The organism is Bacillus sp. SIMBA_008 (assembly GCF_046535495.1).
Taxonomy (GTDB): domain Bacteria; phylum Bacillota; class Bacilli; order Bacillales; family Bacillaceae; genus Bacillus; species Bacillus subtilis.
In genome coordinates this window covers 802,864-859,756 of the sequence record NZ_JAWRWL010000001.1, presented here as the reverse complement: position 1 = coordinate 859,756, position 56,893 = coordinate 802,864, and the positions used below count along the sequence as shown (strand labels likewise).

The window sequence follows — 56,893 nt, the reverse complement described above, 5'->3', positions numbered from 1 at the left end:
ATACTAAGCTATGAAAAATAAGGGGTACATGTTCTGATGCAAAGACCTATTTTAAAAGTGTGCAATTAAGCTGTCTTTAAAGTTGGAAAACACAAAAGCAATCAAAAATACCACAACAAAGAACAAGTAAAAAACACCCTTATACATACCAACTCTCCCTTTAAAAATAACTAACGTCATTTTACAGGATTCGCCGCTATTCTACAACAAAATCAATGTGAATTCAGCAAAAAAAATTCATGGCGAAACAAGTCGTCTTTTGCGCTTTCCCGGGGAATATTTAAGAGGAATATTTCCTCTTCAGCCGGGCAATTCTCACATGCAGTTTTTCAGTTTCTTTCTCTGATAAGCATGCCGCATCGCTAAGCAATTGCTCTGCTATTTGCAATGCTTTTCCGAATTCTTTTATCTTATGCTCAAAATATTTCGCGAGCTCTATTACAGCAGCGTACCTGCACTTCTGGTTTTGCGAGCGGGACAGCTTTTCCCAAAGCGGCACTGCTTCTTCCAAGCGATTTTGTTTTTTGTACAGGAGCGATAAATCCAGCCGTGCACTGTCCTGGTCCTCAAACGATTTTTCTATAAGCCTTTCCAACTGCTTGATCGCTTGGTCCGTTTCTTTATGAGCCATAAACCATTTCGCCATAGCATAGGCTTCACTGTGTTCTTTTGGCGCATGTGATTCTGAAAGGATTTTTTTAGACATATGGATGTACAATGAAATGAGTGATAACACATCCATTTCATTATGATGCAGGACACCTTTTAAAAGATCCGGCTCTTGCGCCTTGATAAAATGAAAGTAAAGCATTGGCGCCAAGTAGCCCGGTGTGTCTTCTAGCCTGCGGATGCCGAGCTCCTCTTTTTCAACCGTGCCAAGAGATACACGGTCCATTTTGTGTTTCCACAGGCGTCTAGCTCCATGCAAAAGATCAAAGTGGCCAAACTCCGGAAGCTTCGGAAGTCTGTCACGGATCAAGGTGTGCCTTGTTTTCACCTGCGGCCAATCAAAGGCTTTGCCGTTGTAGGTCACAAGTGATGTAATGTCAACCTCGCTTAAAAAGCTTTGGTACAAGGCGACTTCGTTCCCCGGTTTGGGCAAAAGATGCTGTTTGACTGTCACTCGGTCTTCATATACTCTCGCATGCCCAAGCAAAAAAATGGTATTCCCAGCTCCACCCCCAAGACCGGTTGTTTCTGTATCAAAGAAAAAGAGGTTGTTTTTGTTATACCCTTTTGCTGACAATGTATGCGACAGGCCGCTTTGATTCCACAGTGTGATCACTTCCTCAAGCTCAGAAAAGCTGTATAACCCATGGCGGTGAGAAAGCGGATATTCTACTTCTCTGATGAGGCAATATTCATCTTCGAAGATGAAAGGCTTCATGCCAAAAGCCTCCCACTCTTCTAAAAACGGGATGTCATCAAAGTGGTTTTCTTGTTTGCCTGCTTCTATTTTTTGTTCTCCTTCGTCGAGCGCCATGTGCTTTTTCATCCGTTGGAGTTTCCCTTTTAATGACATATCCGGCCTCCCTCCTTACGACATTTGATCCAACAGCTGCAAAATTCTTTCCTTTGCTTTTATCCCTTCTATTTCCGTACCTATACAAGACGGACAGCCGTCATGACAAGGACAATGTGTAATCAGTTGTTTCGCCGCTTCATTAATGTCTGAAAAACGTTTAAAGACTTCCTCCGCCAAACCGATACCGCCCGGATAATGATCATATAAAAATATGGTTGGCAATCCGGTATGGGCTGCTTTAATTTGAGAAACAACATGAACATCATTTCGATCACACATGATATACACAGGGACAATATGCTGCAGCACATTCGAGATGCCAAGAAGCAGCTGTTCCAGTGTCTTTTCCCCGATGTCTTCATCCGCTGTTTTGATTTCGAGCCAAGCTGCACTTGTATGCAGTTCTTCTTCCGGCAAATGAATAGGTCCAGACCCAATATTTTCAAAAGTGGTCATTTTTATTTTTTTAAAAATGGTCGGCAGGGCATTGACAGTGACGTCTCCGTAGTGCAATGACGTACGGCTTTTTTCTTTCGTTTTATCGATTTCTAATACCTTCAGCTGAACTGCCAGGTTTGCATCCGTATAATATTCGACATCGACTTTTCTGACATACGCCTTTTTATGGTCCCAATCGAGCTTCTCAACTTGATACTGAACGCCTTCATGCAAATAAATCGCTTCATCATGCAAAAGCGTCATCGCACTAAAACGGTCCATTTCACCGATAATCCTTACATTTGCAATATCCGACTGATCAACTATAACGACATTTTCCTGGGAGGCGGAACGCAAACTGATGTTTGAAGCAGGGAATGACTCACTTGCCCAATGGTACCGTTCGCCGTTGCGGTGAAGAACAGCCTCTTCCTCAAGATACTCAAGAATATCACTGACTTCCATGGGTCCAAATTCTTCATCAGCTCTAAAAGGAAGCTCATAAGCCGCACACTTTAAGTGGTCTACTAAAATAATCAAATTCTCCGGATTGATTCTTGCAGATTCAGGCGAACGATTAAAGAAATATTCAGGATGCCGCACAATATATTGGTCAATCGGTGTTGAATTGGCTACCATGATAATCAAAGATTCACCGTGTCTTCTGCCTGCTCGTCCGGCCTGCTGCCAAGCACTTGCAACACTTCCGGGATACCCCGTCATTACACACACTTGCAGCTGTCCGATATCAACACCAAGCTCTAAGGCATTCGTACTGACCACTCCTAAAATGTCGCCTTCTCTCAGGCCTTTTTCGATTTCTCTTCGCTCTTTCGGCAGATAGCCTCCCCGATAGCCTCTGATTGATTTTGTTCCAATCTCTTTTTTCACAAGCTCCTGAATATGGCTTAAAATAATTTCCACCCGAACTCTGCTTCTGGCAAAAACAATGGTCTGCACTTTGTTTTTAAGGAACTCTTTCGCCAGTTCATTCACTTCTACGGTTGCGCTCCTTCTAATATTCAGCGGTTTGTTCACAATTGGCGGATTGTAAAACACAAAATGCTTGCGTCCGCTCGGTGCGCCGTTGTCATCGACCAGCCGCATCGGTTTGCCTGTCAGCTGCTCTCCCAATTCCTTTGGGTTGGCAATTGTTGCGGAAGTACAAATAAAAACCGGATCACTTCCATAAAACCGGCAGATCCGCTTTAGCCGCCGGATCACATTTGCCACATGGCTGCCGAACACACCTCGATACGTATGAAGCTCATCGATGACGATATACTTAAGGTTTTCAAACAAACTGACCCATTTCGTATGATGCGGTAGAATGGCAGAATGCAGCATATCGGGGTTTGTAATGACAATATGACCTGCTTTTCTCACCTTTTGTCTGATTGCCGGAGACGTATCCCCGTCATATGTAAAGCTTTTAATATCAATGCCCATTTCATCAATAATTTCATTTAGCTCGCTCTTTTGGTCTTGTGCCAGCGCTTTAGTCGGAAATAAATATAACGCCCGGTTTGTTTCATCTTGGGCGATGGACTGCAGGACTGGGAGGTTGTAGCATAACGTTTTTCCTGATGCTGTTGGCGTTACGGTAACGATGCTCTCTCCTTTTTGCACATATTGAAAAGCGGAATATTGGTGAGTATATAGTTCATCAATGCCCCTTTTCGAAAGGGCCGCTTTGATTCTCTCGTCTATACTTTCGGGCATAGGCCTTGTTTTTGCTTCCCGAGGCTCAATTTCATGCCAATTCACAACGTTTTCATTTCCTTTTAAATCAGAAATGAGTTCAGTCAGTGATTTCTTTTTCATTCTTTACACCTCTTTGTCAAGTACAGTTTACCGAATATTTGTTTGCATGGCTAGGTGCAAATTTTATACAGTTGAATAAAAAAAGCAAGGCATACGCCCTGCTTATTTCGCTTTGATTGTAAGGAGCTTTGATTCGCCTTTACGAGCAGCCTTTTCGCCTGCCGGTACCATTGATCCTACAGCCTCACCATTCATTATAACGATTGGGATGACTGTGCTGCTCGCTTTTTCTTTTATTAATTCCAAATCACATGTAATCAGCGGGTCACCGACCTTCACTTTATCCCCTTCTTTAATGTGGGCAGTAAATCCTTCTCCGTTCATATTGACTGTCTCCAGCCCGACATGAATTAACAGCTCAATTCCCGAGCGAGTCCGAATGCCAACGGCGTGTTTGGTGTGGAAAATCTGAATGACTTCACCTTCAGCGGGAGAAACGATTTCACCGCTAGAAGGTTCCACCGCTATTCCTTCTCCCATCATTTTCTGTGAAAAAACAGGGTCCGGCACATCTGACAGGTCCATTACTGTACCGTCTGCCGGAGAATAAATAACCTCTTCTGTCACCTTTTCCTGAGTTTTGCCCATTCCGAATAATTTTTTCAGCAATGTATTTTCTCCCTTCTCATTCACTTCAACCGTTATCCCTTCATTCACCACTATTTAACCACACTTTCAATTTTGCTTCAATTTATAACAACATCTGGCATAGACGCATAATCTGGTTAAAAAAGGCGGTGGCGATATTGGAATTCCATGATGACAAAAAGAACGAACTGCAAAAGAAAGAAGAAATCATAACGGAGGCAATCGACACTCTTTTCCAATCCTCAGCGTTCGGCAACCTTATAAACGGATTTCAGAACCTGATCAACTCGAGTTTAAAGGATGTGCAGACGACCATACATGTCAGAGAAAAAAATACTGGGCTGTATATCGATATTACCATTCCGGCGACGTTTCGAGATGGCGAGATCGTCGTTGATGTTAAATCGAGGTATCTCCATGTAACACTCCAAGAAAAACAGAAACACCAAAATGAGGCTACCTTTACAAGCATGACAAGAACGGTTCAGCTGCCTTATGAAGTTCGCCAAGAAGATATGGAAACGTCTTGGAACGAGCAGACAATGACACTTTTCTTTCCAAAAAATAAGCATGAATGAACGATTCATTCATGCTTCTATCATTTAAAAAAGCTGGTAAATCCCTTTATTAAAGATCCGACCTGATTCATTGCACTCATTACTTGACCTGTCGTATCCATCATTTTATTAAAATCAAATTGCCCATTGGCTTTTTTGAACTGCGACATAATGCTTTGAAATTGCGAAGGCTGCTGTTGATTAGGCCTTGGGATAGGATAAGGGTTAGAAAATACAGGCGGCTGCATAGGCATAGGCTGGATCGGAGCATAAGGCTGATAATAATCCTGCTGTCCATAATGCTGCTGAGGCAGTTGTTGCTCTAAATAACCGGGTGCAGCCTGCTGATAATATCCTTGCATTTGCTGAGGATAATAATAGCCCATTTGCCGAGGATAGCTTCGAGAGCTCCCGTTCATTGCGATTCCCCCCTAAACACAACATATTTCTCTTCTATATATGTATGAATGACTTCTATTGTTTGTGTCACAAGTGATGATTAGCATTTGTCAAATTGTGTCGAAAGTTTAAATTTTTTAAAAACAGAAAAAAGTCGAATCATTATGGTACCATATTTTCAATACAGATGAGAGGGGATGCACCATAATGAACGTATCATACTTAAGCAAACGTTTTGCAGAAATGAAGAAATATGAAACAGACTGTATGAATAAACTGATGGACTTTGCCAAGTTCCTCTATATTCAAGGACATCTCAGCATAACTGAGTTTCGTAACAGTATGAAGGTTCTCGAAGCAAATGGAGCAGAAAGCCCGGCATATGAGATGAATTAACGTCCGGCCCCCTATAAAAACAACGAAAAGAAGACAGCCTTTTACCGGCTGTCTTCTCTTGCAATTTCATCCTTTACTGCGTGCAATGTATAAAGGACTGACTCAGTGATGTCCTTGAATCGTTTTTTATGAATATGATGAACATAAGATTGAAGGACCAATTCCAGGAAATTATCCTTTACGGCCTCAATTTGCTCTTTATGCACATATTTTGGCCGGCGGGCTTTTATCAATTCAAGAGCACCCTCTGCCCAGCGTATCGCCAGTTCATCATTCTCTTCAACTGCAGGCTTTATCGTCTCAAAAAAATCATAAGAATGACTACTGTTTTTTCCTTCCTGATACCGATCAGCGCCTTTTTCAGCAACTTCAATCATTTGCTCGGTCATTTCCAGCAATGTTTGTGATAGCAATACCTTTCACCTCAATGCCTATCGTACCAAATTTCACTCACAAATTCAGCCGATGCGGTATACCTTCTCAAACGCATACCTGTGTTCAGGCGATTGATACAGCTCATTTATACAAATATGAAGATCTATGATTTCTTCTTCAAGCATACTTAGGCGATCGTTTTCCGTTTCCCGCATCTCAGCCTCTAATGCATTTACAGAATGATTCAGGCTTTGCTCAGCTCGCGTTAATTCATCTTCTATATCAGAAAGCATACGGAGAATATCTGTCTTGCATACATAACCGGACATTCGTGTACCTCCCTTTCCTTGTCTCTCCCGGTTAACATTCTTTGCTCTCAAGGCTCTTTCCTTCCTCATGACAAAACTAGAAGCAAATCGCCAAACAAACAGGTATTCCACGAAAAGCTGAAGTTTTCGACAAAAACACCCGCAAAAATTGTATGATCCTCCTCCTTAATGCAAACGATACTTGTGAGGAGGTGCCGTATGAAAACAAGACCGAAAAAAGCCGGCCAGCAAAAAAAGACTGAATCAAAGGCAATCGATTCTTTAGATAAAAAATTAGGCGGCCCGAACCGCCCTTCTACGTAAGAAGCAAGGAATTTCCTTGCTTCTTTATTTTTTGAGCCACTGCTCCACCGCAAAAAGCGCATGAAGCTGGCGCTTTTTATGTAAATACCAGTCTGTCAATTCAATCTGCTTCGGCAATTCCTCGCGCCTAAAGAACGTTTTCTTTATCTTTCCATGAAACCAATCTGTTTTCGTTCCGTCTAATGAGTGGATTAACTCAGGGTAGCATGTCCTTAGCATAGGAGATGTTCTTTTTGTAATCCCGATCATCTTTTCCATATCAAAACGGGAACCTGAGTGCGGCACTGTGTGCAAAAAGTGATAAAAAGAGGAGAACAATTCTGGCTTGAACAGCAATTGAGACAGCTGCTTTCCCAGCCTTATCCTTTCCTCCGCCTTTGAAAAGCGTTTCACTGAAATGCCGTAAAGAAACCCATTTGAGGAAGGAAAAATAACGGTGTTAAAATGAAACCAGTCACTTAAATAAAAAGGAATCGTGTCAAAAACATTCTTTTTAAACGAAGGATTTTGTATAATAGGTGTTTGGATAGTGTTTTGTTCATTTATAATGAGGGCATACATTAGCCGCTCCGTATTTCGCTCATGCCAAAAACGGGTCCATTCTTCCGACATAAATTGTGAGACGCCAAACACATGCAGAAGATGAAACAGCGGTTTCCCGACTCTTTTTGACCAGTGGTATAAAAGAAGCTGCGGATAGGCATCCGAAAAAATAAGCCAGTTCGCTCTTTCATAGGCTAAAAAGAACCATTTTTGCTGTCTCTCACGGAGTCCAAGCTGAAACAGACTGCCTTTTAAGTCAGTCATTGACCAGCCGGCATTACGAGAAACGAAAGAAGCCAAGAGTGACCATTTGATTTCCGGATGACGGTCGTAAAATGCTTTATAAGCATTTGTTCTTGAAATGTTATCCGCGTTTTTTATTTTTGTCTGCCGCTCAATCCGGCTCAGAAGCTTTCTAATGGTCTGTTGTTCTTGCACGTTCATTCACTTCCGTCATGATTAGTTTAATAAGGAGGATGAGAAAGTGATTCGGTATCCTAACGGAAAAACATTTCAGCCGAAACATTCGGTTTCATCCCAAAACAGTCAGAAAAGGGCCCCGTCTTACAGTAATCGCGGAATGACCCTCGAAGATGACTTAAACGAAACGAATAAGTATTATCTGACAAACCAAATTGCCGTTATACACAAAAAGCCGACACCTGTTCAAATTGTAAATGTCCATTATCCAAAAAGAAGTGCCGCAGTGATTAAAGAAGCTTACTTTAAACAATCATCGACAACAGACTACAATGGGATTTACAAAGGGCGGTATATTGATTTTGAGGCGAAAGAAACGAAAAACAAGACCTCTTTCCCCCTGCAGAATTTTCATGACCATCAAATCGAGCACATGAAGCAGGTAAAGGCTCAAGACGGTATTTGTTTTGTTATTATATCCGCTTTCGACCAGGTTTATTTTTTGGAAGCCGATAAGCTGTTTTATTTCTGGGACAGAAAAGAAAAAAACGGCAGAAAATCAATTCGAAAAGATGAGTTGGAAGAAACAGCTTATCCGATTTCTCTTGGATACGCACCCAGAATTGATTATATTAGTATTATTGAACAGCTTTATTTTTCGCCATCATCTGGTGCGAAAGGTTGATTAACGAAAGGTTGAGATGTTATGTCAGATCAATTTAACAGCCGTGAAGCTCGACGAAAAGCGAACAGCAAGTCGAGTCCTTCACCGAAAAAAGGCAAGAAACGAAAAAAGGGCGGATTGTTTAAAAAGACCCTTTTCACTTTACTCATTCTGTTTGTTTTAGGCGTAGTCGGCGGTGCTGTTACATTTGCCGTCATGGTTTCTGATGCGCCGTCACTTGATGAAAGCAAATTGAAGACGCCTTATTCATCAACGATTTATGATAAAAATGGAAAAGAGATCGCCGAAGTCGGCGCCGAAAAACGGACCTACGTCTCGATAGATGAAATTCCCGATGTTGTAAAAGAAGCCTTTATCGCGACAGAAGACGCTCGTTTTTATGAGCACCACGGGATTGACCCTGTCCGTATCGGCGGTGCTTTAGTTGCCAACTTTAAAGACGGCTTCGGGGCTGAAGGCGGAAGTACGATCACCCAGCAGGTCGTCAAAAACTCCCTTCTTTCACATCAGAAAACGTTGAAACGGAAGGTGCAGGAAGTATGGCTTTCGATTCAGCTGGAGCGCAATTACTCTAAAGATGAAATTTTAGAAATGTATTTAAACCGGATTTATTTTTCTCCTAGAGCATACGGAATCGGAAAAGCGGCGGAAGAATTTTTCGGCGTTACAGATTTAAGCAAATTGACTGTCGAACAGGCTGCGACGCTTGCAGGAATGCCGCAGAGCCCAACAGCGTACAACCCGGTCAAAAACCCGGATAAAGCGGAAAAACGACGGAACATCGTACTCAGTCTGATGAAAAAACAAGGATTTATTTCTGATTCTCAATATAACAAAGCGAAAAAAGTGGCAGTGAAAGACGAAGGCGTCGTGTCACAGAAGGAATATGAAAAAGCAAGTACAAACAAATACAGCGCATTTGTTGAAGAGGTTATGAAGGAAATTGATGAAAAATCTGATGTCGATCCATCTGCTGACGGATTAAAGATCTATACGACATTAGATACAAAAGCACAAGATAAACTAGATGAATTAATGGACGGAGACACCGTCGGATTTACTGAAGGCATGCAGGGCGGTGTGACGCTTCTCGATACCAAAAACGGAGAAGTCCGAGCGATTGGTGCGGGACGCAATCAGCCTGTCGGAGGCTTTAACTATGCTACTCAAACTAAGGCACAGCCTGGTTCGACCATAAAACCGATTTTGGACTACGGACCAGTTATTGAAAATAAGAAATGGTCCACATACGAACAAATTGATGACTCAGCTTATACGTATTCTAACGGAAAACCGATTCGTGATTGGGACCGCAAATATCTAGGGCCTATCTCAATGCGTTACGCTTTGGCCCAATCAAGAAATATACCTGCTTTAAAAGCATTCCAGGCAGTCGGTAAAGATACTGCTGTAGACTTTGCAAATGGACTCGGGCTTGGTTTAACAAAAGATAATGTAACAGAGGCCTATTCTATTGGCGGTTTCGGTGGGAACGATGGTGTTTCTCCTCTGACAATGGCAGGTGCATACAGCGCGTTTGGAAATAACGGAACGTATAATGAACCGCATTTTGTAAAATCTATCGAATTTAACGATGGCACGAAGCTTGACTTAACACCAAAATCAAAATCAGCCATGAGTGATTATACTGCGTTTATGATTACAGATATGCTGAAAACAGCTGTGAAGACAGGTACTGGACAGCTTGCACAAGTACCTGGTGTAGAAGTTGCAGGAAAAACAGGAACGACTAACTTTGATGATAATGAAGTCAAAAGGTACAATATCGCTAGCGGTGGCGCCCGAGATTCTTGGTTCGTTGGCTACACACCGCAATATACAGCTGCCGTCTGGACGGGAATGGGAGAAAACGAGGCTGGAAAGAAATCACTTTCAGCTGAAGAGCAAAAAGTTGCAAAGCGCATCTTCGCCCAGCTCATCGCCGATGTCGATGACGGAAGCGGATCATTTGAGAAGCCTGACAGCGTAGTGGAAGCCTCTGTAGAAAAAGGCTCAAACCCTGCAAAACTGGCAGGGCCAAATACGCCAAGCGATAAGAAGCTCACAGAGTACTTTGTTAAAGGCACAGCTCCTTCTACTGTTTCTAAAACATATGAGAAAGAAGAAAAAGAGGAAACAGCTAAACTGTCTGGTTTAAACGTGAAATACGATAAAGACAATCAATCTTTAACGTTAAGCTGGAATTATGACGGAGATGCGACCTTTGCTGTAAAGCAATCTGTTGACGGCGGCAGCTACTCGGAAATTCAAAACAGCTCTGCAAAAGAGGCAGTTATTTCGGGTGTGCAGCCAGGATCTGTATACAAATTCGAAGTAACAGCCGTCAGTGATGATGGCAAAAGTACAGCTTCCACATCCTATGAGGTGCCAAAAGCTGAAGACGATGAAGATAAAAAAGACCAGCAACAAACGGATGATGAAAAACAAGATGATGAGAAGACTCAGGATGATACACAAAATGATGATTCTCAAAAAGATGACGGTCAGACGGATCAAGATCAGACAGATGATTCAACAAACGATCAAGACAAAAAACAAGACAATACGAACACCAATCCGTCCGACAACAATAACCAAGACCAATCAAACGATAACGATAACGACAACAGTAACAACCAGGATACGTCGGATGGTGATTCGAACTCTGGTAAGAATGATTCAACAGGTTCTGACACGAATAAAAATAAAACAGACACATCTAATAAAACACAAACAAACTCATCATCCATTGAAAAAACAAATTAAACAAAAAAGCCGTCACCTTTGGGGTGATGGCTTTTTTGGTACACAATAAAAAACCTCCCGTTTTAACAGGAGGTTTTATCGATTCATCGCATGATATTTGTAAAAATGCTTTTTCATTTCGGTAAACAGCTCATCAAGCTGAATAAAGCAATGGTATTGGGTCGGCTTAAGAAGAATAAATTCCACTCGTTCAGCCCAATTAATCGGCTTTGCGGGATATGATTTCTCCCTCAGTTCTTGCCAATCGAGCGATTTCACCGGCTCACCTGCTGTCCAATGTAACGAAGCCAGCAAACACACAATGCCCTTTAACATTTCGTTTTGGTCACATCTCGATTTTCGTGTTTGAAAGACTGGGAGAAGTGATGCTTTGATGTCATCCCACACTTCAAATAAAAGCGGAACGTATTTCCCGCTGTCCTCCCATGGCAAATCGCCTTGTAATTCCGTGCAGAAATCAAAATACACGGGATTGGTCTGCAAGGTTTTCTTCATATCCGAGGAACTCTTCTGGCCAAGACTGCGCAAGTATTGCTCATAGGAAGCCAACACTTCTTTTGCTTGCGTCATCGTTTCACCAGTCCTTTTTTATCCCTCTTCTGCCCTTCTCTGCACAAAGAAAGCAGCGGACACTCCGCACAGCGCGGAGATTGGGCTTTACAGTGATATCTGCCGAAGAAAATAAGCCGGTGATGCGTAACGGACCAGTCTTCTTTGGGAACCTTGCGCATCAGCGTCTTTTCAACTTCCAGAACCGAGTCCTTCCACCGGCAAATGCCCAATCGTTTGCTGACTCTCTCCACATGGGTATCTACGGCAATGGCCGGCACGCCAAACGCAACGGATACCACTACGTTTGCAGTCTTTCTCCCGACCCCTGGCAGTTTGACAAGCTCATCGCGGTCTCTCGGCACTTCTCCGCCGTAATCTTCAATAATCATTTTACTCAGCTTTTGAATATTTTTCGCTTTATTACGATATAAACCGATTGATTTAATATCCTGCTGAAGCTCTTCCAGCGGAACAGCCAAATAGTCTTCCGGCCGTTTATATTTTTGGAATAATGTTTTGGTCACTCTGTTTACAAGTGCATCTGTACATTGCGCAGATAAAGCAACAGCCACCACTAATTCAAAAGGATTGGAATGAACCAGTTCACACTCCGCATGAGGAAACATGTCACCTATCTTGTCTAAACAGAATTCAATTTGTTTTAGATTTAACACGATTGTCACCTTTTCACTTTATTGTTCAAGCCAATTGTAAAAAGGAACCTGCCTTTTATACTCTTTTTGCGGTTCATTTTGCTTTGCTTGTACACGCCGGAATTTTTGGCTGTGTATTTTCGCCTGCTCCACAGTTTTAAGCCCGTTTTTCTTCCATTCAAACAAAATCCGGTCAATGTAGCGGAAACTGAGTTTTCCTGATAGTACAGCCTCTTTTAACGCGTGTTTGATCAGTTGTGCGTCATGCTGATCCTGGTCCTGCCAGATCGCCAGCGTTTCACACTCCAAAGGCGATAACGGCCTTGCGAACTCTTCCTCAAAAATGGTATAAAGGCTTTTTTGTTCCCCTTCTGCTTTTCTTTCCTTTGTTTGATTCTGTGCAAGCTGAATATACTCGTACAGTTTCCCCCATAAAGGCTGAAGAGAATATTTCTCAAATTTGATGCCGTTTTGATCCTCGCATTCTTCAATAAACAGAAAGCCTTTTTGAATAAACATCCGCAATCTGTTTGTGCATTCTTCAACAGAAATTGACATACCTTCCTGCAGCTGATTCGGTGTAGGAAAATATGATCCTTTTTCTAAATGCATTTTAATTTTTAACAGCAGAATAAGTTCAGTTTCATTAAGCCCAAGCTGTTTATAATGCGTGAGCAGAAGATTGGGGATGGTTGATGTTCCCTGCTCCTGCATATCAATAAATTGCTGTTTTTTCATCGTCACACCTCTTACTGTAAAGGATTGTGATTGCCCCTTTACTGTAAAAAGTCTCCCTTGCAGGAGACTCTTTTTTGTTTCATTTGAATGTATTACGGATACAGACGGTTTAACAGTCTTGGGAACGGGATCGTTTCACGAACGTGAGGCGCTCCGCTGATCCAAGCTACTGTCCGCTCTAATCCAAGGCCGAAGCCGGAATGAGGAACTGATCCATATTTTCTAAGTTCAGCATACCATTTATATGCGTCAGAATCCAGTCCATGTTCTTTTAGACGCGATTCCAAAAGTTCCATATCGTGAATCCGTTCAGACCCGCCGATGATTTCTCCATAGCCTTCCGGCGCAATCAAGTCAGCGCAAAGCACAACGTCCTCACGGTCAGAAGCCGGCTGCATATAGAACGGTTTTAAGGACGTCGGATAGCGAGTGATGAATACCGGTTTGTCATAATGTTCAGCAATCGCTGTTTCATGAGGCGCTCCGAAATCATCTCCCCACTCGATATCGTCAAAGCCTTTTTCTTTCAGAAATTCAATCGCTTCATCATACGTAATTCTTGGGAACGGAGCTTTGATTTGCTCAAGTTTTGACGTGTCTCTTCCCAATGTGTTTAGTTCAATTTTGCAATTTTTAAGAACTGATTGCACGATGAAAGAAACGTAATTTTCCTGTACTTGAAGGTTTTCTTCAAATTCTACAAACGCCATTTCCGGTTCGATCATCCAGAATTCGATTAAGTGACGCTTTGTTTTAGACTTTTCCGCTCTGAATGTCGGTCCGAAAGAGAATACTTTTCCTAAAGCCATTGCCGCAGCTTCCATGTAGAGCTGGCCGCTTTGAGACAGATATGCATCTTCATCAAAGTACTTTGTCGCAAAGAGTTCTGTTGTTCCTTCAGGTGCGCTTCCAGTCAAAATCGGCGGATCCACTTTTACGAAGCCTTCGTTATTAAAGAATTCGTAAGTCGCGCGAATGATTTCATTACGGATTTTCATGATCGCATGCTGGCGCTTTGAACGCAGCCATAAATGTCTGTGATCCATCAAAAATTCCGTTCCGTGTTCTTTTGGTGTAATTGGATAATCGGTCGCTTCGTGAATGACTTCAATATCTGTCACAGCAAGTTCATATCCAAGCGGAGAACGCTCGTCCTCTTTGACAATCCCTTTTATATAGAGCGACGTTTCCTGCGTCACTGATTTAGCTGTTTGGAAAATGCTTTCTTCCACTTCCGCTTTTACTACGACACCCTGAATAAAACCGGTACCGTCCCGAAGCTGTAAAAACGCAATTTTCCCGCTTGAACGCTTATTAGCGACCCAAGCTCCGATCGTTACTTCCTCACCTACGTGCTTGTACACTTGGTTGATTGTTGTTTTCAACATATTTCCCTCCAAAACAAGAAAGACATTCGGAAGCTCATTGCCCCGCGAACTCTTTTATCATCACTTTATTATACCCGCTCTTAACTAACCGGGTCAATGCAGATAAAAAGCGGCTTTTCTGTCAGCCGCTTTTTGATCTGTTAGCTATGTTTTTCTACAAAACGCTTGATTCTTTCAATGGCTTTTTCAAGAAGATCTAACGATGTTGCATAAGAAAGACGGACATTCTCAGGAGAGCCAAATCCGGATCCTGGAACAATCGCAACTTTTTCCTCCTCGAGAAGCGCTTTAACAAATTCATCTACATCTTTGAAACCGCAAGATTGAGCTGCCTCTTTTGCATTTGGGAACAAGTAAAAAGCACCTTCCGGCTTCACACAGCTGAACCCTGGGATTTCTATGAGCTTTGCATAGATCGTATTTAATCTATGTTCAAATGCTTCTCTCATTTCTTCCAATGGCTCAGAAGGCCCGTTATAAGCAGCAATCGCTCCGTATTGTGCGATTGATGTCGGGTTTGACGTGCTGTGGCTTGCAAGGTTCGTCATCGCTTTAATAATGTCTTCAGAGCCTGCCGCATAACCGATTCTCCAGCCTGTCATGCTGTGGGACTTCGATACGCCGTTTATAATGACCGTTTGCTCTTTCAGTCTGTCTGACAGCTGTGCAATGGAAACATGTTTCTTTCCGCCGTATGTAAGTTTTTCATAAATTTCATCTGACACAATCAAGATATCATGTTCAAGGCACACTTCACCGAGCGCAGATAGTTCTTCTTCCGTATACATGACACCAGTCGGGTTGCTTGGAGAGTTAATAACGATTGCTTTTGTTTTTTCCGTAATTGCATTTTTCAGCTGCTCAGGCGAAATTTTGAAGTGATTTTCCTCAAGCCCTTCTACATAAACAGGCTTTCCGCCAGCGAGTTTCACCTGCTCCGGGTAGCTTACCCAGTAAGGCGTTGGAATAATAACTTCATCTTCTTCATCCAAAATCACTTGGAAAAGGGTATACAGAGCATGTTTGGCACCAGTGCAGACAATAATTTGAGACGGTTTGTATTCAATATTCTGGTCGCGTTTAAATTTCTCTGCAATGCTGTTTTTCAGTTCAGCCAAACCACCGGAAGGCGTGTATTTCGTATGGCCCTCGTTCATCGAACGCACAGCGGCATCAATAATATGCTGCGGTGTATTGAAGTCAGGCTCGCCTGCTCCTAAGCCGATGACATCATGGCCTGCGGCTTTCAGTTCTTTCGCTTTCGCTGTGATTGCCAGTGTGGTTGATGGTGTTAATGCGGATACTCTTTTTGCCAGTTTCAACTTGAACTCCCCCTAATTCGTCTTAAGGCGTGATATTTTTGAGAATCTTTCCAGTTGTAAAGTCCACATAACTTAAACTGTATTGCCCTTCTTTGTCTAAGTACGTCACTTCCCAAAGCAGGACGTTTCCTTCTCTTGCCAGATGAACCTCTTTTTGCTTTGAAACCAGCCCTTCATCCTTTATGATTTTCGCCGCTTTGTCTTCAGAGATTCCCTCTTTCGCTTCTTTTGAGAGAATTTTTGCTTTTTTATCAGCAGGAACCCAGACATATAATGCAGTGCCTTTTTTATCCGTTCCCTTTACAACATAATATTTTTCTTTTCCGACAAATGTTTCGACTTGATCAACATGGGCGAGATCGGTTTCTTTTTTAGCTTCAGCAGCTGCTGCTTCGTGCCCCTCTTCCTTTTGTGCCATGGCTGATTTATAAATGCTTGCCGAGACAAGAAGTACTGCTAAAAAAATAATACCAAAAATGACGGTAAATATTAATGCTTTTTTTCTCATCTTCTCACCTACGTACGATAAATGGTAAAAACGGCTTGGTTTTTGTTTTCTTCATCCAGCGCAAGGCCGAACATCAGATTTTCTCTTTTCAGTGTACGATTCAATGTGTCCACAATTTTATACAGATCATCAGAATGCTCTACATTAATTGTTGAAAGAATTTCGATTTTACTTTCCATTTTTTCATCCTCCAGTTTGAACAAATATTGTTAGTCATACTCCATTTCAGGACACGCCATACTAGTATCACAGAGCGGGAAATCCGCTTTTAAATAAAACACCATCCTACTCCCACACCGCAAAAGCCGCTTTATGCGGCTTTTATTCTTTTTCCCCTGCAACATAAGCTTCAAGCTCGCTGTCAGTCATTTCGGATACTGAGGTTGTCGGCAAGGCATCAAGAAACAGCCGGCCGTAACCAGCGGTTTTAATCCGTCTGTCCAATATAATAATCGTTCCCTTGTCTCCCGCAGAACGCAGCAAGCGTCCAATTCCTTGCCTAAAGGTCAGCACAGCTTCCGGTAATGACACTGTTTGAAACGGATTCTTTCCTTTTTTGCGGGCAAGCTCACATTTTGCAGCATGAAGCGGGTGATCAGGGGACCGGAATGGGAGCCTCACGATCATTACTGTCGTCAGCTCATCACCAGGGAAATCAACGCCTTCCCAAAAATGATTTGTTCCGAGCAGGATCGCCTGATTGGATGTTTTAAAAGTCTTCATCAGCTTGCCGGGACTTCCGCCTGTAATCCCTTGTGCCAAGAGCTGAATGCCGGAAGCACTCATGTTATGCTTAAGCTCCTGGTGAACCTTTTTCAGCATATCATGGGATGTAAACAGCACAAGGATTTTAGGCTGTTTTTCCTTTGCCATCAGTTCGATATAACGGGCTGTATCCTGTATAAATTCAGGTTGCCCTGTATCCTGAATTGATTTCATTTCTTTTGGAATCATCACCTGCATACGCTCATCGTAAGAAAAGGGTGACTCAATTCTCATTGTCCGCGGGAAAAAGTCACTCAGTCCCAGTCGTTCAATCATAAATTGAAAAGAACCTTCGACTGTAAGGGTTGCAGATGTCAGCACCACACTATTTTTGCGCGCGAAAAACTGATCAGCCAGAAGTTCACCAGGTTCAAGAGGCTGTGCGTAAATGGCCACTGCATTTTTCGCACCCTTTGCATCTATTTCAATCCAAACCGCTTCATCGTCATCAGACCCAAAGAAGAGCTTCTGCAACGTCTGACAGTAATGCTGCAAGCCTTTCATGCTTCTTTGGTATTCATCGGCTAAAAAGACGGTTTTGCTCTTCATACCCTTCAAATGTTTTTCCATCAGGGATGACTGTGCCTCAAAAAGCTGCTGCAAATGTGTCAGCATGGAACAAAGCCTCTCCGCACCATCCGTTAAGATCGACCAGCTTTTATCCTGGCTTTCTTTGTTCACCTTAAACACTAGACGGTTTAAGTCTTCTTTAGGTTTTCTTCGTTTGACAAAAGAATGTACAGAGCTGAAGAAAGCATCACTTTCTGCTTGAACGTGCTGAAGCCACTCTTCCAATTCGAAAAATGAATCAACCGGCAGGCTGTTTCGCTGGAATAGCTGTCTCATCTTTTTAAGAAGTCCCTGCTCCTTCAGAGTGCCGATTCTGCTCAATTTCGTATGCAATTCTATGTACGTGGCTCTTTTCCCTAAATGTTCGCTTGCCGCACGTTCAAAATGGTGTGCTTCATCAATAATAAATGTGCCGCTTTCGGGAAGCCTTTTTTTCTGGCTGCCTTCATCGGTCAGCAAAAGGGAATGATTGGTGATCACCAAATCAGAGCGCATAGCAATCTGTTTGGCCCGCTCGTAAAAACCGATCACATGCTCACTGCGACTTCTTTTATAGGAGTCATCGTCATAAGCCAATCTGTCCCACAGCAATTTTCCGCCTGAAGGCAAATTCAGTTCCGCTACATCTCCTGTATTTGTCTCTGTCAGCCAAACAAGAAGCTGTGCCTTTGTCAGTACGGCATCATAATTATCATCTTCTTCATGAAGCACCTGCTCAAATTTATACAGGCATAAATAATGCGATTGCCCTTTTAAAATCGCCGCTGTTACCGGAAATGGAAACAGATCTTGGACAATCGGCAAATCCTTTGTGAGAATCTGCTGCTGTAAAAGCGTCGAATACGTGCTGATTATGACCGGCTTTTTTGATTTCTTGGCAAAAAGCGCAGCCGGAATCAGATAGCCAATCGTTTTTCCAATGCCTGGAGGAGCTTCAATCAGCGCATGCTCACGATTGGCAAACGCATCAGCCACCTCTCTCATCATCATCATTTGGCCGTCTCTTTTTTCATACCCAGGCATTAACTCTGACAGCGCTTTTTCATTTCCCGCTTCCCAGCTTTCGATCTCAAATGAGAAGTTCTCGTCCTCATTTATACGAACAGCGATAGCTTCAGGTTCTCTGACAGAAAACGAAGAAAGGCGCGTATAGCCCGGTATCTCGGTATGTCTGTTTTCATTAATGAACATATCCAACAAATGCGTCAGATCACTGATGAAATGCTGCGAAAGCCTTCTTAACTGCTTTAATGTCGGATAAGGAAGCTGCCGCAGCTTTTCAAGGATTTCCAAAAAAATAAGCCCTGTCACTTCAGCATCGCTGTCAGCCCGGTGCGGCTGATCATGCCGCAGCTGAAGCTCCTCGCTTAATTCCGTCAGCTTATACCCTTCAAATCCCGGAAAAACAATACGTGAGAGCTCGACAGTATCAAGCACTTCACAATCTGGGAGCTGAAAGCCCGCCTTATGTAGCTCATACTTGACAAATCCAAGGTCAAAATGGATATTGTGGGCGACAAAATAAGCGCCGTCAAGCAATTGGAATACTTCTTCAGCAACTGCTTCAAATGGCTGCTCATTCTCGACCATTTGATTAGAGATTCCAGTAAGCTGCTCAATAAAAGCAGGGATTGATTTATTTGGATTAATGTATTTTGAAAACCGCTCAGTAATTTGTCCATTTTCGATTACAACCGCTGCGATTTGTATGATTTTATCGCCTTTCTTCGGCGAATTCCCTGTTGTCTCTACATCTATAACAACGAACCGTTGCTTATTCATTAAAATGGACACCTCAATTCTTGCATACGACAAAAGTGTAACACGTTTTGTACGGAAATGGAGCGGCAAAACCGTTTTACTCTCAAAATCTTAAAAGAAAACCCCCGATAAAGGGGGCTTTTCTTCTACAAAATTGTACGGGCTGGTTCGTTCCCCAGCATTTGTTCAATTTTGTTTTGATCATTCAGAACAGCCACTTTCGGCTCATGGCTTGCCGCTTCTTGATCAGACATCATTTTGTAGGAAATAATAATGACCTTATCTCCTTCCTGCACAAGGCGTGCGGCTGCACCGTTTAAGCATATGACGCCGCTTCCCCGTTTACCAGGAATAATATACGTTTCAAGACGTGCTCCATTATTATTATTCACAATTTGTACTTTTTCATTAGGAAGCATTCCCACAGCATCAATGAGATCTTCATCAATTGTAATGCTTCCCACATAGTTCAGGTTTGCTTCCGTAACAGTTGCCCTGTGAAGTTTGCCGCTCATCATTGTTCGATACATATTATATTCTCTCCATTTCTCGAATATCAATAATGATATTATCTATTAAACGCGCTTTTGAAAAAGCAACTGCAACAGCGAGAATCATCTTTCCAGCAACTTCATTCACAGGCTCGAGTTCCGGATAGGAATAAAGCTCTACATAGTCTATGGTTCCGCTAGTCGTTTCAATGATTTCTTTTGCAGCTTTTATCACCGCTTCAGGATCTCTTTCACCGGCTTGGATCAGTTCCGCACTTGTTTGAAGGGCCCGATACAGCTTAGGCGCTTCTTTTCTTTCCTCAGCTGTTAAGTATACATTGCGAGAGCTTTTGGCTAAGCCGTCTTCCTCTCTGACCGTATCGACAGGAACCAATTCAATATCCATGAAGAAGTCACTGATTAACCCATCAACAACAGCTACCTGCTGCGCATCTTTTAAACCGAAATAGGCACGAGTCGGCTTGACTAGATTGAAAAGCTTCGTCAGTACGATCGCGACCCCGTCAAAATGTCCTTCTCTTGAGCGCCCGCATAACACGTCTGTGCGTCTTTCTACATGAATCGTGACATTCTTTTCACCGGGATACATATCCTTAGCAACTGGCGTAAAAAGAATATCAACTCCGGCGTTTTCTGCAAGAGCTGCATCCCGCTCAATATCGCGCGGATATGCTTCAAAATCTTCATTAGGGCCGAATTGTGCAGGATTCACAAAAATACTCATAATAACGGCGTCGTTTTCTTGTCTTGCTTTGTCTGCTAAGGTTAAATGCCCCTCATGCAGAAACCCCATCGTCGGAACAAATCCGATTGACTTGCCCTCTGAATGGTATTGTTTTATGGCTTCTTTCAGCTGTGTAATATCAGTAATCTGTCTCATCTTATTTTCCCCCGTACAAGCCGTCAAGAACTGTCTGGTTCATTTGAAAGGAATGCTTTTGTTCAGGGAAAGCACGATGTCTTACATCCTGAACATATCCGCTGATTGCTGTTTCGATGGTTTCATCAATGCGCGTATATTGCTTTACAAATTTAGGTGTTCTCTCAACACCGTGGCCAATAATATCATGATAAACGAGAACTTGTCCGTCCGCTTTCACACCAGCCCCGATTCCAATGACCGGTATGCTTAGCGTCTCGGCAATTTTGGCTGTGAGTTCTGCCGGCACACATTCCAGCACAAGCATCATAGCTCCTGCTTCTTCGCATTTTATACTGTCTTCTATTAATTTTTTGGCGCTTTGTTCGTCTTTGCCCTGTACTTTATAGCCGCCCAGTACGCCGACTGACTGCGGTGTCAAACCTAAGTGACTGACTACTGGAATGCCTCCAAGCGTCAATGCGCGAATGGATTCAAACACGCCTTCTCCGCCCTCAAGCTTCAGTGCGTCAGCTCCGCTTTCCTGAACGATAGCCGCTGCATTTTTCAGCGTATCTTCCTTGGACAGGTGATAAGACATAAACGGCATATCTGTCACAATAAAGGTATTCGGCGCACCCCTTTTAACGGCTTTTGTATGATGGATCATGTCCGCAACTGTCACACCGACAGTTGAATCAAGGCCGAGGACGACCATTCCAAGTGAATCACCGACTAAAATCATATCAACTCCCGCTTGTTCAGCAAGTTTAGCTACCGGATAATCATAAGCGGTCAGCATGACAATCGGTTCTTCAGACTCCTTCATTTTTAGAAAATCCAGTTTTGTTTTCATGTTTTCTCCTCCTCATGTTTAGAGGAGATGATCTGCCGTTTTCTTCTGCAAGCCAAAAAACCTTCCGTTACAACGAGAAGGATTCTTCACTTTCTAAAGTTCGGCGAGTTTCATCCCTCTGTCCCAGTCCTTTTTTGGATCAAGGCAGACTGCTGCAATGTCTATCTATTTTAATAATAGGTGCAGTTCGCAGGCGATACTGCCCAATGGAAGTATACCAAAATCAACGGGCTTGTACCAACACATTAGCCCAATTCGATATCGGCAGAATAGATTTTTTTAATGCCTTCGTTCGTTTCTAAAAGCAGAACGCCTTCATCATCTATACCTAACGCCTTACCGTAAAAGGTTCCGTTTAACGTTCTGGCTCTCATATTAGTGCCAATACCGAGCGCATAGCTTTCCCATAAAAGCTTAATCGGCGTAAATCCGTGCGTCATATAATCCCGGTACCGTTTCTCAAAGCATAGTAAAATATGCTGGATGACGCCGGCCCGATCAATTTTTTCCCCAGCAGCTTGGCTGAGGCTTGTCGCGATGTCCTTCAATTCATCTGGAAAATCATTAGGCTGCTGGTTAACGTTAATGCCGATCCCAATGATCACTGAACGTACGCGGTCTTCTTCAGCCTGCATTTCCGTTAGGATACCGACTGTTTTTTTTTCGTTAATCAAAATATCATTTGGCCATTTAATATCCGTTTGGATGCCTGCTGCCTCTTCTATTCCCTGCACAACAGCTACTGCAGCAAGCAGAGTCAGCTGCGGTGTTTTTTGGAGCGGAATGTCAGGCCGCAAAATCAGGCTCATCCAAACACCGTTCCCTTCTTGAGAATGCCATACCCTAGACATTCGGCCCCTTCCGGCTGTTTGTTTGTCAGCCACCACGAGGGTGCCTTCCGGTGCGTTATTATTCGCGAGCTCATGAGCCGTTTTTTGCGTGCTTGAAAGAACGTCATGGTAAATAAGATGCTGGCCCATCACTTCCGTTTTTAATCCAAAACGAATTTCGCTTTCACTGAGTTTTCCGGGTTTTTTGATGAGCCGATATCCTTTTCTTCTAACGGCTTCTACTTCATAACCCTCTTTCCGAAGCTCTTCAATATGCTTCCACACAGCAGTTCTTGAACAGCCGAGAGCATCACTGATTTTTTGGCCGGAAATAAATTCATTGCCGGCCTGAGAAAATAATTCAATAAGGTCTTTTCTTAATGTTGACCGCATGTCTTCAGCCACTCCTCTATGTGTTTCTTTTGATTGGAGAGCTTCCCTGTCACAACAGCCTGCTCGATCCGCTGTAATTCTTCCGACACCCATTTTCCAGCCGGCCGGTTTCGAAGCGCAAGCAAGTCCTTACCCGTGATATCAAGATCCTTAAGGCTTTTGATCGGCAGGTTTTGATAAGCGTACTGAATGTCCTTCAGTTTCTTTTCATCCAGTTTTTCGTTTTGCCGAAGCTGCGATATTTTGGCCGCAGAGAGCAGTGCTTTTTCCCCAGCTCTGTACATTGTCATTACGTCAAGGCTCTGGCCAAACGTATCAGCAATGTGAATGGCTTCCTTGATCACTTTTCCCGGGAGCTTCCAGGCTTTCAGGAAAAGGGGCGCGTCTTTCAAGACTATGTCAAGGTTAATTAAAAGAGCAGCCCAAAGTTCCTCACGGGATGTTAAAGAGAAGAATGGAAACTCACTCGTTGAAATCAGGTTTTCTCGTTTATGATAAATACCAGGAAGCTCTTCATACAATCTCGTTTGAATGAGTGTTTGAAGCGCCTGGCGAGAAGCTCTTCCCTGCAGCAATTTCTCGAACTCTATAGTTTTTCGTTCGACTGAAACATGGGAGAGGAGTGATTTTTCTTTCGCAATGGCTTCTTCTGTTTCCGGTGAAAGCGTAAAGCCAAGCTGGCTCATAAAGCGTACGGCTCTCAGCATACGAAGCGCATCCTCTTGAAATCTATCCTCAGGCTTTCCAACGGTTCGAATCACTTTCTGATCAATATCTTTCTTGCCGCCAAAATAATCAAGCACCTTCCCGTCCGCTGTCATGGCCATCGCATTGATCGTTAAATCTCTGCGTTTTAGATCCTCTTCTAATGATGAGATAAATTGCACTTCTGACGGTCTTCTGAAATCAACATAATCAGATTCAGTCCGGAATGTCGTGACTTCATAGGTTTCATCCTCCCAGAGCACAATAATGGTCCCATGCTCTTTGCCTACATCAACAGTCCGCTGAAACAGCCGTTCTACTTGATCAGGTGCCGCATCTGTCGCGATATCGACATCTCCGATCGTTCGTTTCATATAGCTGTCACGAACTGCGCCTCCGACAAAATAAGCCTGATGGCCTGCTTCGATTAAGATGCGGAGCACGGGAAGTGCTTTGATAAAAACTTTTTCCATGTGATCACTCCGGTTCTGCTAAATCGGCATAAATCTGTTCATACTGGCTGACAATTTTTTTGGAAGAAAATTCATTTTCAAGCATCTCTATTGCCGCCTTTGTAAAACGATTGCTTAGCTGTTCATCTTCTAAAATGCTCATCGCGCGGGCTGTTGCGGCCCCAACATCACCGACGTCCACCAAAAATCCGCTCACATTGTTTTTAATAACCTCAGGGATACCGCCAATGTTTGTTCCGATACAAGGCACTCCGCAAGCCATCGCTTCAAGCAGGACAAGGCCAAAGCTTTCTTTTTCAGATAGCAGCAGCTTCAAATCGCTAATAGAATAAAGCTCTTCAACACGGTCTTGATTTCCAAGCATTAAGACTTGGTCTTCCAAGCCATATTTTCTGATAAGCTCGCAGGCTGTCGATTTCTCCGGACCGTCTCCGACTAAAAGCAGCTTCGCTTTCGTTTTGCCAGCGATATTGCGGAACACACGGATGACATCCTGCACGCGTTTAACTTTTCTGAAGTTGGACACATGGATGACGACTTTTTCATCTGGTAAAATTCCATGTTTCTCTTTAATTGCCGCTGTGTTTTTCTTCAGATACACGCGCTCGTCTATAAAGTTATAAATCGTTTCAATTTTTTTCTCCGGTTTAATTAAATCGTATGTTTCAGCAGCAAGCGCTGAGGAGACGGCCGTCACCCTGTCTGATGACTCAATAGCAAAACGGATCAGATCTTTTAGAGACGGATCATAACCTAACACCGTGATATCCGTGCCATGCAAAGTTGTAACAATGCCGATATTGCGTTTCAGCATTTGTTTTGCAAGATAGGCGCAAACGGCATGCGGAAGAGCATAGTGAGCATGGATAATGTCTAAATTCTCCCGTTCCGCCACCTCAGCGATTTTGCTTGCCAATGTCAAATCATACGGAGGATATTTAAAAACAGCATATTGATTAACCTCAACTTCATGAAAATGAATATTGGGATGATATGTATTCAGTCTAAACGGAATGCTTGATGTGATGAAATGGATTTCATGTCCCTTTTCAGCAAGCTGCTTCCCCAGTTCTGTCGCAATGATACCTGAGCCTCCAACGCTCGGATAGCATGTGATTCCTATTTTTAGTTTTCTCATTGTTCGCCCCCAAGCACATCATGATCAAGCATCAGCATCCGTTTTGAAAAGAAACCTTCGGCATACTCCACGCCCGCTTCTTTACCGTAAAGCTTTTCTCTCGCTTCAACGATTTCAATATACCCATTCGTCAGAGGAGTAGAAACGGAATCCTTTGACGGGATAAACTGGCTTTTGTAGGCGTTGAGGCTTTGTTTCTTTGCCTCTATTGTATCCGAGATATCAATAACAAAATCCGGCTGATGAAAACCATTTATCATATAATAGTAAACCTTGCTGACTTTATGCGCCGGAAGGCTTTTTTCGTCTTTATATTTATGGATTCCGGCGGAAAAGATCGCTTCTTCCACCAGTGCAGCCGCATTGCCGTGATCCGGATGGCGATCCTTTTTATACGGCATAAAAACCGCTTTTGGGCGGCAGGTTCTGATGATAGTGACAATCGACCGAATTGCCTGATCACTCATTATTAGGCCGCGGTCTGGAAGCGTTAGCTGAATTCTTTTATCTGCGCCTAATATGCGGGCTGCTTCAGCTGCTTCTTCTTTACGCAAACTGACCGTACCGTTAGAAGAGAGTTCCGCTTCTGTCAAATCGCATATCATTACTTTTTTTTCCTGTTTGACAAACTTCGCTATTGTGCCGCCCATCCCGATCTCGACATCATCACTGTGGGCGCCAAAAGCAAGAACGTCAGCATTATACATTCGGCTCTTCTCCCCGAAGAAGGTCACGGAATTCGAAAACACCTTCATCAAGTGTGCGGACGAGAATTTCCGCAGTACCCATATTTGTGGCGAGCGGAATGGAATACACATCACATAACCGGATTAATGCCGAGACATCCGGTTCATGCGGCTGCGCGGTCAGCGGGTCGCGCAAAAAAATGACAAGATCGAGTGCATTGGCAGCGATCAGTGCACCGATTTGCTGGTCTCCCCCTAAAGGGCCGGATTGAAAACGTTCAATTTGAAGACCTGTCGCCTCTTGAATTTTCAACCCTGTAGTTCCGGTTGCGTATAGATCATGATTCTTTAAAATATCCCGATAGGCAGTCGTAAATTGAACCATATCCTGTTTTTTCTTGTCATGCGCGATCAAAGCAATTTTCATTGTTTATCCCCCCGTCTAATCAATGATATTTTCTAAACCGTACACAAGCTGATCAATCTTCATGACTTGTTCGACTGACAGTTTAACGCCTGACATGAAAGAAGCACGGTTATAAGAATCATGGCGTATCTGAAGCGTTTGGCCATCCATGCCGAACATGACCTCCTGATGCGCGATCAGTCCCGGAAGACGGACGCTGTGCAAGCGAATGCCGTTTTGCTCCGCTCCTCTTGCTCCTGGGAGAATTTCTTTTTCATCCGGATGTCCTTGCTGCTTTTCTTTACGGACTTCTGAAATCATTTCCGCTGTTTTAAGCGCAGTTCCGCTTGGTGCGTCAAGCTTCTGGTCATGATGAAGCTCAATAATCTCAACATCCTCAAAATAGTTGGCAGCCATTTTTGAAAATTTCATCATCAGTATCGCACCGAGCGCAAAATTTGGCGCAATGATGGCTCCGATCCCTTTTTCTTCTGTTAAAGACGTGAGCTCTTTTAAATCAGCTTCTGAGAAACCGGTTGTTCCGACAACTGGACGGACTCCGTGCTCTAATGCAATTTTTGTATGTACTTTTCCGATTTCGGGCGTTGTTAAATCAATCAAGACATCCGGTTGTGTTTCTGTAAAACAGGCATTGATATCTGTATAAATGAAAGCATCTGACTCAACAGGCATCACATCAGATAATTTTTGCTGATCGTATGTATGGTCTATGGCCCCGACAAGGTCAAAATGAGGTGTTCGTTCTGCCAATTTAACAGCTTCCTGCCCCATTCTTCCACGCGGTCCCGCAATGACTACTTTAATTGTTTCGTTTGACATCTCGATCTCCTCTACTTTCCTTCTTCTTTTCTGGTCCAGCGATCTTTATCTCTTGTATTAAATTTATGCATGACTCGGTCGTGGGCTTCCTCTAAAGAGATATCAAGGGAGTTGGCTAAACAAACCAATACAAATAGCACATCGCCCATTTCCTCTTCCATGCTTTTATCATCTTCAGTCGCTTTTTTTGGTTTTTCTCCATAACGGTGATTCACTTCTCTGGCAAGCTCGCCCAGTTCTTCAGTCAGCCTCGCCATCATGGCCAGCGGGCTGAAATATCCTTCTTTAAATTGGCCGATGTAACGGTCTACTTCAGCCTGTATGTCTTTCATTGTTTTATCACTCACTGAACGAAACCTCCTATCATCCTCTTACATGTTAGCTAATTCAGATACGTTTGACAAATGTTTAAGCACGTTTGCTGTTTTCTTTTTCATCCACTATAATATAAACGCTATCTAATGGAAGGAAAAGGGGTTTTGTGTGATGCTTGGAGAAATTAGATTAAAAAACATATTTTTTATTTTAATCGGAGCGGCAATTTTTTCATTTGGCTTGGTTCATTTCAATATGCAGAACAATCTGGCTGAGGGCGGTTTTACAGGTATTACACTTTTGCTTTATGCCCTTTTCCACATCAGCCCCTCTATCTCGAACCTGGTGTTGAACATTCCGATTTTTTTTATTGGCTGGCGTTTGCTCGGCAGGACAATGTTTGTTTATACCCTTGTCGGCACTGTAGCCTTGTCTTTGTTCCTCAGCATCTTTCAGCGATATGAAATACATATGCCCCTTCAGCACGACTTAGCGCTCGCCGCTTTATTTGCCGGCGTATTCATCGGAGCCGGACTGGGAATTATTTTCAAGTTCGGCGGAACGACAGGCGGTGTTGATATCATCGCACGTTTAGTGAATAAGTATTTTGGGATCCCGATGGGCAGAACGATGTTTGCTTTCGATGCCTGCGTCATCATTTTGTCTTTGCTTACTTATCTCTCCTATAAAGAAGCGATGTATACGCTGGTAGCTGTATTTGTAGCGGCAAGATTAATCGATTTTATTCAGGAAGGCGGATACGCTGCTAAAGGCGCTACGATCATCTCTTCGAAAAACGACCTGATTCAGAAAAAGATTCTTGAAGAAATGGAACGAGGCGTCACCATTTTGAAAGGACAAGGTTCCTACACAAAAGAGGATATAGATGTACTTTATTGTGTGGTGCCGAAAAACGAATTGGTGATGCTGAAAAGCGTGATTAACTCCATTGATCCCCATGCCTTTGTAGCGGTAAGCGATGTTCACGATGTGCTCGGAGAAGGATTTACGCTTGATGAAAATAAAAATCCGCTTCCGCGCTGACATGTAATAGAAAAAAGGCGGCTGACCGCCGCCCCTCATCCTTATTTAGGGTAGTCCCTTTTTTTCAGCTTGTTTTTTTCCGCCTTGTACTTTCTGTAACCGACATAGGTAAGAGCAGTAATGATGATACTGCCGGTTGTAATCATCACCCAGAGTAAAGACGGATCGGCATCATCCTCCTCCACCCTGTCAAACACATTTTTCAGGTCATGCTGAAGAAGGGAAAGCCGTTCAAGCTTCGTGCTCTCTGTCATTTGCTGAAATTCCTCTTGCTCAATGACGTCTATATGTTTTCCGACTGTTTCAAGCTGATCCTCTGATACATCGATTGTAAGACTGGGGTAAATCAAGTCATATAAACTGATAAATTCATTCCATTTTTCATGAAAGCTTGTGCTTCCATTCTTTTGGACATCTCGCTTCAGCTCAGTAAAAGCTTCCATAATCGGTTTTTCCAGTGAGCCCCAAAGCGGGTCAGACCGATTGTCAACCGCATCCATCAGCATCCTGAACTGCGCGGCTGCTCTGAGTTTTTGTGTGTCTGATGTATCAGCTTGCTTTAAACTCCGAACCATATCATTATAGCCCAATGTGATTTGACGAATTTGGGCTCCCGTTAGCATGGGGTCTTGCTGTTTTTTCTCAGCGGATTTTAATGTTTTTTCAAAATACTCCAAGACTTGAAGCGCCTCTTCATATTTCGCCTGTCGGGTCATTTGAAAGACTGTATCGGATAAATCATTCAATTCCTCGAGGCTTCCCCGCTCTGCAGCCTTGGCATTTCCATTATAAAAAATAAGTGCAATCAACAAACAGATCGTCAGCTTTCGTTTCATGCAGGTCCCTCCCACTCTCTCTCCTTACAGAATATGAAGAAAGGGACAAGGATAGACCAACATTGTCTTTACATCAGCTCAAGCTTCGTTTGCTTTTTTGAGACCACAAGAAAGTAAGCAAGCGCGATTGAGAAGATGCTTAGCCAAAATGTTCCGTATCCTATTTCAGTCATATAATCAGAAAGCATTGAATACCGCGGCATCATATCAAACAAGTAGTCAATGACATCGTTATGCAGAGTCCAGACTGCAGCAATTGCAAGATGCCAAAATGAAAAACGAAAATACGGACTGTATAATACGCCTTGAACTGCCATTGCAAAATGCGAAGCAATTAGCATGTAGCCCTCCCACGGCAAGTCACCAGTTACTGCAAGCACAAGAAAATTCATAGCCACCGCCCATAGGCCATACTTTACGAGGGTAACTAGCGCAAGCGCCTCAAAGAACGGAGCATTCCGTTTCATGAGAAAGGCAAGCAGCACAAACAGAAAGAAAAACGTTGCTGTCGGACTGTCCGGAACAAAAATCAGGAAACGGGCCGGTGTCTCCAAAAGCTGCGGCAAGTACCAATAGTAGCCGTAAACCGTTCCCAGAAAATTAATGGCTAAGACAAGAATAAGCATCGGCCGCTGCCCAAATACATATTGAAACCATTTCACATTGAATCAACTCTCAGTCTGTAAAAATAATATGTCCATATAAAAAAGCTGACGCCGGGTCAGCTTTTGATAATAAAAGTATATCCTTCCATTTGACAATTCACAATACGTTATTTTGCGGTTGTTTCAGAAATAAATTTTGCAAGTTCTTCGAGTTGCTTATCATTTCCTTTGAACACACCCGCCGGCATTTTGCCTTTCCCTTCTACAGCTATTTTTTTGATTTCATCCGGTTTCAGCCCGCTGTCAACCAATGAAGGCCCGGCCGCTCCTCCCTGAAGGTTATCCCCATGGCAAGAAATACAGCCCTGTTCCTTAAAAACCTTATATCCTTCTGCATTGGTGTCAATGTCGGCTTCTTTTGTGATTTTCCCCTGTTCTTCTGCTTTGGCCCAGTCATGAGTAGCAACTGACTGCCACGTCAAAAATACAGCAGCGGAAATGGCCAGAAGCATCATACCGACAGCGACCGGACGCTTCCACGGCCTTCTTTCTGTCCCTCTGTCTAGGAATGGAGCCAATAGCAGGGCCCCAAAAGCGAGACCTGGCATAATCATGGCGCCGACCACTGTAAAGCTTCCAGCGGCGTATTCATATTTCAACAGCTGGTATAAGAAAAGAAAATACCAATCCGGCAGCGGAATATAACCAGTATCAGTCGGGTCCGCCATCCGCTCCAAAGGCGGCTGATGCACAATCGTCAAAACGAGAAAACCGATGAGAAAGACAGCTCCAACCATCCATTCCTTTAACAAGAAATTTGGCCAGAAAGCCTCTGTTTTACCGGGATACTCCGAATAATCCTTCGGTATATTCGGCTTTTTTTCAGCCGGTATCCTTGAGTCGCCTACAAATTTCATCCCTTTGCCCCGGTGCATGTCATCCCCTCCCTTTTATTCGCAGATCAAGAGTTTAAAGCGGTCCTGAAATCCCCTGCTTCCGGATCATAATAAAATGTGCAGCCATCAGCCCGAACAATGCGGCAGGAAGAAAAAATACATGGATCGCAAAAAACCTAGTCAGCGTTTGGGCGCCTACAATATCCGGATGCCCTGCAAGGAGCGTTTTAACTTGCGTTCCGATCAAAGGTGTGGCTTCGGCGATCTGCAGCCCGACTTTTGTTGCAAACAGAGCCTTCATATCCCAAGGAAGCAAGTAGCCTGTAAAGCCAAGACCGAGCATAACAAAAAAGATCAGCACACCGACAATCCAGTTCAGCTCGCGTGGTTTTTTATACGCGCCTTGGAAAAAGACCCTCAGCGTATGTAAAAACATCATCACAATGACCAGGCTCGCACCCCAGTGGTGCATCCCCCTGACAATCTGGCCGAATGCCACTTCATTTTGCAAATAATATACCGATTCCCAGGCATTTTTGATATCAGGCACATAATACATCGTTAAAAACATTCCAGATAATACTTGGATAACGGTTACAAAAAACGTCAGTCCCCCAAAGCAATACACAAACGCAGAGAAATGATGGGCGGGATTCACATGTTCCGGTACTTCGTGATCGGCAATATCCCTCCACATCGGTGTAATATCAAGCCGCTCGTCTACCCAGTCATAAATTTTGTTCAGCATGTCACCCTTCCCCCTTAGGCTTTGCTTTTCCAAGATACAGGAAGCCGTCTTTTACTTCTTGCTCATAATGATCAAGAGGCGCAAGCGGCGGCGTGCCAGGGACATTGGTGCCGTCCTTTTCATAGAGTCCGTAATGGCATGGACAAAAGAATTTATTCGGGTTTTTAGGATCACTATTCCAGTTCACCGTACACCCTAAATGTTTACAAATTGGCGAAAGTGCTACAATTTCATCCCCGTTTTTGAAGACCCAGGCTGATCTTGACTCTTCAGACTCATACCAGGCATCGACTTGATTAATTTTAAAATCAAAGCGCTGCGGCTCTTTTGTCAACTCATCAACGCTGACAACCTGAACCATATCCTGCTTCCCTGTCGATTTTAATACCGGGTCGAGTGCGAAGCGAACCATAGGCATGAGCATACTAGCCGCCATAAAACCTCCTACGCCTGTGAGCGTGTAATTCAAAAATTGACGTCTGGATATATCATGTTTTCCGCCCATCTCTTCTCCCCCCTCTAGGTCACCCCTGCAAACTGACTAAAATAGAAAATATTGCAATAACTCTAGACACCCTCATAATATATGAATCTCTCAGCAAGGTCAATATAGCCAAAATATTGTTTATAAGGAAATGTAAGTGTTTTTATGAAGTGCTCCATAACTGTAACAAAACGTTCAAAATTTCAGCAGTGCGTTCATCCAATATTTTTCTTTTTAAAGAGTCATTTAAATGCTCTAATGGAACAGACGGTGTAACAATCATTTTGCCTAACGCCTCCTCAGCTCTCCAACTTTCGTCAGATGTGAGCAGGACAACATGCGGAAATTCCGTTATCAGCTCTTCCCGCAAATCCTTAAGCCCTTGAACGGTTATTTCATTTCTATCAACATATGTATAAGGCGGAAGTAAATATACCCGTCCCTTTAACTGCCTTTCAAGTTCTTCTGAGAGAAGCTGCGTAAACTCGCCTTTCTCCGCCGCCATTTTAAAATGGTTATTAACCCTTATGTTAATTAATGGTATGACAGCGGTATCAATGTAATCCTTAGCTTGTAAATAGTCCTTGGCATCAGTGATTCTCCACCTCATCGTTCTCCCCCTTTACGGCAACAAGCCTTGCAATTCACTGCAAGGCTGGTCATATTATGTGAGCTGATTTAATTGGCGCGATAATTGTTCAAATGCCTCTTTATCATGACGATCTAACGCCTCGTCAATGTCTTTTAATAATTTTTCTCTTTGGAATGTGGAAATAGCGTGCTCTAAAATCTGTTCCGCCAATCCCTGATCTTTTTTATTCTCAAAAAGGTTTTTCGGAATATGCGGGTTGGACTCCAGCACCGCCGCATATTCAGGTGAGCTGTAAGCCGAACGGAAATTAAGCTGGATAAACAAATCCTGCTGTTTATTTAATCTAATATCATGAAAAGATTTTTCCGCGTCGGTAGTCATGACATTCTCTTTATAGAACCGGAACGGAACTTCTTCAACACAATGTGTTGACATTATAATGCCTCTCGGGCAAAATTCAGCCTGCTCCACAAAATGAACCTTCTCCATGAGAGAATCATGGCTCATTAAGTAGTTCAAGATCCAAACGCACTCTCGGCGCTTTAACTGATAATGGTTTAAAAACCAACGGATAAAATCTTTTTTCTCATTGACAGAAACAGGGGTCTGCATGTAATTCCCTCCTCTATCGTTCGTATAATCTATATACTTATATGTTCCACATGAATGGTTAATATTCCTGCTTATCTAGAAAATTCATCCTCGATTCGCAAAATCGTTTCTTCAAGCTCTTCATTGGCTCCGTCCATTTCAAGAACCTTTTTCAAAAGCGGCAGCGCTTCTTTTTGAAGGCCTTCTTCTAATAGGAAGCTTGCGTATTCATATAAGAAATCTCTATCCTCCCGGTAATGAAGATAGGCAGCCTCAAAGGATTGTTTTGCTTCCTCGTATTGCTCTAATTCAGTATATGCGCTTGCAAGATACCAATTGTATTTAGGATCTTCTTCACCGTAGCTTCGAACCTCTTGAATAAGATCAATGATCTGATCATAATCCTCTTCTTTGTGATACACGGCAAGAAGTGTATGAAGCGCCTCGACAAAGCCCGGATCAAGCGCAAGCGCCTCCTGAAGCAGCTTTTTCCCCTCTTCTGACTTCCCGATTTTTAAGGCCATTTTGGCGGCATAAAGGAAAAGTTCTTTGTTATATTCATCATATCTGATCCCCTCTTTTGCCGTTTTTAATGCCTCTTCATACATTCCTTCAGCTTCATAGCTTTTCGAGAGCGGCATATAAAGTGAAGTATAAGATGGATCAAGCTCCTTTAAATCAGACAGCTGCTTAATAGCTGTTTTCACAAGCCCCGCCTGTAAGGCTGTAAAACCATAGCCGAAAATCGTATTAGGATCAGGATTCTCATCGACAGCTTTCTCATACCATGGAATGGCATCCTCAAATTCACCTGAGGCACTTAACGATTCTGCCAGTCTTTGATGGACATTAACGCCTCCGATCTCACTCTGCTCCTCAGCCGTTGTTTTAAAATATTGAACCGCTTTTGCATAGGCTCCCTGAGCAAAGTAAAGTTCTCCCAGTGCAAAATCAATAACAGGTTCATTGTCCAGAATGGACTTTGCCTGTAAAAGCTTTTGTTCACTGACTTCGAATAACCCCTGCATCTGATAAAGATCCGCCATAAGCAGCAAACTTTCCGGATATGATGGATCTGTTTCCGGAATAGTCTCCAGCACAGCGAGGGCTTTTTCTTCTTCGTCAATATCTATTAAAAGTTCAGCGTAGAAATTCGTCAGTTCTGTTTCATTTGGATATAAATCATGTAGATCACTAATCAGTGAAATTGCTTTTTCTACATCGCCCCACTCGTAATAAAGCTGGGCTGCAATGGCTTTATCTTCATCATGCAGCTGTTTTTCAGCCTTCGAGAGCGTGTTGAGGCCTTTTTCTGTTTCACCTGCTTCAACTAATTTTATGGCTTCTTGAATCAATGTATTCAAATCGGACCGGTCCTTTCTTTTCCTATACACAACATCAACCATACAAAAAAGCTTTATTTGTTCGGGTTAATCTTATCATAATTCAGACGAATGCCCCCGGCAAATAAGATGCTTCTGTACGGAAGGGAATTATTGAGTCTTATTAGTTTACCAAAAGATCTTGAGATAGAAAATGAAAAAAGGAAGATCGCCCTCTGTACAGTAAAGCAGCTCTTTGACCTGCCGGCTTGTAAGTAAAGCACATCCCCCCTTTTCGTTTTTCTATCCCCTCTATAAGACAAGCTATGTTTTTTCGCCTCGAATTATGATCTGCATAAAAAATCCTGAAGTAAAACTTCAGGATTTTTTCGAAAGCTTATTTAAATGCTCGAAGAAGGTTGGATAAGAAACGTGAATGGCATCCGTGTGCTCGATTTCAATCGGCTCCTCCGTTATACAGGAAGCAATACCAAGCATCATTCCGATTCGATGATCTCCGTGGCTGGACACTGCAGCGCCGCCTTTCAACGTTTGTTTGCCATAAACCTTCATTCCATCTGCTGTCGGTTCAATTTCAGCACCCAGCTTGCGAAGCTCAGAAACAACAGTATCAATACGGTTTGTTTCTTTCACTTTTAGCTCTGCCGCGTCCTTGATAACGGTCGTTCCTTTCGCCTGAGTCGCAAGAAGCGCGATGATAGGGATCTCATCAATTAAACGCGGAATGATATCTCCTCCGATTTCAACTGCCTTTAGAGATGACGTTTCTATAATCAAATCTCCATAAGGCTCTGCACCGCTATCAGCAGATGGTTTGATTTCAAGTTTTGCCCCCATGTTTTGAAGGACATCAATAATACCTGTCCGAGTCGGATTTAAACCTACGTTTTTCAATACAATTCTGCTGTTTGGAACCATCGCGCCAGCAGCAAGGAAAAACGCGGCTGAAGAAATGTCTCCAGGAACAAAAATATCAGCAGCTGTCAGTTTCTGGCCACCAGCAATGGAAACACTCGTTTGATCTTCAGAAAGCTTAACGCCAAAAGCAGAAAGCATCCGCTCAGTGTGGTCCCGAGATTTATGGGGCTCTGTTACAGTTGTTGTGCCCTCAGCCTGTAATCCGGCCAGCAAAACAGCAGATTTAATTTGCGCGCTTGCAACAGGTGATACATAATCAATTCCTTTTAATGAAGCGCCGCTCACTGACAGCGGTGTAAACTCTCCGCCGGCTCTGCCGTCGATTTTAGCCCCCATTTTTTTCAAAGGCTCAGTCACACGCTTCATTGGGCGCTTCGCAATGCTCTCATCTCCGGCTACCGCGCTGTAAAAAGGACGGCCCGCCAATATTCCGAGCATCAGGCGAATCGTTGTACCTGAATTTCCGACATCTAAAAGGCTTTCTGGCTCTTTCAGGGCATCGATTCCTTTTCCATGAATCACGACATCGCTGCCGCTTTGCTCAATGTGAACACCCATTTTTCTAAAGCAATCGATCGTGCTCAGACAATCTGCTCCCGGCAGAAAGTTTTTAACAGTTGTTGTGCCTGCCGCTAGCGCGCCAAACATAACAGAGCGGTGAGAAATGGATTTATCACCGGGAATATGTATTTCTCCATGTAAGGTCTGCACCTTTTCTCGTTTCATTTTTTCCACCTCAATCAGCATAAAAAGTTTCATATTCCGCCCGGGCTTCAATGCATTGTTCTGCCCTTTTGCGGTCGTCATCAGACTGAAAACTGATCCTTAAAATCCCGTTAATATCCTCTCGTGTTTCGATAATGCGGATATTCGTGATACTGATGCGCTCCGCAGCTAAGATCGCTGTTATCTCGGATATCACACCCGGATGATCGGGTACATCCACATATAAATCATAAAATGCAGGTATCGCTCCCTTCTGCCGAAGCGGCAACCCGTCGCGATAATCCTTGGCGGTTTTAAAATAACGAAATAGATTTTCCGCATCTTCTTGTTCTACATATGTACGGATCTTGTCAATTTCACGAATCCACTCATCAAAACGGTCTAAGATTTTATCTTTATTATGTAATAAAATATCCCGCCACATTGCCGGGCTGCTTGATGCAATCCTTGTAATATCTCTGAACCCGCCGGCAGCAAAACGCTTAACAAGCGGATACAGGTTTTCCGAATGATGGGTTTGGTGAACAAGACTAGCTGCTACAATATGCGGAAAATGACTGATTACACTTGTAACGCCATCATGCTCCTCCGGCGACATTTCCACAAAATGGGCATTCGTACCCTTCAGCAGATTTTTTAACTGTTCCACAGCTTGTTTGTCTGTTTTCTGGCCTGGGGTTAAAATATAAAATGCATTTTCAAACAGGAACTCCTTCGCAGCGGCCACTCCTGATTTATGTGAACCCGCCATCGGATGCCCTCCGACAAATTGATAGCGGCTAGGCAGCACTTGATCAGCGTAATCAACCACTTTTTGCTTTGTGCTTCCTACATCCGTAATCAAAAGCTCATGTTCAATTCCTGAATGAGCCAGCTCTTCAAGCATAACCAGTGTTTGTTCAACAGGTGTCGCAATGATTACTGTAGCTGCCTCTTTCGCACCGCTAATAAACGAATCAGCACGATCGTCTATCACGCCTAATTTTAATGCCGCTACCGCCTGTTCATCAGAGATATCGATTCCGATAATCCGTTTGCCGGGATGATTTTTTTTGATGGCTAGGGCAATCGAACCGCCTATCAATCCGAGACCGGCGAGCAATATTGTATCTTTCATTTGATTCATACGTCATCACCTGGTTTATAGACTAAAGAGGTGATATTCGATCACCTCTTATAAAATTTCAGCTAAAATGGCAAGTATTTCTTCATTTTGCTCTTTTGTTCCGATCGTAATCCGGAGTGATGTCGGGAAACCTAATGCATTTCCTGACCGGACGATATAGCCTTTTTCCAGCAGAGCCTGAAACAGTTCATCAGCAGGACGTTTAAAGTCAATTAACACAAAATTTGTCTGTGAAGGGTAGCACTTTAAACCATGAGTTTTCGCAAAATCATAATACTGCTGAAGGCCTGCATTATTTTGCTCGACACAGGAAGCAATAAACGCTTGATCATCAAGTGCTGCAATCGCCGCAGCCTGGCCCAGACGGCTGGTATTAAACGGCTCTCTCGCCGGCTCAATCTGGCGAATCAGACTCTCATCAGCAATTCCGTATCCGACTCTGAGCGCTGCCAGACCGTATGCCTTTGAAAATGTGCGCAAAATCATCAAATTGGAATACTTGCTTAAGAGCGGCACGGTTTCCGGGTAATCCTCTGCTGTTACATATTCATAATATGCTTCGTCAAGAACGACAAGGACACGAGAAGGAACGCGCTCCAGAAATGCGAGTAATTCTCCTTCAGATGTATAAGTGCCAGTCGGATTATTCGGGCTGCATATCCAAACGACTTGTGTCTGTTCGTCGATGGCTTCTAACATGGCGTCTAAATCATGTGAGCCGTCGGGACGAAGTGCAATTTCACGTACTTCAGCACCTTCAATGACCGCATTATGTTTATATTGCGGAAAAGTGGGGGCAGCAGTAACCGTGTTTGTTTTATCGTTTAAAAATGCCCGGCAGATGATCTGTATGATTTCATCAGAACCGTTGCCGAAAATAAGTGATGTTTCGCTGACATTGAGGTGCTTACTGAGCCTTGTCCGCAAAGCGGCGCTATACCCGTCCGGGTAAAGGGCTAGCTGTTGAATCTCATGATGAAGCGCCTCTTTTGCAGCCTCTGAACAGCCGTAAGGATTCTCGTTTGAAGCAAGCTTCACAACTTTATCCAAGCCATATTCTGATTTCACTGCTTCAATCGGCTTTCCAGGCTGATAAGGCTTCAGCTGTTTTAAATGTTCTTTGATACGCAAATCAGTCACCTCATTTTAAACTGTACAAGCCGCTAAACGCCATTGCATAATCCTCAAACTCCTGCAGCGCCTGATTTCTCGTTTCAGCGCTGATGAGCCGGTCCTTTAATTCTTCTATTTTTCTGACGAGCGCACTTCCCACTACGACACCGTCACTAATCTCATTCATCTTTATGACCTGTTCACGGTTTGATATACCGAACCCTACAGCAACCGGAACAGTGCTGAGATTCTTCACTGTCCGAATGAACGGGTACACGGATGAATTGAACTCATTGCGGACACCGGTCACACCCAGAGAAGACACACAGTAGACGAAGCCCTCGGCTTGTTCAATAATGGTTTTCAAACGGCTTTCGCTTGTCGGCGCAACCAAAGAAATATACGTCACCTCATGGCTTTTACATTCCTCTTGAAGGCTGTTGCTTTCTTCTAGTGGCAGATCCGGAACAAGCAGACCGTCAATATGATTTTCCCGCAGTAAAGCGAAAAAGTATTCTTTGTTCAATTGTAACACAGGATTATAATACGTAAAGAGGATAATCGGAATATTCACTCCGTTTTTTTTCATTTCTCCGCCTAATTCGATTGCCTTTACGATATTCATTCCTTGATCAAGTGCCCGCTTTGAAGCCCTCTGGATCACCGGACCGTCTGCAAGCGGGTCAGAGTATGCAACACCAAGCTCCAATGCAGTGGCGCCTGCTTTTTGGAGTGACTTCGCCAGTTCAATCGAAACCTCAGGAACTGGATCGCCCGCCGTAATAAACGGGATAAACAATTTTTCTGTTGGTTGAAGATCCAATTTAAACATGGGCTTTCACCTCTTCTTCCAATACATTCATTAATGTGTTGACATCCTTGTCTCCCCGTCCTGATAAACAGACGAGAATGAGTTGACCGCGATCCATTCCTTTGGCGAGTTTGAATGCTTTCGCTAACGCATGGGCAGATTCGATTGCCGGCAAAATCCCCTCTTTTTCTGACAAAAGCTTTAATGCATCCACCGCTTCTTCATCAGTGATACTGTCATAAGTGACACGGCCGCTCTTATGCAAGTATGCATGCTCCGGACCGATTCCAGGATAGTCGAGACCGGCTGAAATAGAGTAGGGCTCAATAATTTGCCCGAACTCATCCTGAATGAGATAAGTCAATGAACCGTGAATAACCCCTACGGTTCCTTTCGAAATAGTGGCGGCATGAAGAGGCGTATCAATTCCTTTTCCTGCTGCTTCAGCGCCGATCAGTTCAACATCTTCATTTAAAAATGCCTGAAACATACCCATCGCATTGCTTCCTCCGCCTACACATGCCACTACTTTATCAGGCAGAGTGCCTTCAATACGTTTCAACTGATCCTTCGCTTCCTCTCCGATCATTTTTTGAAATTCACGGACCACTTGCGGATAAGGATGCGGGCCGACAACTGATCCAATCATATAAAAGTGATCCTCACAATGCTGAACCCAGTACCGGATCGCCTCATTTGTGGCATCCTTCAATGTTCCGTTTCCGCTTGTTACAGGCACTACCTCCGCTCCAAGAAGCTTCATGCGGAAAACGTTCAGAGACTGGCGGGCAACATCCTCTTCACCCATAAACACAGTACAGGAAAAGCCGAATTTGGCTGCAACTGTTGCAGCGGCAACGCCATGCTGGCCGGCACCGGTTTCAGCAATGATTTTCGTTTTGCCCATTTTTTTAGCAAGCAGCGCTTGACCTAGCGCATTATTGATTTTATGAGAACCTGTATGGTTTAAATCTTCTCGTTTCAAATAGATTTTCGCGCCGCCTAAGTATTCAGTGGCTCGATCAGCGTATGTTAATGCAGTCGGCCGTCCGGAATAGTCCTTTAACAGCTTATAATACTCTTCACGAAAAGCGGGATCATCCTTGATTTGTTTAAATGCTGTTTCTATTTCATCTAACGGCTGCATGAGTGTTTCCGGAACAAACTTTCCGCCAAAATCACCGTATCTGCCTATTTCATTCGGATATGGATACATATCGGTTCATCCTTTCTTCTAAAAGACTCATCAGATTCTGATCTTTTTGTCCGTTTTTTTCAATTCCGCTGGCAAGGTCAATTCCTTCTGGCTGCCATTTCAATAGGCTGGTGATGCTATCCGGATTCACGCCGCCAGCGATAAAGCAGCGTTTACCAATAGCCGCCTGCTGATATTCCGGCACACATTCCCAAGAAAATGCAACACCAGTTCCGCCTCTAGACCCTTTTACAGATGAATCAATCACAAAGCCGTCAACATTATCTTTAAAGCGGGCTATTTCTTGAGTTGTGTTACCTTGATGGTGAAGCGCCTTCCATATTTCACAGCCTGTCAGCTTGCGAAGAGCAGCAGCATCCGCCGGTTTTTCATCACCGTGAAGCTGAATGACGTCGAGCTTCAAGCTCTTGGCAATACGTGACATCGTCTCTATTGATTCATTAACAAAAACACCTGCAACCTGTTTTTCGACACGAGCTTGGTTCAGCCATTTTTTCACATCTTGCGGAGATACTTTTCGTTTGCTTTCAGCAAAAATAAATCCTAGGTAATCAGCCTGTGATTCCGCCGCAAGCTGCAAATCCTTTAGTGACCGAATACCGCAATATTTTAATGCCGGTTTCTTCACAACCTCACTCCCCAAACAAAGCATGGATTGCTTTACGCTGAGAAGTTTGTCTAATCAATGATTCACCGATAAGTACAGCTCGCGCCCCATGTTCATTGACAAATGTTAAATGTTCTAAAGAACCGATTCCGCTTTCGCTGACAAGCAAGGATTCTTTCGGAACGAGAGATGCGATTTGTTCTGTCTGCTTTACAGATGTTTCAAACGTTTTTAGGTTTCGATTATTTACGCCGAGAATGTCGGGTGTGAACACTTTCAATATTTGTTCTAGCGTTGATGCATCATGAACCTCCACTAACACGTCCATCCCCTTTTCACCTGCTTCAAGATATAATTCATGAAGGTGTAAGGGATCAAGCACCTCGCCGATTAACAATATGGCATCCGCTCCGATTCTTCTTGATTCCTCTACTTGAAGAGAATCAATAATAAAATCTTTTCTAAGTACAGGAATCGAAACAGCACGCTTTACGTCTGATAAATAGCTGTTTTCCCCTTGAAAAAACGGGGTGTCTGTTAAAACGGAAATCGCATCTGCCTTCGCAGCCTCATAGTCTTTTGCAATCTGCACAGGCACAAAATTCTCTTTAATAAGCCCTTTTGACGGCGATGCTTTCTTCACTTCGGCAATCAACCCGATAAACCGATTCGGGCTTGCCAGCGCCTCCTTAAATGAACGTTTCTTGAAAGGCTGCTCTACCGGCAGAACCAGTGTTTTCACTTCTTCTTTCTTTTGTTTGATGATTTTTTCAAGCATAGATCTCTTCCTCTTTCTGCTTTAGTCGTTCAAGCTGCGCGGCAGCGCCTCCGCTTGTAATCGTCTCTAACGCCAGCTCCGTTCCTTCCTTCAGTGAGGCGGTAATTCCCGCCGTGTAAATCGCAGCTCCCGCATTAAAAGCCGTAATAGATAAAGCGGAACTGCTGCTTTTATTTTCAAAAATATTCTGAATGAGATAGGCGCTCTCTTTCGGTGACTGCACCTGTAAATCTTCAAGTCTGCCATTTGTGAAACCGAAATCTTCGGGTGAAACGGTATATTCCCGGCGCTCTCCGTCCTTTAATTCAATCACGTCGGTCGGTGCTGTAATTGAAAGCTCATCTAAACCGTCACGGCTTGATACAAACATGACGTGCTTCGGCTGAAACGTCTCCAGTGCGCTTGCCATCAGTCCAGCTTTTTCAACAGAATAGACCCCAATCACCTGACGCTTCGCCTGTAAAGGATTGCTGAGCGGCCCAAGCAGATTAAATACCGTTCTGAAACCTAGCTCTTTTCTAGTACCTGCTACATGTTTCATAGACGAATGGTAAAGCGGCGCAAAAAGAAATCCCATGTTGTTTGTTTCAATGCTGCTTTTGACCTTTTCGGGAGTGGTTTGAATAGAAACCTCTAGCTCCTCTAAAACATCAGCGCTTCCGCTTTTAGAAGAGACAGAGCGATTGCCATGCTTAGCGATTTTTGCGCCAGCTGCCGAGGCAACAATTGCCGAGGCCGTTGAGATATTAAAAGTGGAAATACCGTCTCCCCCTGTTCCGCATGTATCAACAATATCAGGAAGTCCATCGACTGTAAGAGTGTGTGCCCGCATTGCCTTCACAAAACCCGCAAGCTCTTCTGGCGTCTCCCCCCGATGAGCAAGAATAGACAATATACCACCCATTTCAGAAGGAGTCATTTCCGCTGCCATCATCATATTCATCAGCGTTTCAGCCTCACCGGCAGTAAGGGTTTTTCCGTCAACGCACAATTGTAGAAATCTGTTCATCAGCTTTATCCTCCTTGCTATGAAACATGTCTTCTGCAATATGAATCGTTTTCAGCAGCGCACCGGCTTTATTACAGCTTTCTTCGTATTCGGCTTCCGGAACAGAATCAGCAACAATGCCAGCACCTGCCTGTATCGATGCAACACCGTTCTTTACACTCATCGTGCGAATCGTAATACAAGAGTCGATATTCCCGTCAAACCCAATGTAGGCAATACACCCGCCGTATGTCTCTCTCGGTGTTGGCTCGAGCTCTTGCAAAAGCTGCATGGCACGGATTTTGGGTGCGCCTGTTAAAGTCCCCGCCGGGAAAGCAGACATCAGTGCATCGACAGGATGAACCCCTTTTTTCAATCGGCCTGTAACCACCGAGATAATGTGCATGACATGTGAAAAGGAAACAATTTTTGTGAACTCCGGCACAGAAACAGAACCATACTCTGCTACTCTGCCGATATCGTTTCGGGCAAGATCAACGAGCATGTAATGCTCCGCTTTTTCTTTTTCATCCTTCATGAGCTCAACCTTCAGTCTCTCATCTTCAGCTTTGTCTGCACCGCGTTTTCTCGTACCGGCAATTGGATGGATTTCCAAGTGTCCGTCTTGAACGTGGATTAACCGTTCCGGAGAGCTGCCGACTATTTCTCTGTCTAGCAGTTTCATATAATACATATACGGCGAAGGATTGACGATCCTAAGCACTCGGTATAACTCAAAAGCATCTGCTTTTATCGGCACCTCAAATTTTTGTGATAAAACACCCTGGAAGATATCTCCTGCTTTTATATAGCCCTTGATTTTTTCTACATCAGCCATAAAAGCCGATTTTTCATAATTAGAAGATACCGTCTCAAAGCTGGGTGTCTTGTATGAATCAGCAGAGAGAAACAGCTCTTTTATGTTTTTTTGGTCCATCATTTTTTCGATGAGATTTTGGAGCTCCAGATGATTTTGATGGAATACATCCATTTTTTCGTTTTCTGTTTCCTCTCCAGTGAGCCTTGCATATTGGATAAAGTGGACGTTTTTGGTTTCATGATCATACGCAATTAATGTCCGGCAAACAAACAGCATACACTTTTCCATGTCTGTTTCTTTTGTATGCGAAGGAACAGAAGGCTCAATCAGCGGGATCATATCATAGCTTAAGTACCCGACAGCTCCGCCGACAAAAGGAATACCAAGCTGAGGTGTTTTGATTTTGTATGTGGTATTCATCCAGTTCAGCACTTCTTTTAGTTCTTTTCCTCTGTAAAGAGATTTGCTGTCCTGATCAGCGGCCGAAAAACGGCCCTGCTCTTCTTTAATTGTGAGAAATGGATTCAGGCCGATAAACGAATATCTGGACCAAGTGGATGTATCGTCCTTGCTTTCAAGAAGATACGTAATCTCCCTGTCAAGCTTCTCTATCATTTGAATGGGTGTCAGTGTATCGACTGTGAAGGTCTCCACAATCGGTATCGTGTGGTGGGACAAGCTGTCCTCTAAAAATGCGGAAATGTTTGATTGGAAATTCATTGCTCTCACTCCTTATGGCAAGGAGAATGAGAAGATGGCATGAGAGGATAAAATACTATATAACAAATAAACCCAAAAGAAAGACTTCTTTTGGGTAGAATAAACATACATGTCTCAGCTCAACTAAACTCATTCTCTGCTACCCTATTCTCTAACTCAACTCATTCTAATCGCTTTATACACACTCTTGTGTATTTCTAAGCTATTCTTATCGTATTACAATTCAGTATTTTTTGTCAATGATAAATCGGGCCTCAATACGACGGCTTTTTCTAAATATACATGTCTGATCTGATCCTGAGGGACATCTGTCTGGACGGTCATCATGACTCTTATGCACTTTTTCAGACCGCCTGTTACGTCCATTTCCTGCATACATGTTACCGGTACATACTGCCATCCTGAAAGCTCACGAACAGCTTTTGCCGGGAAAACAGCGTGCAAATCAGGTGTAGCCGAAAGAAGCATTTGAACAACATCTTCCGGTTTTGTATGATTTTCTTCTATGATTTTCTCTAACAGCTGTTTTGTTTTTTGTAAAATTTCTTCTTCAGTATCCCGTTCAACTGTAGTTGCTCCGCGAATTCCGCGAATCATCATGATGTCTCCTCCAATCGCCATTTGTTCAGCCAGCTCTCAAGTTCATTTCTGGAAAATGTATGATCAGCAACTTTCCCTAATTCGTTGAGCACAATAAACTGAATCTTCCCGCCACGGGTTTTCTTATCATTCATCATACGGTCCAAGAGAACCGAAGTTTCCGTCTCTTTTCTGATTTGACTTGGATAACCCAGGCTTTTTAGCCAGCTGACCAAACGTTTTCTGTCCATTTCACAGCCTACAGTCTTTTCGCTTATATATAAAGCAAACTGCATTCCGAGGGCTACGGCATCACCGTGAGTGATCCGCCCGTATCCATATTCCGCCTCAACGGCATGACCGAGCGTATGCCCGAAGTTTAAGTAAGCTCTTATCCCCTCTTCTTTTTCATCCTGCTGAACGACAGACGCTTTAATTGAAATGCCTTTAAAAATCATGTCATTCAGCTGATCATTAGTGATATCACGCAGTGAGTGGATATTCAGCAGCTCCTCCAGAAACGCTCTGTCATAGATAAAAGCGTGTTTTATCACTTCTGCCATTCCGGACCGAAGCTCTTTTTCAGGCAGAGAACGCAGGAAATCTGTATCATAGAGCACGGCTTTCGGCTGATAAAACGCACCGATTAGATTTTTTCCAAGCGGATGGTTCACGGCTACTTTTCCTCCGACTGCACTGTCATGCGCCAAGAGCGTCGTAGGCATTTGGATGAAATCAATGCCGCGCATAAAAGTGGCAGCCACAAAACCGGCAAGATCTCCTACAACACCGCCTCCAAAAGCGATGATGCATGAGGAGCGATCCATATGAAATCGAATCGCTTCACTCTGCAATTTTGTGTACATGTCCATGGATTTTGCCTGCTCTCCACTCGGTACCGTCACTTTTTTCACAGGCCATTTTTCTTGCAGCAAATGGAGCATTTCATCACCATACAGGCGGTCCACTTCTTCATCCGTAACAAGCATAATCCTTGTTAAAGCCCTGTTTAAAGAGGTTAATAGTTCGCAAGCCTTTTTTCTGATACCTTGTCCGATAAAAACAGGATATGACGAGGAAGCAGTTTGAACATGCAGTGTCTTCATTAAAATTCCCTCGACAGTTTTCTCATATTCTCCACATTTTCTCTAATGCGGTCAATTTGATCTAATCCGAATTGTTCAACGACTGCGTTCGCAATTTCCCAAGCGACAGCCGCTTCAGCGACTACACTTGCCGCAGGAACAGCACAGCTGTCTGAACGTTCAATGCTGGCAGAAAACGGTTCTTTCGTTTCAATATCGACACTTTTCAGCGGTTTATACAAAGTCGGAATCGGCTTCATGACTCCGCGGACAACAATCGGCATCCCTGTCGTCATGCCGCCTTCCAGTCCGCCAAGTCTGTTAGTAGCACGGGTGTATCCTTTTTCCTTGTCCCAAATGATCTCGTCATGGACTTCGCTTCCATTTCGGCCTGCCGCCTCAAATCCGATCCCGAATTCCACACCTTTAAATGCATTAATTGACAGTACAGCGGCAGCAAGCTTGCTATCCAGCTTGCGGTCATAATGGACATAGCTGCCCACGCCTACCGGCATTCCCTCGACAATGACTTCTACTATTCCGCCGATGGAATCTCCGTTTGCCTTTGCTTCATCAATGGCAGCCATCATTTTTTTGCCTGCCTCTTCATCGTAGCATCTGACAGGAGACTCTTCCGTTACGCGCTGCAGGTCTTCAATTGACGTATATTCTGTTTTTTCAGCTTTAACAGCGCCAATTTGCAACACGTGGCCCGCCACCTTAATGCCAAGCTCAGAAAGAATCTTTTTAGCTACAGCCCCTGCCGCCACTCTGACAGTTGTTTCCCTTGCTGAAGAACGCTCAAGCACATTTCTCATATCACGATGATTATATTTAATTGCACCGTTTAAGTCAGCGTGCCCAGGTCTAGGTCTGGAAATCTGGCGCTTCATTTCCTTTTCTTCATCTTCTGTAATTGGAGCGGCGCCCATGATTTTTGTCCAATGCTTCCAATCGTTATTTTCAACTACGAGAGCAATTGGTGAACCGAGTGTACGTGCATGGCGCACCCCGCTCATAATTTTGGCCTGGTCTTTTTCGATCTGCATGCGGCGGCCGCGGCCGTGTCCTTTTTGGCGTCTGGCAAGCTCAAAATTGATATCTTCCTCCGTTATGTAAAGCCCGGCAGGTACACCCTCAATAATGGTTGTCAGTTGGGGGCCGTGTGATTCTCCGGCTGTTAAATATCTCATGACTTCTTCTCCCTTCATCGCATTAACGCTTTTAAGTAAGACTACTATAACATATTTTTCAGCAAAAAGTCAGTCTATCTTTTTTGATAAAAGAATGTATCGGCTGGGACTAGGCCAAATTTCTCGGGGTTGAAGATTTGCTCGGTGCTGCCGACAAAAAGAACTCCATTCTTCTTCAAGCTATGTGCCATTTTTAAATACAGCTCTTCCTTCGCGCTTTCTGTAAAATAAATAAATACATTGCGGCACACGATTAAGTCAAAGTCTTGTTCATAACGATCCGCCAGCAAATTGTGCTTTTTGAATGTAATATTCTTTTTGATTTCCGATTTCACTTCATAACTTCTATTTGCGTTTTGCGTAAAATAACGATCTTTCACAGATAGCGGCACTTCCTGTAAAGACCGCTCCTGATAAACGCCTTTTTTAGCTTTTTCCAATGCTTTTTCATCAATATCCGTCGCCAAAATCTGATAGCCCGGAAGCCCTTTTTGCTGGTCCAAAAGCATGGCAAGCGTGTATGGCTCCTCCCCCGTTGAGCAGGCGGCACTCCAAATTTTTAAAGGCCTAGAGGTCTTGATTAACGGCAGAATTGCAGTCTCAAGAACTTCCCATCTTTTATAATTACGATAAAATTCTGAAACATTGATCGTCATTCTGTCCAATGTTTCATTTAAGAGAGCTTGATCCTTTTCCAATGCCGCAGCAAAGTCCTTAAAGCTTTGGAACCCCTTTTTCTCATAGAGTGACGTTAGCCTTCTCTTCATTTGTGCTTCTTTATATAGTGTCAAATCGACTCCGGTTAATTGTTTCCATTTCGTTGTAAATACGCTGTATGTATCCATCTCTACTCTCCCAGTCTCGCTGTCTTTTTGTCCTAGTATAGCTTGTTTTATCAGGAAATTGTATTGTTTCAATAAAAAAATCAGCTTTTCAGCTGATTTTAGATCGTTGGGAAAGGCAGAGGTCTGATGCACACTGCCAATCAACACTTTATTCACTTTAATGTAAACCTTTACAAAACAGATCAAAAACCGGCGGCGTTATATGATGCCGGCTCTGTTGCTTATTTTCACAATGATTAATAGATCCAGCCTGCCATAAGTTGCTGATATGATACTAATTCTTCATTCTTAAAGAAAATGTTAATCTCGCGTTCTGCACTTTCGAGAGAATCAGAGCCGTGGATGATGTTTTTTCCGACAAACATGCCATAATCCCCACGAATCGTACCAGGTAAAGCTTCTTTAGGGTTTGTCTTCCCGATCAGCTGTCTCGTCACTTCAATGACATTTTCGCCTTCCCACACCATTGCGAATACAGGTCCTGAAGTAATAAACTCAACGAGCTCTCCGAAGAAAGGCTTACCTTGATGTTCGGCGTAGTGTTTCTCAGCCATTTGTTCAGTCACTCTCATTAACTTGGCGCCAGCTAATTGTAAGCCCTTACGTTCGAATCTAGATAAAATGTCCCCAATGAGCTGACGTTGGACACCGTCTGGTTTCACCATGATAAAAGTCTTTTCCATCATATTCTCCACCCCATCATTATGTATGTATAGGCTTTCACACTGCACACCGAAATCGTAACATCTTTCTGATAATTAATCAATCCGGGGCGGAGAAATTTCTTAATATCTACAAAAATTAAAATTTTCTTTTACCGATATATTTTGCGATGGCTGCAAGAGACGAGCGTGCGCGCCCTCGAGGAAGCGTGTTTAATTTCTGAAAAGCTTTCTGCAGATACATTTCGCTTACTGCCATAGATGCTTCAATTGCATCTGTTTTTTTGATTTCTTCAATGATTGGTTCAAGTTGTTCCTGCGTTGTCTCACTGTTAATCAATTTAAGCTGGTTTTTTAATGCAGGATTTTTCAGGGCATACAGCACTGGCAATGTGACGTTTCCTTGAAGCAAATCTCCTCCAACGGGTTTACCCAGTTCTTCTTCAGTTGAAGTAAAATCAAGAATATCATCAATAATCTGATAAGACATGCCGACGTAATACCCAAACCAGTACAATGCCTTATGAATCTTCTCATCAGCTCCAGACGCAATGGCACCAAGCTGGCAGCTGACCGCGATCAAGAGAGCCGTTTTTCTTTTGATACGGCGGAGATACGTTCTGAGATTTTGTTCCATGTTGTATTTGTCTTTGATCTGCTCAATTTCCCCTAGACAAACTTCAACGATCGTCTGTGACAAAATCCTATGGGCTTTCGGTTCGTTAATTCTCGTCATCATTTCAAGAGATCCCGCAAGCATATAATCGCCTGTGTACATCGCAATACGATTGTCCCACTTTGCTTTGATTGTCGGTTTTCCTCGGCGAAGCTCCGCATCATCAATGACATCATCATGGACCAAAGATGCCATGTGAATCATTTCCAGAGTGACGGCGACATATTTAATCTTATTAATATCGTAATCGCCAAACATGCCGGAAAGCAGCACGAAAACAGGCCGAATACGTTTCCCTCCGGCCTGCAGCAGGTGAAGACCTGCCTCGCTTAAAAGCGGGTAATCGGAACGTACGGTTTGTTCAAGTTCTCTTTCGATTACATCAATATCGTCATTTAAAAAAGAGTAGGCCATTTTAAATTTCATATCATTCACCCAAACATCTGTGTTTTCATTTCCATCCGATATGCGTGGCAGCGACTCCGCCAGTAAACGAATGATATTTAACATTTTTCAGGCCCGCCTCTTCAAACAGGCCTGCCAGTTCCTTCATTCCAGGGAAATCTCTGGCTGATTCTTGAAGCCAAGAATATTCTTTATAGCTCTTCGCAAACAGTTTCCCGAAAAACGGCATAATATACTTAAAGTACATAAAGTAAGCCTGTCTGAATCCGAACATTTCCGGCTGGGACGTTTCCAGACATACCACCTGCCCACCCGGCTTCACTACACGTCTCATCTCTTTCAGTACAGTCAAGTAATCAGGGACATTTCGGAGTCCGAAGCCAATGGTGACATAATCAAATGTATCATCATCAAAAGGAAGCTCCATCGCATTTCCGTGCAGCAGTTCAATTTGGCTGAATCCGCCGTCTTTTACTTTCTGCTCGCCGACACTCAGCATATTTTCACTGAAATCCAAGCCCTTGATCTCGCCGCTTTTGCCGGCCGCTTTTGCAAGAGCGATCGTCCAGTCAGCCGTTCCGCAGCAGACATCAAGTGCTTTTGCGCCTTCTTTTACATTCATGATGCGCATCGTTTTATCGCGCCATTTTTTATGCTGCTGAAAACTGATGACAGAGTTCATTTGGTCATAGTTTTTATATATTTTTTCAAATACTCCGTGTACGCGCTGTTCTTTTGAGTCCTGCATAATGGTTTACCCTTCTTCCACTTTCTGATGATAGGTTTGATCTTGGCTGATTGTCTTCAGACGGTTTATTAAAATGTTCTGAATAGGTGAATTTAGAGGCAGAAGTGACTCAATGCTGTTTTTCGCTTTTTTAAAACAATCTTCTAATATCTCTTCTTTTGTTTTTCCCAGCTGTATAAAACTGCCGATCACATCCAGAAATGCATCATTTCCGTTCATAAGCCGCTTAAATACAAAAAAATCACTCGACAGCTTTTTCCAGCGCGGGAGGTTGAAGTGTTCCGCCACACGATGGAATAAAGCTGATTCAACGATGCCGACACTTTCGAAAAAATCGTTTTCGTCCTTGAAAGAACGGTCATATAGACGAATTTTATGTTCGTTGATTTCTTTAATGGCTGTAGCAAGCGTCCGAATCATGTAGATATCCTTCATTTCAGATAGTAAAGAGTAGTACAGCCCGCTGAAATAATCGCCCGCGAGAACAGTCAATTGGCGGTTTTTGTTTTCGTCTCGTTTTATGACTCTAGCTGTCGTCACTTCATCATGGGTATCAAGGGCGCTTTGTACAAGCATCGCTGTTACAATATAATTTTCTCTGTCGTTGTTTTTTATGTCAGCTTCTTCAAATAAAGCATGAAAAAGAAGAAGCTTATCCTCATCAATTTTCGGCGCAGAAATATGCTTCGCTAAATAAGGATGAGACAGCTTTTGTTTTAATTTCGTGTTCAGATTGGCTAAAGTTCCGTAGATGTCTTGCAAAAATATCACCCTTGTCCCCAAATTCACATTTATTTCTTAATCTATGTATGAGTTTTATCTTTTCATTCGCTTACGCAGGTATCATTATAGCATAAAAAAAAGAAATTGGCTGTATCCTCCCGCTGTTTGCGAGCATTTGCTTTTAACAGCGGGGACAGCCAGCTTATTTTTTTTCGCTTTTCATTTCTCCGTACGCGGTTTGAATCAGTGCCTCTCCTCTGACTTTAATGGCAGAAGTATGCTCTGTAAACTGAGCGATGATCACTTCTCCCTTGTCGAGTTTTTCGGAATGGTGAAACTTTGTGTCTGTTCCTCTTGTCAGGCCGATCACATTCACTCCGTCCTCAACGGCTTTAATGACGACAAAATCACTTGAATGCTTTTGGTTCATTTATAGCACCCTCTATCTTTATTAGTCCTGGCGTTTAATATGTTCCAATACTTCTGCACGGGCAGCGGCATCATCTTTAAAAACGCCTCTGACTGCTGAAGTCACAGTTTTCGCACCCGGTTTTCTTACACCGCGCATCGTCATGCACATGTGTTCCGCTTCAACCACTACCATTACGCCATGCGGATCAAGCGTTTCTACGATGCTTTCTGCAATTGTAGAAGTGATGCGTTCCTGAAGCTGCGGGCGCTTTGCAACGGCTTCAACGGCACGTGCCAGTTTGCTGAGTCCTGTGACCTTTCCGCCTCGCGGGATATATGCAACATGTGCTTTTCCATAAAAGGGAACAAGGTGATGCTCACACATAGAATGAAACGCGATATCTTTTACAAGAACAAGCTCCTCATGGTTTTCACCGAAGATAGTCTGGAAATGTTCTTTTGGATCTTCATTCAAGCCGGAGAATACTTCGGCATACATCTTTGCGACTCTTTTCGGAGTATCAAGAAGCCCTTCTCTATTCGGGTCTTCTCCGATCGCTTCTAAAATTTGACGAACAGCTTGTTCGATTTGCTCTTTATTAACTTCTTTCATGTTCTATGTCCTCCACCAATGAATACATTTAATTTCGATTCTAGCACATATGCCCCGCTAAAAGCAAAGTGAATGCCCTGTCAGGAAGCCCATGTTCTTGAAATATGAAAAGCCCCTTAGAAAGGGGCTTTTCTGTGAAGAAATAAAGTGTATGTAAGCTAGATGCATACACGATCTATATTCACAATTATTTTCCGGCAACTGCGTCTTTAAGCGCTTTACCTGGTTTGAAAGCAGGTACTTTGCTTGCTGGAATTTCGATTTCTTCACCTGTTTGAGGGTTGCGTCCTTTACGTGCAGAACGTTCACGCACCTCGAAGTTACCAAAACCGATCAGTTGGATTTTATCACCGTTTTTAAGTGCATCTAAGATCGTATCAAAAACAGAGTCAACTGCTTTTGTAGCGTCTTTTTTAGACAATTCGCTTGCTTCAGCAACCGCATTGATAAGTTCTGTTTTGTTCATGCCTTTCACCTCCTCCCAAAAGGATACATTCAGTTCGTTTATTATCATTTCTTCACAGTTCAGTCTGATTCTAAACCTGTCTCAGAAAAAAATGAGAGCAAGTAAGAGAAAGACAATTAAACGGCTTTTAAGAAAAACTGCACTCTGAGGAATGTTTGTCCAACAAAGTGAAGAATTTCTGTATGTAGAGTAACACATATAAAAAGCCATATCAAGCATTTTAAAGCGTCAATCCCTTGCTCGTCAAGGATTTAAGGTGATTTACCGAACAAATATTCCTTTTTTTCCTTTTTTCATCCTATTCCTTGATCCTTTTCCATTATTAAGAGCAAAGAAAAAAGACCTCCCATTCTATAAAGAGGTCTACCGGTATTACAGGATGATGGCGATTAAGCCGCCAGAGCCTTCGTTTATGATTCTTTCTAATGTTTCTTTTAATTTATACCGTGCGTTTTCAGGCATTAATGACAGCTTTGCCTGAATCCCTTCTCTCACAATTGAGCTCAGCGACCTTCCGAAGATATCGGAGTTCCAGATGGAGAGCGGATCATCCTCAAAGTCCTGCATTAAATAGCGTACAAGCTCTTCACTTTGTTTTTCCGTTCCGATAATCGGGGCGAATTCGCTTTCGACATCGACTTTGATCATATGGATCGACGGAGCGACAGCTTTCAGCCTCACACCGAATCGCGAGCCCTGCCTTATAATTTCCGGCTCATCGAGACTCATATCAGCTAAAGCAGGCGCTGCAATGCCGTATCCCGTCTGTTTGACCATTTTTAAGGCATCAGACACTTGATCATATTCTGTTTTCGCATGGGCGAAGTCTTGCATGAGCTCAAGCAGATGGTCTCTTCCTCTGATTTCGACGCCCACAACTTCTTTTAGGATTTGATCATATAGATGATCCGGCGCGTACAAATCAATTTCTGCCACCCCTTGGCCCAGCTCAATTCCGGCTAATCCGGCACTTTCAATGAATTCAAACTCGCTGAATTGGCCGACAACCCTGTCTACGTCCCGGAGCCGTTTAATATCCTTAACCGTTTCCTTCACGGACTCCTGATAGCTTTCACGCAGCCAATGGTTTTCTTTCAGCACCATTACCCAGCTTGGGAGATTGACATTCACTTCTAGCACCGGAAACTCGTAGAGGGCCTCTCTGAGCACACTCAGCACATCTGATTCCCGCATGCTCTCTACACTCATTGCCAATACCGGGATATCATATTTTTCGCTTAAATCCTGACGCATGGCTTCCGTTTCCGGGTGATACGGCCTGACTGAGTTGATGACCATAATAAAAGGTTTGCCAACCTCTTTCAGCTCTTCAATGACTCTTTCTTCAGCCTCTATATAGTCACTTCTGGCGATATCTCCAATGGTGCCGTCTGTCGTAATGACAACTCCGATGGTCGAGTGTTCTTGAATGACTTTTCGTGTGCCGATTTCAGCAGCCTCATGAAATGGGATCGGTTCTTCGTACCAAGGCGTATTGATCATCCGCGGCCCGTTTTCATCTTCATATCCTTTAGCGCCGGGCACTGTGTAACCTACACAATCTACTAATCTTATATTCACATCGAGTCCGTCTGACACATGAACAGACATCGCCTGATTCGGAACAAATTTAGGCTCTGTAGTCATAATGGTTTTGCCGGCTGCGCTCTGCGGCAGTTCATCCTGCGCTCGGGCCCGGTCTGCTTCGTTACTGATATTCGGGAGCACCACAAGCTCCATAAATTTTTTAATGAACGTGGATTTTCCTGTACGGACAGCACCTACGACTCCTAAGTATATATCGCCTCCTGTTCGTTCAGCGATATCCTTGAAAATATCGACCTTTTCCAAGTGATCCCCTCCCGGACTTCCTATCCTTTTCAATTTTATTAAGCTCTTTCAATCAAACACAGGACACTATATGTGTATGACGTTGTCCTATTTGAATATGACATCTTTAGAAAATTTCTCATCCTCAATCTATTAATATAAAAAAACCTTTCTCCCTATTTGTATGCAAGGGAGAAAGGTTCATTCCTTTTTCAAATCATTTTCTAAAAAAACAGGTTCCTGTTTGTCATTTACCGTATATTTTACAGAAAACGCGGGGACAAAGGGGGTTTCCTGCCAAATCATATCCTGGATTTCAGTCCCGGGTTTAAACGTTTTTTTGCTTTTTTTGAGGCAAGAAGCCAGCTCAGTCCGGTAATCGGCATATATTTCTCCGTCTCCGTCAATCATAAGCGGCAACGAATTCCCTGAGATTGGGCTTGTCACTGTAAGAGAGCTGCCATCCCCAAGCTTCTTCTCATCGAGTGTAAATAAATCACGAGATAGCACATCCTTGTAAGGCGGATATTGATGCTCCTGACGATACATTTGGATGCGCAATTTCACATCGCGAATTTTTTCTGCCATCTTTAGATCAATTAATTTAACAGTCGGATCGTTCTCTACGTCAACAAGCACGTATTGATAGTCTCCCCCGCTTTCAAATGCCGTACTTGGAGGTTCAGCTATGTATCTTGGCGCTAACCGGTTAAAGTCTATCGGATATTTTTGATATAGCGGTGTCGACATATCTTTTGTTTGAATGGGAAGCAGCCCTCCATTTGCCTTTTGAAATTCATCAACAGCAGATTGAACCTGCTTTAGCTGGTCTTGATAAGGAATGGCATGCACACTGCTTTTCCGTTCATTTGGATATAAACATCCGGATAAAAACACGACTGCCACAAAAATGATTGCGCACTTCAGTTTACCCATACAGCACTTCCTTTTACAGCTTTATTCATTGACAGGGCCGCTAAAAACCACGACAAACACAATAATTCCAGATATGAGCATACACATGTATGCGAATGATGAAATCGCAATCTTCAAAAAACGGTTTTGGCACTTAAAGCGGCTTAAATAGATGGAAGCTACAGCCAGAAACATCAGACCCATGGACCCTAGTGCAAACCACATTTTCATCAATGCCAGATTCAATGACGTGCGCCTCCCCGATATGTATGATGTAAGCGTTATATTATATTTTAATATACAGCGCCAGAAAAGATCAACCAGATTTTCCATCCTTTGATAGAACAAAAAAACTGAAGCAAAGAGGGGGACCTTCGCTTCAGTCAACTTGACTATATTCACCTGCACGTTTAAGAAACACTCTCTTGGACTTCGATGCTATAGTATGCGACTTGGCATACAGATGCATCCTCTATTGCCTAAATCGGCAAAATGTTTCAGGAGATCCCAAGACTTGGGTGTTCTTCTGTTTTTCGGGCTTTCGTTCAATTAAGATATGCGATTCACCATTTGATTGACACTTTTACTTCACTTGATTTTCAAACGTATTTACCAAATCCTCCATCTCGTGGGTTTTCCCTCTCGCCATTAAAGATTCAACAGCGGTTTCCACTTTTTGTCCGTTGAATAGGACCTGATGGAGAGCTTCTGTAATCGGCATTTTAACATCATATTTCTTCGAAAGCTGGTAAGCCGCTTTCGTCGTGCGGACGCCTTCGACTACCATTCCCATCTCTTCAAGAACATCTTCAAGCTTGTACCCTTTTCCGAGCAAATTGCCCGCACGCCAGTTTCTGGAATGAACACTTGTGCACGTCACAATCAGATCGCCTACTCCTGTCAATCCAGAGAACGTCAAGGGATTTCCGCCCATTTTCGTTCCGAGTCTCGCGATTTCGGCAAGTCCGCGTGTAATCAAAGCAGCTTTGGCATTGTCGCCGTACCCTAAACCATCTGTAATTCCTGCAGCAAGGGCAATAATATTTTTTAAAGCCCCTCCGATTTCAACTCCGATAATGTCAGGATTTGTGTATACCCGAAAATTGTGATTAATAAATAGATCCTGCACCTCTTCTGCTGCCCTCATGCTCTTTGAAGATGCAGTAACAGTTGTGGGGTGCCGCAGCCCTACTTCTTCCGCATGACTCGGGCCGGAAAGGACAACAATATCTTTTCTGACATCACTCGGGAGCTCAATTTCCATAATTTCAGAAATGCGCAGAAGTGAATCCGGCTCAATACCTTTGCTGACATGAACAAAGACCGCCTTTTTCGTTATAAAAGGGACAGCCTGTCTCAGCA

General features: G+C 43.3%; 64 protein-coding genes (1 of these 64 cut by a window edge). 6 read left to right on the top strand and 58 right to left on the bottom strand.

All coding sequences use genetic code 11. The features are described 5' to 3' along the window. Nucleotides 1–51: 51 nt before the first annotated feature. The 4 genes from SB658_RS04705 to SB658_RS04690 form a co-directional block, all read right to left on the bottom strand. Nucleotides 52–180, bottom strand: a complete 129-nt coding sequence (locus SB658_RS04705) for a hypothetical protein (RefSeq protein ID WP_003230707.1) — start codon at nt 178–180, stop codon at nt 52–54. Between the two features lie 100 nt (nt 181–280). After that, nucleotides 281–1,522, bottom strand: coding sequence for a metal-dependent exonucleaseMrfB (mrfB, locus tag SB658_RS04700; RefSeq protein WP_088326348.1), 1,242 nt, complete (start codon nt 1,520–1,522; stop codon nt 281–283). A gap of 15 nt (nt 1,523–1,537) precedes the next feature. Then, nucleotides 1,538–3,787 (bottom strand): ATP-dependent helicase MrfA, encoded by a 2,250-nt coding sequence (gene mrfA / locus SB658_RS04695; RefSeq protein WP_029726789.1) that lies wholly within the window; start codon nt 3,785–3,787, stop codon nt 1,538–1,540. A gap of 102 nt (nt 3,788–3,889) precedes the next feature. Next, nucleotides 3,890–4,396 carry a PTS sugar transporter subunit IIA gene (locus SB658_RS04690; RefSeq protein ID WP_029726788.1) on the bottom strand — a complete coding sequence of 169 codons (507 nt, stop codon included), beginning with the start codon at nt 4,394–4,396 and terminating at the stop codon, nt 3,890–3,892. 137 nt (nt 4,397–4,533) lie between these two features. Between SB658_RS04690 and SB658_RS04685 the strand changes: the two genes are divergently transcribed. Beyond that, the gene (locus tag SB658_RS04685) at nt 4,534–4,953 is read left to right on the top strand and encodes an Hsp20/alpha crystallin family protein (RefSeq protein WP_029726787.1); all 420 of its coding nucleotides are present in this window, start codon (nt 4,534–4,536) and stop codon (nt 4,951–4,953) included. Between the two features lie 20 nt (nt 4,954–4,973). Here SB658_RS04685 and SB658_RS04680 read toward each other — a convergent pair whose 3' ends face one another. After that, nucleotides 4,974–5,351 (bottom strand): YppG family protein, encoded by a 378-nt coding sequence (locus SB658_RS04680; protein ID WP_015251832.1) that lies wholly within the window; start codon nt 5,349–5,351, stop codon nt 4,974–4,976. 187 nt (nt 5,352–5,538) lie between these two features. Here SB658_RS04680 and SB658_RS04675 point away from each other — a divergent pair, with 187 nt between their 5' ends. Then, a complete protein-coding gene (locus tag SB658_RS04675; RefSeq protein WP_003230690.1) occupies nt 5,539–5,727 on the top strand; it encodes a YppF family protein in 189 nt (62 codons plus the stop codon). Nucleotides 5,728–5,768: 41 nt separating this feature from the next. On the opposite strand, the gene SB658_RS04670 is transcribed toward SB658_RS04675, so the two are convergent. Together SB658_RS04670 and SB658_RS04665 are read right to left on the bottom strand one after the other, a co-directional pair. Further along, nucleotides 5,769–6,140, bottom strand: a complete 372-nt coding sequence (locus tag SB658_RS04670) for a YppE family protein (RefSeq protein ID WP_029726786.1) — start codon at nt 6,138–6,140, stop codon at nt 5,769–5,771. A 45-nt stretch (nt 6,141–6,185) separates the two neighbouring features. After that, nucleotides 6,186–6,431, bottom strand: a complete 246-nt coding sequence (locus tag SB658_RS04665; protein WP_015251831.1) for a YppD family protein — start codon at nt 6,429–6,431, stop codon at nt 6,186–6,188. Nucleotides 6,432–6,629: 198 nt separating this feature from the next. Here SB658_RS04665 and sspM point away from each other — a divergent pair, with 198 nt between their 5' ends. Further along, the gene (gene sspM / locus SB658_RS04660) at nt 6,630–6,734 is read left to right on the top strand and encodes an acid-soluble spore protein SspM (protein WP_003225606.1); all 105 of its coding nucleotides are present in this window, start codon (nt 6,630–6,632) and stop codon (nt 6,732–6,734) included. 24 nt (nt 6,735–6,758) lie between these two features. Here sspM and SB658_RS04655 read toward each other — a convergent pair whose 3' ends face one another. After that, the gene (locus tag SB658_RS04655) at nt 6,759–7,721 is read right to left on the bottom strand and encodes a DUF2515 domain-containing protein (protein WP_029726785.1); all 963 of its coding nucleotides are present in this window, start codon (nt 7,719–7,721) and stop codon (nt 6,759–6,761) included. Nucleotides 7,722–7,761: 40 nt separating this feature from the next. Between SB658_RS04655 and recU the strand changes: the two genes are divergently transcribed. Continuing rightward, the gene (gene recU, locus SB658_RS04650) at nt 7,762–8,382 is read left to right on the top strand and encodes a Holliday junction resolvase RecU (protein WP_004399067.1); all 621 of its coding nucleotides are present in this window, start codon (nt 7,762–7,764) and stop codon (nt 8,380–8,382) included. Between the two features lie 21 nt (nt 8,383–8,403). Further along, the gene (locus tag SB658_RS04645; RefSeq protein WP_088326351.1) at nt 8,404–11,148 is read left to right on the top strand and encodes a transglycosylase domain-containing protein; all 2,745 of its coding nucleotides are present in this window, start codon (nt 8,404–8,406) and stop codon (nt 11,146–11,148) included. A 75-nt stretch (nt 11,149–11,223) separates the two neighbouring features. On the opposite strand, the gene SB658_RS04640 is transcribed toward SB658_RS04645, so the two are convergent. From SB658_RS04640 to SB658_RS04555, 18 genes are all read right to left on the bottom strand, one after another. Next, nucleotides 11,224–11,718 carry a YpoC family protein gene (locus SB658_RS04640; RefSeq protein ID WP_029726783.1) on the bottom strand — a complete coding sequence of 165 codons (495 nt, stop codon included), beginning with the start codon at nt 11,716–11,718 and terminating at the stop codon, nt 11,224–11,226. After that, nucleotides 11,715–12,374 (bottom strand): endonuclease III, encoded by a 660-nt coding sequence (gene nth, locus SB658_RS04635; RefSeq protein ID WP_009967580.1) that lies wholly within the window; start codon nt 12,372–12,374, stop codon nt 11,715–11,717. Before nth ends, SB658_RS04640 begins: the two co-directional genes overlap by 4 nt. An 18-nt stretch (nt 12,375–12,392) precedes the next feature. After that, nucleotides 12,393–13,091 carry a DNA replication protein DnaD gene (dnaD, locus tag SB658_RS04630; protein WP_029726781.1) on the bottom strand — a complete coding sequence of 233 codons (699 nt, stop codon included), beginning with the start codon at nt 13,089–13,091 and terminating at the stop codon, nt 12,393–12,395. A 92-nt stretch (nt 13,092–13,183) separates the two neighbouring features. Continuing rightward, nucleotides 13,184–14,476: an asparagine--tRNA ligase gene (gene asnS / locus SB658_RS04625; RefSeq protein WP_004398777.1), complete on the bottom strand. Its 1,293-nt coding sequence runs from the start codon at nt 14,474–14,476 to the stop codon at nt 13,184–13,186. A 143-nt stretch (nt 14,477–14,619) separates the two neighbouring features. Then, entirely contained in the window at nt 14,620–15,801 is a 1,182-nt protein-coding gene (gene aspB / locus SB658_RS04620) for an aspartate transaminase AspB (protein ID WP_003230667.1), read from the bottom strand. A 22-nt stretch (nt 15,802–15,823) separates the two neighbouring features. Further along, nucleotides 15,824–16,309, bottom strand: coding sequence for a cell wall elongation/penicillin-binding protein regulator TseB (gene tseB / locus SB658_RS04615; protein ID WP_003230665.1), 486 nt, complete (start codon nt 16,307–16,309; stop codon nt 15,824–15,826). A gap of 8 nt (nt 16,310–16,317) precedes the next feature. Continuing rightward, nucleotides 16,318–16,488, bottom strand: a complete 171-nt coding sequence (locus SB658_RS04610) for a YpmA family protein (protein WP_015251828.1) — start codon at nt 16,486–16,488, stop codon at nt 16,318–16,320. A 142-nt stretch (nt 16,489–16,630) separates the two neighbouring features. Then, a complete protein-coding gene (gene dinG / locus SB658_RS04605) occupies nt 16,631–19,426 on the bottom strand; it encodes an ATP-dependent DNA helicase DinG (protein WP_029726779.1) in 2,796 nt (931 codons plus the stop codon). A 125-nt stretch (nt 19,427–19,551) separates the two neighbouring features. Beyond that, the gene (gene panD, locus SB658_RS04600) at nt 19,552–19,935 is read right to left on the bottom strand and encodes an aspartate 1-decarboxylase (RefSeq protein WP_003225586.1); all 384 of its coding nucleotides are present in this window, start codon (nt 19,933–19,935) and stop codon (nt 19,552–19,554) included. 1 nt (nt 19,936) lies between these two features. Continuing rightward, nucleotides 19,937–20,797 (bottom strand): pantoate--beta-alanine ligase, encoded by an 861-nt coding sequence (gene panC, locus SB658_RS04595; protein WP_119899532.1) that lies wholly within the window; start codon nt 20,795–20,797, stop codon nt 19,937–19,939. Between the two features lies 1 nt (nt 20,798). Next, entirely contained in the window at nt 20,799–21,632 is an 834-nt protein-coding gene (panB, locus tag SB658_RS04590) for a 3-methyl-2-oxobutanoate hydroxymethyltransferase (protein ID WP_119899534.1), read from the bottom strand. Between the two features lie 245 nt (nt 21,633–21,877). Then, the gene (locus tag SB658_RS04585; protein WP_119899536.1) at nt 21,878–22,855 is read right to left on the bottom strand and encodes a biotin--[acetyl-CoA-carboxylase] ligase; all 978 of its coding nucleotides are present in this window, start codon (nt 22,853–22,855) and stop codon (nt 21,878–21,880) included. Further along, nucleotides 22,840–24,033 (bottom strand): CCA tRNA nucleotidyltransferase, encoded by a 1,194-nt coding sequence (locus SB658_RS04580; protein WP_046381145.1) that lies wholly within the window; start codon nt 24,031–24,033, stop codon nt 22,840–22,842. The genes SB658_RS04585 and SB658_RS04580 overlap by 16 nt, the downstream gene beginning before the upstream one ends. 4 nt (nt 24,034–24,037) lie before the next feature. Then, complete coding sequence (gene bshA / locus SB658_RS04575; RefSeq protein ID WP_033884169.1) at nt 24,038–25,171, bottom strand: N-acetyl-alpha-D-glucosaminyl L-malate synthase BshA; 1,134 nt, start codon at nt 25,169–25,171, stop codon at nt 24,038–24,040. Then, a complete protein-coding gene (gene bshB1, locus SB658_RS04570) occupies nt 25,168–25,878 on the bottom strand; it encodes a bacillithiol biosynthesis deacetylase BshB1 (RefSeq protein ID WP_041849965.1) in 711 nt (236 codons plus the stop codon). Before bshB1 ends, bshA begins: the two co-directional genes overlap by 4 nt. Further along, on the bottom strand, nt 25,871–26,284 hold the full coding sequence (gene mgsA / locus SB658_RS04565; RefSeq protein ID WP_014477171.1) for a methylglyoxal synthase: 414 nt from the start codon (nt 26,282–26,284) through the stop codon (nt 25,871–25,873). Before mgsA ends, bshB1 begins: the two co-directional genes overlap by 8 nt. 15 nt (nt 26,285–26,299) lie before the next feature. After that, nucleotides 26,300–27,103 carry a 4-hydroxy-tetrahydrodipicolinate reductase gene (gene dapB / locus SB658_RS04560; protein ID WP_032726033.1) on the bottom strand — a complete coding sequence of 268 codons (804 nt, stop codon included), beginning with the start codon at nt 27,101–27,103 and terminating at the stop codon, nt 26,300–26,302. Nucleotides 27,104–27,114: 11 nt separating this feature from the next. Further along, nucleotides 27,115–27,450 carry a nucleotide pyrophosphohydrolase gene (locus SB658_RS04555; RefSeq protein ID WP_004398044.1) on the bottom strand — a complete coding sequence of 112 codons (336 nt, stop codon included), beginning with the start codon at nt 27,448–27,450 and terminating at the stop codon, nt 27,115–27,117. Nucleotides 27,451–27,589: 139 nt separating this feature from the next. Between SB658_RS04555 and SB658_RS04550 the strand changes: the two genes are divergently transcribed. Continuing rightward, nucleotides 27,590–28,462: a YitT family protein gene (locus SB658_RS04550; RefSeq protein WP_003230635.1), complete on the top strand. Its 873-nt coding sequence runs from the start codon at nt 27,590–27,592 to the stop codon at nt 28,460–28,462. A 41-nt stretch (nt 28,463–28,503) separates the two neighbouring features. On the opposite strand, the gene ypjB is transcribed toward SB658_RS04550, so the two are convergent. From ypjB to SB658_RS04390, 32 genes are all read right to left on the bottom strand, one after another. Next, on the bottom strand, nt 28,504–29,298 hold the full coding sequence (ypjB, locus tag SB658_RS04545) for a sporulation protein YpjB (RefSeq protein ID WP_015251822.1): 795 nt from the start codon (nt 29,296–29,298) through the stop codon (nt 28,504–28,506). 68 nt (nt 29,299–29,366) lie between these two features. Continuing rightward, on the bottom strand, nt 29,367–29,960 hold the full coding sequence (lhaT, locus tag SB658_RS04540) for a lipoprotein heptaprenylglyceryl N-acetyltransferase LhaT (protein WP_186437836.1): 594 nt from the start codon (nt 29,958–29,960) through the stop codon (nt 29,367–29,369). 110 nt (nt 29,961–30,070) lie between these two features. Further along, nucleotides 30,071–30,838 (bottom strand): menaquinol-cytochrome c reductase cytochrome b/c subunit, encoded by a 768-nt coding sequence (locus SB658_RS04535; RefSeq protein WP_003225562.1) that lies wholly within the window; start codon nt 30,836–30,838, stop codon nt 30,071–30,073. Nucleotides 30,839–30,872: 34 nt separating this feature from the next. Beyond that, nucleotides 30,873–31,547: a menaquinol-cytochrome c reductase cytochrome b subunit gene (gene qcrB, locus SB658_RS04530; RefSeq protein ID WP_003225560.1), complete on the bottom strand. Its 675-nt coding sequence runs from the start codon at nt 31,545–31,547 to the stop codon at nt 30,873–30,875. A gap of 1 nt (nt 31,548) precedes the next feature. Next, nucleotides 31,549–32,052 (bottom strand): Rieske (2Fe-2S) protein, encoded by a 504-nt coding sequence (locus SB658_RS04525; RefSeq protein ID WP_003230627.1) that lies wholly within the window; start codon nt 32,050–32,052, stop codon nt 31,549–31,551. A 142-nt stretch (nt 32,053–32,194) separates the two neighbouring features. Beyond that, nucleotides 32,195–32,641 (bottom strand): YpiF family protein, encoded by a 447-nt coding sequence (locus tag SB658_RS04520; protein WP_029726774.1) that lies wholly within the window; start codon nt 32,639–32,641, stop codon nt 32,195–32,197. Between the two features lie 54 nt (nt 32,642–32,695). Then, nucleotides 32,696–33,235: a ReoY family proteolytic degradation factor gene (locus SB658_RS04515; protein ID WP_015251820.1), complete on the bottom strand. Its 540-nt coding sequence runs from the start codon at nt 33,233–33,235 to the stop codon at nt 32,696–32,698. Nucleotides 33,236–33,306: 71 nt separating this feature from the next. Next, the gene (locus tag SB658_RS04510) at nt 33,307–34,578 is read right to left on the bottom strand and encodes a tetratricopeptide repeat protein (RefSeq protein ID WP_021481536.1); all 1,272 of its coding nucleotides are present in this window, start codon (nt 34,576–34,578) and stop codon (nt 33,307–33,309) included. A gap of 336 nt (nt 34,579–34,914) precedes the next feature. Next, complete coding sequence (aroA, locus tag SB658_RS04505) at nt 34,915–36,201, bottom strand: 3-phosphoshikimate 1-carboxyvinyltransferase (protein ID WP_029726773.1); 1,287 nt, start codon at nt 36,199–36,201, stop codon at nt 34,915–34,917. 10 nt (nt 36,202–36,211) lie between these two features. Then, nucleotides 36,212–37,327, bottom strand: a complete 1,116-nt coding sequence (locus tag SB658_RS04500; protein ID WP_014480118.1) for a prephenate dehydrogenase — start codon at nt 37,325–37,327, stop codon at nt 36,212–36,214. Between the two features lie 48 nt (nt 37,328–37,375). Continuing rightward, nucleotides 37,376–38,458, bottom strand: a complete 1,083-nt coding sequence (gene hisC / locus SB658_RS04495; protein ID WP_015714167.1) for a histidinol-phosphate transaminase — start codon at nt 38,456–38,458, stop codon at nt 37,376–37,378. Between the two features lie 10 nt (nt 38,459–38,468). Further along, a complete protein-coding gene (gene trpA / locus SB658_RS04490; protein ID WP_029317986.1) occupies nt 38,469–39,272 on the bottom strand; it encodes a tryptophan synthase subunit alpha in 804 nt (267 codons plus the stop codon). Next, nucleotides 39,265–40,467 (bottom strand): tryptophan synthase subunit beta, encoded by a 1,203-nt coding sequence (gene trpB / locus SB658_RS04485; protein WP_029726772.1) that lies wholly within the window; start codon nt 40,465–40,467, stop codon nt 39,265–39,267. Before trpB ends, trpA begins: the two co-directional genes overlap by 8 nt. Further along, nucleotides 40,448–41,095: a phosphoribosylanthranilate isomerase gene (locus SB658_RS04480; RefSeq protein WP_015714169.1), complete on the bottom strand. Its 648-nt coding sequence runs from the start codon at nt 41,093–41,095 to the stop codon at nt 40,448–40,450. Before SB658_RS04480 ends, trpB begins: the two co-directional genes overlap by 20 nt. Before the next feature lie 4 nt (nt 41,096–41,099). Then, nucleotides 41,100–41,852, bottom strand: a complete 753-nt coding sequence (trpC, locus tag SB658_RS04475; protein WP_029726771.1) for an indole-3-glycerol phosphate synthase TrpC — start codon at nt 41,850–41,852, stop codon at nt 41,100–41,102. Then, the gene (gene trpD, locus SB658_RS04470) at nt 41,845–42,861 is read right to left on the bottom strand and encodes an anthranilate phosphoribosyltransferase (RefSeq protein ID WP_029726770.1); all 1,017 of its coding nucleotides are present in this window, start codon (nt 42,859–42,861) and stop codon (nt 41,845–41,847) included. Before trpD ends, trpC begins: the two co-directional genes overlap by 8 nt. Beyond that, nucleotides 42,833–44,380 (bottom strand): anthranilate synthase component I, encoded by a 1,548-nt coding sequence (gene trpE, locus SB658_RS04465; protein ID WP_029726769.1) that lies wholly within the window; start codon nt 44,378–44,380, stop codon nt 42,833–42,835. Before trpE ends, trpD begins: the two co-directional genes overlap by 29 nt. Before the next feature lie 216 nt (nt 44,381–44,596). After that, the gene (gene aroH / locus SB658_RS04460; RefSeq protein ID WP_004398675.1) at nt 44,597–44,980 is read right to left on the bottom strand and encodes a chorismate mutase; all 384 of its coding nucleotides are present in this window, start codon (nt 44,978–44,980) and stop codon (nt 44,597–44,599) included. After that, nucleotides 44,977–46,065 carry a 3-dehydroquinate synthase gene (gene aroB, locus SB658_RS04455; RefSeq protein WP_029726768.1) on the bottom strand — a complete coding sequence of 363 codons (1,089 nt, stop codon included), beginning with the start codon at nt 46,063–46,065 and terminating at the stop codon, nt 44,977–44,979. Before aroB ends, aroH begins: the two co-directional genes overlap by 4 nt. After that, nucleotides 46,065–47,237, bottom strand: coding sequence for a chorismate synthase (aroC, locus tag SB658_RS04450; RefSeq protein ID WP_029726767.1), 1,173 nt, complete (start codon nt 47,235–47,237; stop codon nt 46,065–46,067). Before aroC ends, aroB begins: the two co-directional genes overlap by 1 nt. 74 nt (nt 47,238–47,311) lie before the next feature. Then, nucleotides 47,312–48,082 carry a protein-glutamate O-methyltransferase CheR gene (cheR, locus tag SB658_RS04445; RefSeq protein ID WP_029726766.1) on the bottom strand — a complete coding sequence of 257 codons (771 nt, stop codon included), beginning with the start codon at nt 48,080–48,082 and terminating at the stop codon, nt 47,312–47,314. A 236-nt stretch (nt 48,083–48,318) separates the two neighbouring features. Beyond that, nucleotides 48,319–48,768 (bottom strand): nucleoside-diphosphate kinase, encoded by a 450-nt coding sequence (gene ndk, locus SB658_RS04440; RefSeq protein WP_010886554.1) that lies wholly within the window; start codon nt 48,766–48,768, stop codon nt 48,319–48,321. A gap of 115 nt (nt 48,769–48,883) precedes the next feature. Further along, nucleotides 48,884–49,846, bottom strand: coding sequence for a heptaprenyl diphosphate synthase component II (gene hepT, locus SB658_RS04435; protein WP_003246013.1), 963 nt, complete (start codon nt 49,844–49,846; stop codon nt 48,884–48,886). A gap of 25 nt (nt 49,847–49,871) precedes the next feature. Further along, nucleotides 49,872–50,573, bottom strand: coding sequence for a demethylmenaquinone methyltransferase (gene menG, locus SB658_RS04430; RefSeq protein ID WP_003230580.1), 702 nt, complete (start codon nt 50,571–50,573; stop codon nt 49,872–49,874). 6 nt (nt 50,574–50,579) lie between these two features. Next, nucleotides 50,580–51,335, bottom strand: coding sequence for a heptaprenyl diphosphate synthase component 1 (gene hepS, locus SB658_RS04425; RefSeq protein WP_004398550.1), 756 nt, complete (start codon nt 51,333–51,335; stop codon nt 50,580–50,582). A 163-nt stretch (nt 51,336–51,498) separates the two neighbouring features. Continuing rightward, a complete protein-coding gene (gene mtrB / locus SB658_RS04420) occupies nt 51,499–51,726 on the bottom strand; it encodes a trp RNA-binding attenuation protein MtrB (protein WP_003230576.1) in 228 nt (75 codons plus the stop codon). Nucleotides 51,727–51,747: 21 nt separating this feature from the next. Continuing rightward, a complete protein-coding gene (gene folE / locus SB658_RS04415; protein ID WP_003225516.1) occupies nt 51,748–52,320 on the bottom strand; it encodes a GTP cyclohydrolase I FolE in 573 nt (190 codons plus the stop codon). Between the two features lie 187 nt (nt 52,321–52,507). Further along, complete coding sequence (gene hbs, locus SB658_RS04410) at nt 52,508–52,786, bottom strand: non-specific DNA-binding protein Hbs (RefSeq protein ID WP_003153447.1); 279 nt, start codon at nt 52,784–52,786, stop codon at nt 52,508–52,510. 372 nt (nt 52,787–53,158) lie between these two features. Further along, nucleotides 53,159–54,637 carry a stage IV sporulation protein A gene (gene spoIVA / locus SB658_RS04405; protein ID WP_003230572.1) on the bottom strand — a complete coding sequence of 493 codons (1,479 nt, stop codon included), beginning with the start codon at nt 54,635–54,637 and terminating at the stop codon, nt 53,159–53,161. A gap of 180 nt (nt 54,638–54,817) precedes the next feature. Beyond that, a complete protein-coding gene (locus SB658_RS04400) occupies nt 54,818–55,552 on the bottom strand; it encodes a hypothetical protein (RefSeq protein ID WP_069703895.1) in 735 nt (244 codons plus the stop codon). A gap of 21 nt (nt 55,553–55,573) precedes the next feature. Next, a complete protein-coding gene (locus tag SB658_RS04395) occupies nt 55,574–55,777 on the bottom strand; it encodes a DUF2768 domain-containing protein (protein WP_004399143.1) in 204 nt (67 codons plus the stop codon). A 337-nt stretch (nt 55,778–56,114) separates the two neighbouring features. Beyond that, nucleotides 56,115–56,893: the 3' portion of an NAD(P)H-dependent glycerol-3-phosphate dehydrogenase gene (locus tag SB658_RS04390; protein WP_015251807.1), read on the bottom strand. Its footprint extends 259 nt past the window's final position; 779 of the gene's 1,038 nt are visible here — the last part of the coding sequence; the start codon falls outside the window, past its right edge; the stop codon is at nt 56,115–56,117.

What these genes read in the sequence shown, in the direction of transcription:
- qcrB (WP_003225560.1), bottom strand. Translation starts at nt 31,547, where the DNA reads ATGCTGAACAAAATTTATGACTGGGTAGACGAGCGGCTTGATATTACA.
- panD (WP_003225586.1), bottom strand. Translation starts at nt 19,935, where the DNA reads ATGTATCGAACAATGATGAGCGGCAAACTTCACAGGGCAACTGTTACG.
- dnaD (WP_029726781.1), bottom strand. Translation starts at nt 13,091, where the DNA reads ATGAAAAAACAGCAATTTATTGATATGCAGGAGCAGGGAACATCAACC.
- bshA (WP_033884169.1), bottom strand. Translation starts at nt 25,171, where the DNA reads ATGAGAAAACTAAAAATAGGAATCACATGCTATCCGAGCGTTGGAGGC.
- panC (WP_119899532.1), bottom strand. Translation starts at nt 20,797, where the DNA reads ATGAGACAGATTACTGATATTACACAGCTGAAAGAAGCCATAAAACAA.
- SB658_RS04655 (WP_029726785.1), bottom strand. Translation starts at nt 7,721, where the DNA reads ATGAACGTGCAAGAACAACAGACCATTAGAAAGCTTCTGAGCCGGATT.
- SB658_RS04580 (WP_046381145.1), bottom strand. Translation starts at nt 24,033, where the DNA reads ATGGAAAAAGTTTTTATCAAAGCACTTCCCGTGCTCCGCATCTTAATC.
- SB658_RS04515 (WP_015251820.1), bottom strand. Translation starts at nt 33,235, where the DNA reads ATGCAGACCCCTGTTTCTGTCAATGAGAAAAAAGATTTTATCCGTTGG.
- SB658_RS04665 (WP_015251831.1), bottom strand. Translation starts at nt 6,431, where the DNA reads ATGTCCGGTTATGTATGCAAGACAGATATTCTCCGTATGCTTTCTGAT.
- panB (WP_119899534.1), bottom strand. Translation starts at nt 21,632, where the DNA reads ATGAAAACAAAACTGGATTTTCTAAAAATGAAGGAGTCTGAAGAACCG.
- cheR (WP_029726766.1), bottom strand. Translation starts at nt 48,082, where the DNA reads ATGGATACATACAGCGTATTTACAACGAAATGGAAACAATTAACCGGA.
- mtrB (WP_003230576.1), bottom strand. Translation starts at nt 51,726, where the DNA reads ATGAACCAAAAGCATTCAAGTGATTTTGTCGTCATTAAAGCCGTTGAG.
- SB658_RS04705 (WP_003230707.1), bottom strand. Translation starts at nt 180, where the DNA reads ATGACGTTAGTTATTTTTAAAGGGAGAGTTGGTATGTATAAGGGTGTT.
- trpB (WP_029726772.1), bottom strand. Translation starts at nt 40,467, where the DNA reads ATGTATCCATATCCGAATGAAATAGGCAGATACGGTGATTTTGGCGGA.
- SB658_RS04520 (WP_029726774.1), bottom strand. Translation starts at nt 32,641, where the DNA reads ATGAGGTGGAGAATCACTGATGCCAAGGACTATTTACAAGCTAAGGAT.
- SB658_RS04680 (WP_015251832.1), bottom strand. Translation starts at nt 5,351, where the DNA reads ATGAACGGGAGCTCTCGAAGCTATCCTCGGCAAATGGGCTATTATTAT.
- SB658_RS04500 (WP_014480118.1), bottom strand. Translation starts at nt 37,327, where the DNA reads ATGAATCAAATGAAAGATACAATATTGCTCGCCGGTCTCGGATTGATA.
- ypjB (WP_015251822.1), bottom strand. Translation starts at nt 29,298, where the DNA reads ATGAAACGAAAGCTGACGATCTGTTTGTTGATTGCACTTATTTTTTAT.
- SB658_RS04535 (WP_003225562.1), bottom strand. Translation starts at nt 30,838, where the DNA reads ATGCACCGGGGCAAAGGGATGAAATTTGTAGGCGACTCAAGGATACCG.
- trpC (WP_029726771.1), bottom strand. Translation starts at nt 41,852, where the DNA reads ATGCTTGAAAAAATCATCAAACAAAAGAAAGAAGAAGTGAAAACACTG.
- SB658_RS04645 (WP_088326351.1), top strand. Translation starts at nt 8,404, where the DNA reads ATGTCAGATCAATTTAACAGCCGTGAAGCTCGACGAAAAGCGAACAGC.
- trpA (WP_029317986.1), bottom strand. Translation starts at nt 39,272, where the DNA reads ATGTTTAAATTGGATCTTCAACCAACAGAAAAATTGTTTATCCCGTTT.
- aroA (WP_029726773.1), bottom strand. Translation starts at nt 36,201, where the DNA reads ATGAAACGAGAAAAGGTGCAGACCTTACATGGAGAAATACATATTCCC.
- menG (WP_003230580.1), bottom strand. Translation starts at nt 50,573, where the DNA reads ATGCAGGACTCAAAAGAACAGCGCGTACACGGAGTATTTGAAAAAATA.
- mgsA (WP_014477171.1), bottom strand. Translation starts at nt 26,284, where the DNA reads ATGAAAATTGCTTTGATCGCGCATGACAAGAAAAAACAGGATATGGTT.
- SB658_RS04640 (WP_029726783.1), bottom strand. Translation starts at nt 11,718, where the DNA reads ATGACGCAAGCAAAAGAAGTGTTGGCTTCCTATGAGCAATACTTGCGC.
- SB658_RS04610 (WP_015251828.1), bottom strand. Translation starts at nt 16,488, where the DNA reads ATGGAAAGTAAAATCGAAATTCTTTCAACAATTAATGTAGAGCATTCT.
- ndk (WP_010886554.1), bottom strand. Translation starts at nt 48,768, where the DNA reads ATGATGGAAAAGACTTTTATCATGGTGAAACCAGACGGTGTCCAACGT.
- bshB1 (WP_041849965.1), bottom strand. Translation starts at nt 25,878, where the DNA reads ATGTATAATGCTGACGTTCTTGCTTTTGGCGCCCACAGTGATGATGTC.
- folE (WP_003225516.1), bottom strand. Translation starts at nt 52,320, where the DNA reads ATGAAAGAAGTTAATAAAGAGCAAATCGAACAAGCTGTTCGTCAAATT.
- tseB (WP_003230665.1), bottom strand. Translation starts at nt 16,309, where the DNA reads ATGAGAAAAAAAGCATTAATATTTACCGTCATTTTTGGTATTATTTTT.
- mrfA (WP_029726789.1), bottom strand. Translation starts at nt 3,787, where the DNA reads ATGAAAAAGAAATCACTGACTGAACTCATTTCTGATTTAAAAGGAAAT.
- mrfB (WP_088326348.1), bottom strand. Translation starts at nt 1,522, where the DNA reads ATGTCATTAAAAGGGAAACTCCAACGGATGAAAAAGCACATGGCGCTC.
- aroB (WP_029726768.1), bottom strand. Translation starts at nt 46,065, where the DNA reads ATGAAGACACTGCATGTTCAAACTGCTTCCTCGTCATATCCTGTTTTT.
- SB658_RS04525 (WP_003230627.1), bottom strand. Translation starts at nt 32,052, where the DNA reads ATGGGCGGAAAACATGATATATCCAGACGTCAATTTTTGAATTACACG.
- SB658_RS04400 (WP_069703895.1), bottom strand. Translation starts at nt 55,552, where the DNA reads ATGGGTAAACTGAAGTGCGCAATCATTTTTGTGGCAGTCGTGTTTTTA.
- SB658_RS04585 (WP_119899536.1), bottom strand. Translation starts at nt 22,855, where the DNA reads ATGCGGTCAACATTAAGAAAAGACCTTATTGAATTATTTTCTCAGGCC.
- sspM (WP_003225606.1), top strand. Translation starts at nt 6,630, where the DNA reads ATGAAAACAAGACCGAAAAAAGCCGGCCAGCAAAAAAAGACTGAATCA.
- SB658_RS04675 (WP_003230690.1), top strand. Translation starts at nt 5,539, where the DNA reads ATGAACGTATCATACTTAAGCAAACGTTTTGCAGAAATGAAGAAATAT.
- dinG (WP_029726779.1), bottom strand. Translation starts at nt 19,426, where the DNA reads ATGAATAAGCAACGGTTCGTTGTTATAGATGTAGAGACAACAGGGAAT.
- aroC (WP_029726767.1), bottom strand. Translation starts at nt 47,237, where the DNA reads ATGAGATATTTAACAGCCGGAGAATCACACGGCCCCCAACTGACAACC.
- trpE (WP_029726769.1), bottom strand. Translation starts at nt 44,380, where the DNA reads ATGAATTTCCAATCAAACATTTCCGCATTTTTAGAGGACAGCTTGTCC.
- SB658_RS04550 (WP_003230635.1), top strand. Translation starts at nt 27,590, where the DNA reads ATGCTTGGAGAAATTAGATTAAAAAACATATTTTTTATTTTAATCGGA.
- hepT (WP_003246013.1), bottom strand. Translation starts at nt 49,846, where the DNA reads ATGAAATTTAAAATGGCCTACTCTTTTTTAAATGACGATATTGATGTA.
- aroH (WP_004398675.1), bottom strand. Translation starts at nt 44,980, where the DNA reads ATGATGATTCGCGGAATTCGCGGAGCAACTACAGTTGAACGGGATACT.
- trpD (WP_029726770.1), bottom strand. Translation starts at nt 42,861, where the DNA reads ATGAACAGATTTCTACAATTGTGCGTTGACGGAAAAACCCTTACTGCC.
- hbs (WP_003153447.1), bottom strand. Translation starts at nt 52,786, where the DNA reads ATGAACAAAACAGAACTTATCAATGCGGTTGCTGAAGCAAGCGAATTG.
- dapB (WP_032726033.1), bottom strand. Translation starts at nt 27,103, where the DNA reads ATGTCAAACGAAACAATTAAAGTAGTCATTGCGGGACCGCGTGGAAGA.